A 52706-nucleotide genomic window follows, 5' to 3' on the forward strand; every position below is an offset into this window, starting at 1 on the left:
CTGAAGCCTTCGGCTGCAAGCAGGGACAGGATCCCTTCTTGCCCGATCAGATGGGCGGCACCGACGGCGACAACGCTCTGATCGAAGGTCTCGGCCGCGCGCAGGATTTCGGGCATCCATTTGTGGTTGCGCGAGGTCAGCAGCAGGTCTTCGGTGATTTTCAGATCCTCGGCAATCTCTTCTGCGGGGCGAGTGGTGTCGCGGTAGGCCAGCACCGTGGATAGCGCCCATGCGGTGGCGTGGTCCTCGCGGAAGTAGGCATCCAGCAGGGCGGTGAAGGCCTCGGGCGATTGGGCATCGGGGGTGAGTGAGAGGCGCAGGAAGTCCAACTGTTCGTCTTCGGGGATGCTTTCGAAGATACGAAATAGTGTGCGCCAGTCTTCCAGCGGGCCGCGCAGGATCTGGTTCTTGTCAGCGATCTGTTCCACCAGTTTATCCAGCCCGCCGTCGCCCGTGGCCATCATCTGCATGGCGCAGGGCGGCACCGAAAGCAGCATGGCCACGTACCACGGCTTCATCTTGGCAATCAGCGGCGAGGGGATGCCGCGGGCGTTCATGGCGGCGCGCAGTTGGGTCCAGACCTCTTCTTCCAGCTGATCGGGTAGGGTGGGGCCATCGGGATTGAAAACGAAGGTCGGCTCATTGGCGATGGCGTCTTTCAGGCGGGCCTCTTCGTCTGATGTGGCCTCAAGCAGGACGAAGTCCGATCTGCGTATCAAGGGGCGCAGCTTGGCCATGGTGCGGGCATGGCGCGGGTCCGAGATATGCAAGGTGCCCACGATGATCAGGGACTGATCCCCCCGCTTGGCGTGCCAAAGGATGCCTGAGCCATTCACCGTTTCGGACGTGATTTTCGTCAGTTGTTCATATTCTTCGGGGCTGAGGTAATCGGTCAGGGCAGGACCATTGCCGCAGGTGGCAGCCGCAGTGGTTGCCAGCATGAAACTGCTGATCAGGCCGAGAAGAATTGAACGCATACGGGGACCCCTTATCTTTAGGCAGAAGGTAAGGCGGTGGGGATGGGCGCTCAATCCGCCAAACGGGAATGAGACTGGAAAAGTAGCGAAAATTCTTCGCATGGGGTGCTTGACTCTGATCTTTGCGATACCTAGCTTCCCCTCGTTAGCACTCACGGAGGGTGAGTGATAACGCCCCGGGATTGGCCGGGGATCCAACAGGATTTAACTTTGAGCCAAGGAGCCTCAGAGATGGCATTTACCCCGCTTCATGACCGTGTGCTGGTCCGTCGCGTTGAGAGCGAAGAAAAAACCGCTGGTGGTCTGATCATTCCCGATAGCGCGAAAGAGAAGCCCGCAGAGGGTGAAGTTGTCGCAGTTGGCGCAGGCGTCCGCGATGACAAAGGCGCACGCGTCGAGCTGGATGTGAAAGCTGGCGACCGCGTTCTGTTCGGCAAGTGGTCGGGCACCGAAGTGACCGTCGACGGCAAAGAACTGCTGATCATGAAGGAAAGCGACATCCTGGGCGTTATCGCCTGATCGTCCGCCTTCTAATCCAAACATATTCAGACGAGGAAAAGCACAATGGCTGCTAAAGACGTCAAGTTTAACACCGACGCCCGTAACCGTATGCTGAAGGGTGTGAACATCCTTGCAGACGCCGTGAAAGTGACCCTGGGCCCCAAAGGCCGCAACGTGGTTCTGGAAAAGTCGTTCGGCGCGCCCCGCATCACTAAAGACGGTGTTTCGGTTGCCAAAGAGATCGAGCTGGAAGACAAGTTCGAGAACATGGGCGCCCAGATGGTGAAAGAAGTTGCTTCGCGTACCAACGACGAAGCAGGTGACGGCACCACCACCGCGACCGTTCTGGCGCAGGCGATCGTCAAAGAAGGCATGAAAGCTGTTGCAGCTGGCATGAACCCGATGGACCTGAAGCGCGGCATCGACCTGGCAACTGCCAAAGTCGTCGAAGCGATCAAAGCAGCTGCCCGTCCCGTTGAAGGCACCGAAGAAGTTGCTCAGGTTGGCACCATCTCGGCCAACGGCGAAGCAGAAATCGGCCGCCAGATTGCAGACGCGATGCAGAAGGTTGGCAACGAAGGCGTCATCACCGTCGAAGAGAACAAAGGTCTGGAAACCGAGACCGACGTCGTCGAAGGTATGCAGTTCGACCGTGGCTACCTGTCGCCCTACTTCGTAACCAACTCGGACAAGATGATTGCCGAGCTGGAAGACTGCATGGTTCTGCTGCATGAGAAGAAACTGTCGTCGCTGCAGCCGATGGTTCCCCTGCTGGAGCAGGTCATCCAGTCGCAGAAGCCCCTGCTGATCATCGCAGAGGACGTAGAAGGCGAAGCGCTGGCAACTCTGGTTGTCAACAAACTGCGCGGCGGCCTGAAAATTGCTGCTGTTAAGGCACCCGGCTTCGGCGATCGTCGTAAGGCGATGCTGCAGGACATCGCGATCCTGACCGGCGGTCAGGTGATCAGCGAAGATCTGGGCATGAAGCTGGAATCGGTGACCATGGACATGCTTGGCAACGCCAAGAAAATCCAGATCAGCAAAGACGAAACCACCATCGTTGACGGTGCAGGCGACAAAGCCGAGATCGAAGCCCGCGTTGGCCAGATCCGCAACCAGATCGAAGAGACCTCGTCGGACTACGACCGTGAGAAGCTGCAAGAGCGCGTTGCCAAACTGGCAGGCGGTGTTGCTGTTATCCGCGTCGGCGGCATGACTGAAGTTGAAGTGAAAGAGCGTAAAGACCGCGTTGATGACGCGCTGAACGCAACTCGCGCAGCTGTTCAGGAAGGCATCGTAGTTGGCGGTGGTGTTGCTCTGGTTCAGGCTGGCAAGTCGCTGGCAGGTGTGGAAGGCGCGAACGCCGACCAGAACGCCGGTGTTGCAATCGTCCGTAAGGCTCTGGAAGCACCGCTGCGCCAGATCGCTGAAAACGCAGGCGTTGACGGCTCGGTTGTTGCTGGCAAAGTCCGCGAAAGCGAAGACCTGAAGTTCGGCTACAACGCTCAGACCGACGAATATGGCGACATGTTCAAGTTCGGCGTGATCGACCCCGCCAAAGTGACCCGTACCGCTCTGGAAGACGCGGCATCGGTTGCTGGCCTGCTGATCACCACCGAAGCGATGGTTGCAGACAAGCCCTCGAAAGACGGCGGCGCGCCTGCAATGCCCGACATGGGCGGCATGGGCGGCATGATGTAATCTGCCGTTTATCGGAATTACGGAGAGGGCGTCCTGCGGGGCGCCCTTTTCTTTTGCGCCGTTTCTATGGTCAGGTGGTGCCGATGAGTATTTGGGCAATAAAGAAGCAGGGGGCGGGATGCTGAAGATGCCTAGGTTCGCGCGGGAGATGAAGCGCGGGGAAGAGGCCGAAGTCGCCGCTTTGCTGGAGCGGGCCTTCAAGGGGCCCGATGAGGCGCGGCTGGTTGAGGCCTTGCGCCGGTCCGGAGATATGGCCGGTGAGATGGTGCTGCCTTCGGATGATGGTGTAGTGGGTTACTACGCCTTGTCGCGGATGCGCGGGCCCAAGGGTTGGTTGTGTCTGGCCCCCGTCGCGATTGACCCCGATTGGCAAGGGCGCGGGCATGGTCGGCGGTTTGTCGGACAGCTGGCAGCATGGGCCGAAGCCTCGGGTGAGGTGGTTGTCGTTCTGGGGGATGTGCCGTTTTACGAGCGGTGCGGGTTTTTGGCCGCGCGGGCCGCGGGTCTGACGTCGCCTTATGACATTGCCCACACGTTGGTGGCTGGCGGCGCGGGCGCGCTGGACGGCGATTTGGTTTATCCCAAAGCCTTTGGCTGATTGAGGGTGTTATGCGGTTCTTCGTGCTGACAGCGGTGGTGATGGTGGCTTTCGCGGCCAATTCGGTGCTGAACCGGATGGCTGTGGAGGGGGCTGGCATGTCCGCCATGGGCTTTGCTGCGGTGCGGTTGACGTCCGGCGCTGTGGTCCTCTGGGCGCTGGTGGGGTTGCGCGGGGGCGCGATGCCCTGGCGGCAGGGCCCGCGCGTCACCGGTGTGTTGGCGCTGTTGGGTTATGCCCTGTGTTTCTCGCTAGCCTATGAGGCGCTGGATGCGGGGCTGGGGGCCTTGCTTTTGTTCGGGATGGTGCAGATCACCATGTTTCTGGCCGCAGTGCTGCGGCGGGAAGAGGTGCCTTTGATGCGCTGGATTGGGGCGGCGGTGGCCTTTGGCGGTCTGGTCTGGCTGCTGAGTCCGGGGGGCAGCACTGTTGCGATGGGACCTGCTGTGTTGATGGCGGGCGCTGGCGTGGCTTGGGGGTTGTATTCGCTGGCGGGTCGGCATGAGCGTGAGGCGACCGCCGGGACGGCGGCGAACTTTGTACTGGCGGCGCCGCTGGCAGGTCTGGCCTGGATCATCAACGGCGGGGATGTTACGGCACGCGGGGCGATTTTGGCCTGCGTGTCGGGGGCGATTGCCTCCGGTCTTGGCTATGCCCTGTGGTATCAGTTGGTGCCGCGATTGGGGGCCGCGCGGGCGGCGGTGGCGCAGTTGACGGTGCCGGTGATTGCGGGTCTTGGTGGGGCGCTGTTGCTGGCCGAGGTGCCATCTTTGCGTCTGATGCTGGCGGGTGCACTGGTGCTTGGGGGTGTGGCGTTATCGCTTAGTGCTGGATCGGTTCAAGCGGGTCGTAGGTAAGCCCGCCCGCACCGAAGGCCACGTCGATCAGGCTGTCGGGTTTAAGGCGCAGGCGACGGGCTTCGGGCTCTGTGACCCAGCGGCGGTCGGTCACCACGCCTTCGGGATCGCGCCAAGCGGGGTCGATCTCGGGATCAGGGGTGGAGCAGCGAAAGAACACCTCAATCTGGTGAAAGCCGCTTTTGGGGTCGTGGAATTCGTTGATCAGGCAAGGCGCGCCGACAGCAATATGCACGCCGGTTTCCTCATGGACTTCGCGGGCAAGGTTATCGGGCAGGCTGGTGCCGATCTGGACGCCGCCACCGGGCGCACACCACAGATCGCTTTTCCCATCCGGCCATGCGTTGACCAGCAGCAGACGGTCTTGGTGGAGCAGAACGGCGCGGGTGGCGATGCGGGGGGTCTTGTGTCTCATGATCGGCCTTTCTTCGCTACGCTCACTCTTGCCGAGGGACGCGGGGCAGGGCAAGAGAGCGCTATGACAAAGCAGTCTTGGATATTTGCCGGTGCGCAGGTGATTGGCCCCGATGGGGTGGCCGCGCAGGATGTGAGCGTTGCAGACGGACTGATCGTGGATCAGGCCGAGGGGCGGCGCGTGGACCTGAGCGGTTGGACCCTAGCGCCCGGCATCGTGGATGTGCATGGCGACGGGTTCGAGCGTCATGTGGCCGTGCGGCGCGGGGCGCTGACGGCGATGGAGAACGGCCTGATCGCTGTTGAGGCCGAGTTGGCCGCGAACGGGATCACAACGGCCGTACTGGCCCAGTTCTTTAGCTGGGAAGGGGGCATGCGTGGCCCTGAGTTTGCCGAAAAGCTGGTGGATGCGTGGCTTGTGGCGGCGCCTCAGGTCTCGACCGATTTGCGGCTGCAGTTGCGGCTGGAGACCAATCTGATCGATCGGTTCGACGAGGCGCTGGCGCTGATTGATCGGGCGGGAATCGGCTATGTGGTGTTCAATGATCACTTGCCCCATGACCGCTTGGCGCAGGGACGCAAGCCGCCCCGTCTGACAGGGCAGGCGTTGAAATCGGGCCGCAGTCCCGAGGCGCATCTGGCGCTGATGCAACGGCTGCACGCGCAAGTGGATAAGGTGCCAGCGGCATTGGCGGAGATGGCGGAGAAGCTGTTGGCGCGGGGCGTGCGTCTTGGCAGTCATGACGATGGCAGCGCTGAGGATCGGGCCGAGGGGCGTGCTTTGGGGGCCAAGGTCAGCGAGTTTCCTGAAAGCATTGAGGCGGCGGCGGCCGCGCGGGACCATGATGAGGTGGTTGTCATGGGCGCGCCGAATATTGTGCGCGGGGCCAGCCATGCGGGCAACGTCAGCGCGCGCGAGATTGTACGTCTGGGGCTGTGTGATGCCTTGGCCTCGGACTACCATTATCCCAGCCCGCGCTATGCGGCGCTGTCTTTGGTGGAAGAGGGGATTTGCGATCTGGCCAGCGCGTGGCGACTGTTGTCGGAAGGTCCGGCGCGGGCGCTTGGACTGGAAGATCGCGGTGTGATCGCCAGCGGCAAGCGGGCCGATCTGGTGATCTTTGATGCTGCGACAGGACGCGTGGGCGCGACGATCGCGGGGGGTGAGATCACCTATCTGACCCATCCGCTGGCGCGGCGGTTTCTGGCGTAATCTGCCAAAAGGAAAAAGGCCCGCATGTGCGGGCCTTTTGCTTTATGCTTTGGTGATCCGGTTCACGTGGCCCATTTTGCGTCCAGCGCGGGCCTCGGCTTTGCCGTAGAGATGGATCTGGGTGTTCGGCTGTTTCGCCAGCTCCGGCCAAGTGTGCGCGTCGTCCCCGATCAGGTTGGTCATCACCACATCGGCGTAGCGTTGGCCGTCGCCAAGAGGCCAGCCCGCGACCGCCCGGATGTGCTGTTCGAACTGGTCCACGGCGCAGCCTGCCTGCGTCCAGTGGCCCGAGTTGTGAACGCGGGGTGCGATTTCATTCACCACAAGGCCTTGAGGTGTGACGAAAAGCTCGACCCCCATGACGCCCACGTAGCCCAGTTTGTTCAGGATCTGCGCCGCCAGCAGCACTGCATCCGTGCGCTGTTTGGCGCTGAGGCGGGCGGGGACCGTGGTGGTGTGCAGGATGCCGTTCACATGGACATTCTCACCGGGGTCGAAGCAGGCGACTTCGCCGGTGGTGCCGCGTGCTGCGATGACCGAGACCTCATGGCTGAAGTCCACGAAACCTTCGAAGATCGCGGGGGCGCCGTTCATATCCGCGAGGGCCTGTTCGGCGTCTTCAGCGGTTTTGATGCGGGCCTGGCCCTTGCCGTCGTAACCGAAGCGGCGGGTTTTCAGGATCGCGGGGGCACCGATTTCGGTCAGGGCTTCGGCCATGTCCTCGGCGTCGTCCACGGCTGCGAAGGGCGCGGTTTTAAGGCCCAGATCGGTGAGAAACGCCTTTTCCGTCAGGCGGTCCTGCGACACGGCCAATGCGCGGCGGTTGGGGTGGATGGGCTTGAGCGCCTCAAGAGCGTCAAGGGCATCGGTGGGGATGTTCTCGAACTCATAGGTGATGACATCCACATCCGCCGCCCAAGCGCGCAGGGCGTCCAGATCATCGTAAGATGCGGTGGTCAGCTTGTCGCAAACCTGACCGGCAGGGGCGTTGGGATCGGGCTCATAAACCGAGGTCTTGAGGCCAAGGCGTGCCGCCGCAAGGGACAGCATCCGCCCCAGTTGGCCGCCGCCAAGAATGCCGATAGTGCTGCCGGGAAGAAGGGCGTCAGTCACGGACGGGCTCCTCTGCGATAGAGGCCGAGAGGTCCGCACGCCATTTGTCCAGACGGGCGGCCAGTTCGGGATCGTTCACCGCCAGAATGCCAGCGGCCATGAGGCCCGCGTTGGCCGCACCTGCGCCGCCGATGGCCATGGTGGCAACGGGGAAGCCGCGGGGCATTTGCAGGATCGAATAAAGGCTGTCCACGCCCGAAAGGGCTTTGGTCTGGACCGGAACGCCAATCACCGGAATGCGCGTTTTCGAGGCCATCATGCCCGGCAAGTGGGCAGCGCCGCCGGCACCGGCGATAATCACATGCAAACCGCGGTCTGCGGCGGTTTTGCCGTAATCCCAGAGGCGATCGGGGGTGCGGTGGGCCGAGACGATCTTGACCTCATGCGCGATCCCGAGGGCATCCAGCATGTCAGCGGCTTCTTTCATGGTGGGCCAGTCCGACTGGCTGCCCATGATGATTCCTACGCGGGGTGTGCTCATTGGCGCTCCTCTTAGCTAGAGTGCGCCTTATAGCGGAACCGTTAGATCACGCAATAATATCAGGATAGAGAAGGTCGTTAATCCGCGCGATCCGGTCCTTGAGGCCCAGTTTTTCACGCTTGAGCCGTTGCAGCGTTAGCTGGTCCGCGGTGCCCTTGTCATGAAGGGCGGCGATAGCTTCGTCCAGATCGCGGTGCTTTTGCTTAAAGATCTCCAGCTCATAGCGCAGGACATCTTCGGATTTCATGGACAGGTCGCTCGGGGCATTCATGACTGGCTTCCAGACTGTTGGACTCTGAATATATCAAAGGGGGTCGGTTTCGCAAAGCCCTTGCGAAGGGCAGACGCACTGCCCATATTTGACATGAAGACGCAGGTTGCCGGTTCGGGGCCTGACTGACGGTCGCTTTATAAAAGGGCATGTCGATGACAAAATTGACTTTGGGGGCGCACCCCTATCTTTTGGGGTTTGAACAGCTGGAACGGCTGGTCGAGCGGACCGCAAAAAGCGGGAACGAAGGCTACCCCCCTTACAACATCGAACAGACATCGGAGCGGTCCTACCGGATCACGCTGGCCCTTGCAGGGTTCTGCGAGGATGACCTGTCCATCACGGTCGAGGATCGCCAGCTGGTGGTCCGTGGCCGTCAGGGCGATGACAGCGAAGGTCGCATCTTTTTGCATCGCGGGATCGCCGCGCGGCAGTTCCAACGCAGTTTTGTGTTGGCGGATGGGGTCGAGGTCGGCGATGCTACGATGGAGAACGGCCTGTTGCACATCGATCTGCGCCGTACGGTTCCTGAAACCGTGGTGCAGGAGATCAAAATTAGGAAGGGGTAATACATGGATACGAAAGTCGATTTTCTGAGCGGTGAAAACACCAAGATCGTCTACGTGCGCCCCGTGCGTGTGGCAGACCTGCCCGAAGAGGTTCGCGAACAGGCCGAAGGTGCCGAGACCCTTTATGCGGTGCATGATGCCCAAGGGACCCGCCTGGCGCTGGTGAAAGACCGTCGCGGGGCCTTCGCGCTGGCCCGCCAGAACGATCTGGCGCCGGTGGCAGTGCATTAATTACTGCTGGAATAGCGGATAGACGGGCGCTCCTTCGGGGGCGCCTTTTGTTTTGGCTCAGGGTGTGCGGGGGCGCAGTTCCTGACCGATCACCAGAAGCCCTGCGATCAGGATGGTGCCCATGCCTGCGATAGCCAGCGGCGTGGGCAGGATGGCGAAGAGGACCGCGTCAAAGCCGATGGCCCAGATGAGGCCGGTGAAGTCGAAGGGTGCGATGGTGGAGACAGGCGCACGGGCGACGGCCTTGGTGCTGGCAATATGGGCGAGGCCGCCCAGAAGGCCCGAAGCGGTCAGCAGCATGAGGTCTGGCGTGGTGAGTTGCGGCCAGCCGAAGGGCAGGGTGCAAAGGCCGATCCCTGCGCAGATCACAGCGAAGTAAAAGGCGATGGTGGCGGCGCTTTCGGTGCGCGTCATGGCTTTGATATGGACGCGGACCACGGCCATGGTCAGCGCATAGGCCAGACCTGCCGCCACACCGATCCACGCGGTTTGACCCATGTCCAGCGACTGCCAAAGGATCAGCAGCGCCCCTGCAAAGCCAAGAGTGACGGCGCTCAAGGTCACAGGGCGCAGGCGTTCGCCCAGATGTAGGGCGGCAAGGGGCAGGGTCAGCACGGGGGCCAGATAGGCCAGCGCTTGGGCGTTTGCGACAGGCAGGTAGATCAGCGAGACAAAGCTGAACGCCATCGAGGCGGCTCCGAAGAGGCCGCGGGTCAGGTGGAGGCGCGGATGGCGGGTGCTGAGCGCCCGCGGCAGGTCAGAGCGCAGCGCCATGTACAAGACGATCGGGACCAGTGCTACGAATGACCGCCAAAAGATGATCTGCCCCAGCGCCGCGCGGGTGCCCACGGCGTGGATCACTGCCGACATGGCGGTGATCAACAGGACTGCCAGCAGGCGCAGTCCGATGCCGGAAAGGGCGGGGGGCATGCTCATGGGGTCGTGATAGCGCTAACGGTGGTACCTGAGCAAGCTTTGGCTAGCCGGCCAGTTCCGCTGATGTCTGAACCAGTCGCGCAAAATCTGCCTCAAGGTGCGCCATCGTGACATCGAAAATCACTTGTGCAGCGAGATCGGCGTGAGGCAGGTCGAAACCGAGGATGGCGTCTTTGACCACGGTCATGGTGAAGCCCAGATCCGAACCGTTTCGGACTGTGCTGTTCACGCAAAACCCCGCGACAGCGCCGGTGACAACCAGTTCGGTGATCCCGTGCTGGTGCAGATGGGCGGCAAGGTCTGTTGAGGCAAAGGCAGATGAGGTCTGTTTGATGAACACGGCCTCGCCTTCGAGGGCCTCGGCGCAGGGCATTGGCGGATAGCCTGCAGCGTCCTGATGCATGGGAGATCCGAGGTCGTCATCGCGGTGGCGGATGTGGATGACGGGCAGGCCGCGGTTCCGATAGGTGGCGGCAAGCGCGGCGATCCGTTCGGGGGCGTCTGCGTTGACGCAGTCGCGTCCGCTGTCCAGACGGCGCTGCATTTCCATCTGCATGTCGATGATGATCAGAGCCTTCATGGGACACATTCAGCGCTTTGGGGGCAGAAAAAAGCCGCCCCGAAGGGCGGCTGTTGGTGCTTTACTCGTTTTCGGCCAGCCAGCGTTCCGCTTCCAAAGCGGCCATACAGCCCATGCCTGCCGAAGTGACGGCCTGACGGTATTTGTCATCGGTCAGGTCGCCCGCAGCGAAGACGCCGGGGATCGAGGTGGCGGTGCTGTCGGGCTTGGTCACCACATAGCCGCCGTGATGGGTTTCCAGCACGCCTTCCACCAGTTCCGACGCGGGTGCGTGGCCGATGGCGACGAAAAAGCCGTCACAGGGGATTTCTTTGGTCTCGCCGGTGGTCATATGTTTGACACGCACGCCGGTGACGCCAAGGGGCGCCTCGGTGCCGAGGACTTCCTCGACCGAGTGATCCCAGACCGCTTCGATCTTCTCGTGCTTGAACAGGCGGTCTTGCAGGATCTTTTCCGCGCGCAGCGAGTCGCGGCGGTGGATCAGGGTCACTTTGCTGGCAAAGTTGGTCAGGAACAGCGCCTCTTCGACAGCGGTGTTGCCGCCGCCGATCACCACAATCTCTTTGCCGCGGTAGAAGAAGCCGTCACAGGTGGCACAGGCCGAAACGCCGAAGCCCTTGAACTTTTCTTCGCTTTCCAGACCCAGCCATTTGGCGCGGGCGCCGGTGGCCAGAATAACTGCATCGGCGGTGTAGGTGGTGCCGCTGTCCGCGTGGGCCACAAAGGGGCGCACGTCCAGATCAAGCTTGGTGATGTAGTCCGAGATGATCTCGGTCCCCATGGCGCGCGCGTGGGCTTCCATGTTCACCATCAGCTCGGGGCCCTGGATTTCGGTGTGGCCGGGCCAGTTTTCAACTTCGGTGGTGGTGGTCAGTTGGCCGCCGGGCTCCATGCCTTGAATCAGCAGGGGGTTCAGCATGGCGCGGCTGGCATAAACACCGGCGGTGTATCCGGCAGGACCGGAGCCAATGATCAATACCTTTGTGTGACGGGTCTCGACCTTTGTGTGACGGGTCTCGGCCATAGGGCACCTTTCTGTCTTGCGTCTTTGTGTCGAGCGAAGGATATAGACGCCCCGCTGCCCCGTTGAAAGGGGGGCGATATCGCATGGACGCCTTGTCGGGACAGGGTTCTACAGATAGGACGGAATAGCGATTAATTTTCTTGCGCAAAATTGAAATAATGTTGCGCATAGCCGTTGGTACAGTGTAAGGTTCGCAAAAACAGGAAGGCCCCATGCCCGCAACGCGACTTGATCCCATTGACCGCCGCATTCTTGCAGAACTGCAGGCGGATGGACGCATGACGAACGTGGAACTTGCCAAACGGGTCGGAATCTCGGCGCCTCCGTGCCTGCGCCGCGTGCGCACGTTGGAAGAGGCCGGTTTCATCAAGGGCTACCATGCAGACGTCGATTCCCGCGCGCTGGGGTTCGAGGTGAAGGTTTTCGCAAATGTCGGGCTGATCAGTCAGGCCGAAGCAGACCTGAGCGCCTTTGAGGCCCGTTGCCGTGAATGGCCGCTGGTGCGTGAGTGCCACATGCTGAACGGCGAGGTGGACTTTATCCTGAAATGCGTCGCGCCCGATCTGTCGACATTCCAAAGTTTTCTGACCGAGCAGTTGCTGAAGGCCGATAATGTGGCCAGCGTAAAGACCTCGCTGGTTATTCGCGGTGCCAAGGATGAGCCCGGCGTGCCCTTTGATGTTCTGGAAGAGCGTCTGAACCGCACCGCGTGATGCTGCGATCACAGTGAATGCTGAAGGCCCCGCCATCGTGCGGGGTTTTTCGTTTTTGAGGTTTGCTATCGTGGTGTGTGGGATATGAAAAAAGCGACCCCTTAACGACGGTTGAGGCTTTCCGTCAGGGTCGCTCTTTCATCAACAGTCCGCTTGCGCGGTAGGTCCACTGGTACGTGGTCCAGAAGGGGGCGCCGAGGCGCTCCGTTGCCTCATAACTGCCTCAATGGCGCTGGTTTGTCAAAACTTTGACACGATTTTCCCGACAAAAAAGTGAACTGGTGTGATTGCAGAAAGGTAATTGCTGCGATTGCAGTCAGATTGTTGCCACACACGCACAAAAGGCGCCCCAGAGGGACGCCTTTTTTCAAGAACGGAAAGGTTAGCGCGAATCAGGCGCTGCGGGCGATGCGCGGCTGCGGGTCGGGCTGGTTGCGCTTGGCGATCATGGCCTGACGTGTTGCGCCACGGGTCCACGGCAGTGCGGGAGTTTTGTCAGACTGTGCCGTTTTCAGCACCGACTTGAGAAAGCGGTTGTTCGATTTCATAGGAGCCTCTGCATATTGTATTTGTTAGTTTTTGTTTCGTTACAAAGTGCAGAGGAAATGCGGCGAACCTGTGTCGCGCCGTCGAAAACAACGTGAAAAATTAAGGCCGGATTGTTTCAATGGACGGTGAGGCCTATCCGTTATGATAGGTCACCTTTCCCTAGAGGCGAATGCAGGCAATCAAACGACCGTAATCTGCCTCTTTCTCATGGCAGCTGCGGCGATAGGAATAGAATCGCTGTGGATCCTCATAGGTGCAGTGGCCGGTCCAGTCGGCGGTATGCACACCAGCTTCGCGCAGGCGATGCATGCCGAAGGAGGGCAGGTCGAACAGCATGCGGTCGCCCTGTCCATTCGCGAAAAAGCGGGTGTAGCTGGTGTCTTCGCTTAGGAAACTGTCCAGAAACTCGGGGCCGACTTCATAGGCGCGCTGGCTGATGGTGGGGCCGATGATGGCGCGGATATTCTCGCGCTTGGCGCCAAGGGTCTCCATCGCCTCAACGGTGGCCTCCAGCACGCCCGAGATCGCGCCCTTCCAGCCTGCATGGGCCGCGCCGATAACGCCGCTTTCGGGATCGCTGAACAGCACGGGCTGGCAATCGGCGGTCAGGATCGCAAGGGCGACACCCGGTGTCTTGGTGGCCAGACCGTCCGCCTTGGGGGGCGTGGCCTGCGGGCCGTCCACAATCGCCACCTCGGCGGAATGGATTTGATGCACGCCCACCAGATTGGGCATGTCCACGCCCATAGCCGAGGCCACGCGGGCGCGGTTGATGGCCACGATCTCGGACTGGTCGGACGAGCCTGCGCCGCAGTTCAAGCCAGCAAAAATCCCCGAAGACGCGCCGCCGCTACGACCGAAAAACCCGTGACGGGTCGGTTCGAGAGCGCGGCTGGTGATGATGTCTAGGGTCATGATGCTCTGCTTTGCTTAGGCGCTTAGTCCGGCAGGGGCCGGTGCGGTTTCGGGCGTGATCCCCAGAACCTTGAACAAGGTTCCCATTTCTTCGGGATGGGTCAAGCGGCGATGGGCGGCGATATGGTTTTCCAGAGGCGTGCCGGACAGGCGGGTGGCCAGCGCCTGAGCGCGGGCGGTGATGCCAAGGCGTTCCAGAAACAGCCCTTGCCCCGTCAGTCGGGTGTATTTGGCTGGCTGCGCAGCAAGGGCGATGGCCTCGAAATCCACATGGGCGGTCAGGTCCGCTTGGCCAGGGTGATCCAGCGGGTCGGCGAATTCGTGGCGGCGCAGGGCTTGGAACGTGTCGCCCTGACTGCGCCAGTCGCCGTAGTCGATGATCAGCGCAAGGCCGCCTTGGGATGCGATGCGTTCCCCGATCTGGGCGGCAATGGCTTGCGCAGGCGCGCAGGTTTCCACCAGATCGCCGTCTTTGGTGTCCTCAAGCCGGTGGGCGAGGGCATCGATGGGGGCGGCATCGGACAGGCCTCGGGTCAGGCCGGTGTCCGAGGTGGTCACAAGGATTTCGCGCCACGCCTCGCCATCGCGCTGGAACTGGCGGATGGGTAGGGCGTCAAAGAATTCGTTGGCCACAAGGTAGAGCGGCACATCGTCGGGCAACTCGCCCGCGTGGGCGTGCCATGTGGGATTGTAGCCTGCCAGACGGGTAGCTTGGGCGTGTTGCAGGGCGGGCGAGGCCTCGACCAGATGCAGATGCACCGCATCATGAAAGCCCGGCACGCCTTTGGTGGCGCGCAGGATGTCGGCCATCAGCGACCCGCGTCCGGGCCCAAGTTCTGCCAGAGTGATCTTGGCGGGTGATCCTTGGTCCAGCCAGCTTTGCGCAAGACAAAGGCCGACCATCTCGCCGTACATCTGGCTGATCTCTGGGGCGGTGGTGAAATCACCCTTGGCGCCCAAAGGATCGCGGGTGGTGTAATAGCCGTGCTTGGGGTGCAGCAGGCAGGTAGTCATGTATTCGGACAGAGGCATCGGGCCGGTCAGGTCGATGCGGCTGCGGATCAGATCAAGCAGAGCGGTCATGCGGTCCCCTTGGTTCTGTGGCGGGCAATCAGGATCAGGCCCAGTCCGATGGCGACCATGGGTAAGGACAGAAGCTGACCCATGCTTAGGCCGTAGTCTCCCCACCAGATGGCATAGCCGTAGGGATTGTCCACATAGAACTGCGCGTCGGATTCCCGCGCCCATTCTACGATAAAGCGTGCGATGCCGTAGCCTGCGAAGAAGGCGCCAGCGATCTGGCCTGGACGGTGCGCAGCTTTGCGGCCCCACATCAGGAAGATCAGGATCAACCCAAGGACCAACCCTTCTAGTGCTGCTTCATAAAGCTGGCTGGGATGGCGGGGCAGGCCGTGGGGATCGGTCGGGAAAATCATCGCCCAAGGCGCGTCGGTGGGGCGGCCCCAGAGCTCTGCGTTGATAAAGTTCGCGATGCGCCCCAGTAGCAAGCCCGGCGGCGCGGCAAGGGCCAGCGCATCAGCAGCAGAGAGCATCGGGATGGCGTGCTTGCGGCAGAACAGCAGACCCGCGACGATGACCCCCAGAAGGCCACCGTGAAAGGCCATGCCTCCTTGCCAGACCATCGGGATCTCGGACGGATTGGCCAGATAGTATTCGGGTTTGTAGAACAGCACATAGCCCAAGCGCCCGCCAAGGATGACGCCGAAGATGATCCACGTCAGCAGCTCTTCGACCTGCGGCGGGGTCATGGGGGTGCGGCCTTTGGGCCAGAGTGCGGCGTTCTTGACTGCCATCACAACCAGTCGCCAGCCGATCAGCAGGCCCACGATATAGGCCAGCGCATACCAGCGCAGGGCCAGTGTGAAACTGCCGATCTGGAACGAGAATATCTCGGGGGAAATTTCGGGGTACGGAATAAGCGCTAGCATGTGCGACTGTCTGCCTGTGTCTTTTGGGCGAAGTCAAGGTTGAGCCTGACCCCATTGCGCCCCATATAGGGTGCAAAGGTAACGCCGGAGAGACCCATGCAAACCAAAGGCAAGTTTTTCGATGATGTTTCGCAGCTGATGACCAATGCCATGGGCGTGGCTCAGGGTGCGCGACAGGAAATGGAAACCGCATTCGCTTCGATGATCGACCGCTGGATGGCCGATCGCGATTTCGTCACGCGTGAAGAGTTCGATGCGGTTCGCGCAATGGCCCAGAAAGCCCGCGAAGAGAACGAGGCTTTGAAAGCCCGTCTGGACGCGCTGGAGAAGGGCGCGGAATAACCTTTTCGCAAGGTTAGTCTGATTGACAGGAAGGCGGCCCCTTGGGGTCGCCTTTTTCGTTTGTTGGTGCCGGAATTTGCCAAAGTTATCCACGGGGCTCTTGTGCCTGTGGATTCTTAATCCACAACTTATTGGGTCGATTACGAAAATATTGCTTTACGAATAGGCTTTAAAGCCCCACCATATTTAGTAGGGAAAGTGATTTGTTTCGCTTTTCCTAGACCAGGCACCTAGCAATAGCGGCGCTGCCACGCCGCCTTCGCTAAAAATATGGGGTGGCGCCATGGCACTTACAGAAGAGTTCGCGTCAGACGAACTGCATCCGATCGACATCGTCGAGACGTTGGCCGAGCATCATTCATGGGATTTCGATCGGGTCGGGGACGACCAGATCGCGATGGCCGTGGAAGGGCAATGGCGCACGTACTCGGTCACTTTGGCATGGTCCGGCTACGACGAGACCCTGCGCATGGTCTGCACCTTTGAGATGGAACCGCCGCTGGCGCGTCTGCCCGCTCTCTATGAGGCGCTGAACCACATCAATGACCAATGTTGGGCGGGCACTTTCAGCTACTGGCTTGAGCATAAGATGATGGTTTACCGCTACGGTCTGCTGCTGACTGGGGGGCAAATGGCGACACCGGAACAAATCGACGTGATGATCAGTTCCGCGATCGCCAACGCCGAGCGGTTCTATCCTGCGATGCAGCTGGTGGCTTGGGCGGATCGCGACCCGAAAGACGCGCTGCAAGTCGCCATTGCAGAGGCCTACGGGCGCGCCTAACCTGTCCCCGAAATCGGGTGGGCCGCTGGACGGCCCGCCGTAGACGACGGGGATAATCTGATGGATATGAAAGACGTTGCCGCACGCGGACTGGTTCTGCTTGGCTGTGGCAAGATGGGCTCGGCCATGCTGGCGGGCTGGTTGAAGGGTGGACTGCCGAAAACTTCGGTCTGGGTCATTGATCCGCATCCTTCCGATTGGGTTCAGGCGCAGGGCGTTCATGTGAATGCCGAATTGCCCGCCGATCCCGCTTTGGTTCTGATCGCAGTGAAACCCCAGATGATGGGCGCGGCTCTGCCCACGCTGGCGGCGATGGGCGGCGGTAGGACGCTGTTTGTCTCGGTCGCGGCGGGCACGCCTTTGGCCGCCTATGAGGCCGCATTGGGTGCAGGCAGCCCCATCGTGCGCTGTATGCCCAACACGCCTGCGGCCGTGGGGCAGGGGATCACTGCGCTGATCGGCAACAGCTTTGTCACCGAAGAGCAAGTGGCCCTGTCCGAGGCGCTGTTGCAGGCCGTAGGCCAGACTGTGCGTTTGGAGGCAGAAGAGCAGATGGATGCGGTGACGGCGCTGTCGGGCTCGGGTCCGGCCTATGTCTTCCACATGATCGAATGTCTGGCCGCCGCGGGCGAGGCCGAGGGGTTGTCGCCCGAATTGGCGATGAAACTGGCGCAGGCGACTGTGGCAGGCGCAGGGGCTTTGGCCGAAGGGTCCGAGGACAGCCCCAGCCAACTGCGCGTAAACGTGACCAGCCCCAATGGCACCACGCAGGCGGGGCTTGAGGTGTTGATGGATGAAGGTGCTGGTTTGCCGCCCCTGATCCGCGCCACCGTCAAGGCTGCGGCTGATCGCAGTCGGGAGTTGGGCCGTGGTTGAGATTTCATACGACGATTTCGCCAAGGTCGATATCCGCGTGGGCGAGGTCACCCGAGCCGAGCCCTACCCTGAAGCACGCAAGCCCGCCATCAAGCTCTGGATCGATTTCGGGGCGGAGATTGGTGAAAAACGATCAAGCGCGCAGATCACCGTCCATTACACCCCCGAGGAACTGGTGGGGCGTAAGGTCATGGCCGTGGTGAACTTTCCCCCGCGCCAGATCGGCAAGTTCATGTCCGAAATTCTGGTTCTGGGTTTTCACGATGCAGATGATGCGGTTGTGCTGGCTGTGCCGGATAAGGATGCGCCGGTGGGCGCAAAACTATGCTGAAGCTCTTGATCACCCGCCCGCTGCCCGAGCGCGTCGTGGCCGCATGTGAAGGCTTTGATGTGACTGTGCGCGCTGACGTGCTGCCCATGAGCGGTGATGAGATGCGGGCCTCTCTGCGGGACTATGACGTAGTGCTGCCGACCTTGCGGGACATGTATTCGGCGGAGGTCTTTGCGGATGTCACCGCGCCTCGATGCAAGCTGCTGGCGAATTTTGGTGTGGGGTATAACCACATCGATGTAGTTGCCGCGCGTGCGGCGGGGATCGAGGTCACGAACACCCCCGGCGCGGTCACAGACGCGACCGCCGACATTGCGATGACGCTGATGCTGATGGTTACACGCCGCGCGGGGGAAGGCGAGCGGCTGGTGCGTTCAGGCGCTTGGACCGGTTGGCATCCGACGCAATTGCTTGGTATGCACCTAAGCGGCAAGCGTGTGGGTGTCTTGGGCATGGGCCGGATTGGTCAAGCCATCGCACGGCGCTGTCACTACGGGTTCGATATGGCAGTGCATTACTGTTCGCGCAGCCCGAAAGAGGCGGTGATGGAGACGACGTGGCATGCGTCGCCCGCCGAGCTGGCCGCAGCAGTGGACGTGCTGGTTGTAGCGGTCCCAGGTGGCGCCGAGACCCGACATTTGGTGGACGCCGAGGTTTTGCAGGCTTTGGGGCCGCAGAGCTATCTTGTGAATATCGCGCGTGGCGACGTGGTTGATGAGGCGGCGCTGATTGCCGCGTTGGAGGCCGGAGAGATCGCGGGCGCGGGCTTGGACGTCTATGAGTACGAGCCTGAGGTGCCGGAGGTGCTGTTGCAGCGGGATGATGTGGTGCTGTTGCCTCATTTGGGAACTGCTGCGCTGGAGGTTCGTGAAGCCATGGGACTGGTCGCCGTGGAGAACGTGTGCGCGTTTTTGGACGGACGTGAATTACCGAACCGCGTCTGAGGGGCGCTGCCCCTCTTGGGGCCTTGCCGGCCCCAATTCACCCCGAGGTATTTTAACCAAGATGAATGGTTAGGAGTGCGCTTTGGGGTCGCCGATGGCCTCTCGGAAGTGCTTGCGGCAGAGGGAGATGTAGGTTTCGTTGCCGCCGATTTGGACTTGGTCGCCGGAGGTTTGGACTGTGCCGTCGGCGGCTTTGCGGATGACCATGGTGGCCTTTTTTCCGCAGTGGCAGATGGTGCGGACTTCGCGCATTTCGTCGGCGAGGGCGAGGAGGGCGGCGGAGCCGGGGAAGAGCTGTCCGAGGAAGTCGACGCGCAGGCCGTAGCACATCACGGGGATCTTCAGATCGTCTACGACGCGGGCCAGTTGCCAGACTTGTTCGGGCTGGAGGAATTGGGCCTCATCTATAAAAACGCAAGCGAAATCATGGGTTTTCTTGCGGATTCGGATCTTTTCGCAGAGGTCATCTTTGGTTGTGAAAGTGTCCGCGTCTGCCCCTATTCCGATGCGGCTGGCGATGCGTCCTTGGCCGGCTCTGCCGTCGATGGCGGCGGTGAGCAGGTAGGTTTGCATACCGCGTTCCTGATAGTTGTAGGAGGCCTGCAAAAGCACGGTGCTTTTGCCTGCGTTCATCGTGGAATAGTGGAAGTAGAGCTTTGCCATAGGTACAGCTTTTAACGTCTGGATCGCGGCTGGCAAGCGTATGGCAAACGTCATGACGTAACGGGCGGTACGTTCGCAATTTTTTAACCCGATTTGCGGAAGGTGGGGACATCGATCTTGATGAGGTGCCCCATGCTGATTCCCGAAGCCCGAACTGCCACCCAGCGCCAGAACCATGGTTATCTGATGGATGTCATGGCCCAGTTGGAGTGGGACATGCATCAGCCGATCATCGCGCGGCGGCGCATTCCGCCGGAATGGCGGGAGATTTATGACCGGCGGTTCGAGAGCCGGAAAAAGAAGGTGACCCTGTGGGTGGAAGAGGACGTGGTGCGGTTCTTCAAGAAACAGGGGGCGGGCTACACCACGCGAATGAACAAGGTGCTGGTGGCCTTCATGCTGGCGCGGCTGTCGGGGCTGATCGTCCACCGCGACACGGCGGAAGAGTTTCTGGAAAGCGATCTACAAAAGCGTAGCGATGGCGAGCGGCACCAGTTCGGGGATACGGATCAGTATGAGGCGGACCTGTTCGAGGGGGCGCGGTTGCGGCGGGCGGCTCGGGAAGGGGGTGATGGGTGGTAGTTGGTGATATGAGATAAAGCCTCGTTTGCGCTATGGCTTAAATGTAGCTTGGCAGTGCTGTGATAGGGGCTGATTAACGCGTGAAGTACGACGAAGAAATTCCAGGAAAGCGACATTCATCGTAAGGCTTAGCGAGGCGGACTGAACCTTATCCTGAAAACGTTTTAATTTTCTGAGAAAGATCTTTTTTAGCGTCTTATGAGCCACCTTCACTTTTATTCTGGTGCGGTATCAGGCCGAGTGACGACTTTCGTGTGTGATAGAACGCTGGAAATAAGTCTAGTATTGTTGAATTAATTCGATCGACTTAATTTAGGATTGATGCCTTTGGCATCACTTAATTATAGAGGGTGTCACATAGATTAATAGGATGAATTTATGCACTTCTTTTATTTAGACGAGACAGGATGTTCGGGCGAAAATCTCAACGATGCTCAAAAGGTATTCGTTCTTGGAGGTGTTTCTGTAAAAGACAAGAGCTGGACAAAAGTATGCAAGAATTTCACGGCGATTATCTCCAATTTTTTTGATGGTCAAATTCCCGCGGGTTTTGAACTGCATTCACATGAATTGATGTACTGTAATGGGCCGTTCCAGGGGCGCTCCCGTCGAGAGGTGGATCAACTTGCTTTCGATATCTTGGATTTGATTATCAACCATAGTATCGGAGTTCATTCGACGGCAATCGATAAGACTAAATTGGGGGCGATCCCACTTGAGGATCGCGACGCTGCTCATGACATTGTCTCTGGTTCGAGTCCTTACATGATCGCCTTCAATTATATGATTAGCTATGTTGAGCGATATGTGAAGAAGCAATTGGGGCAATCCGCTCGGGGGATGTTCATTATCGACATAAAGGACGACATGCACGAGCATATTGACAGATTGACCGCCTTTAGGCGTTACAAGGTTGCCCAAGCACGGCGTCTCAAGTGGGTAGTCGAATTTAGCTATCCGGTTGATTCAGAGAAACATCCCATGATTCAGTTATCCGATTTTGTGATTTATATTATTAGAAAGTTTCTTGAGATCGACTTGGGATATGAAGACCCTCCAGCACAAGCGAAGGACTTTTATGCGCGAGCTTATCAAAAAGTCTCAGAACAGGTGAAGTGGCAAACTTTGTTGGAAGTGCCTGGACGTGAAGAAGCTGGTTTGAACGAGGTTCTCTCGCAATGTTTCGTAAAACACTCTCCTAGATGGAAGACGAAATTTGGAATCGTATAGAAAGTGTAAAAAGGGCGCCCTAGGGCGCCCTTAATCGTTTCTAGCAAAGTGTCGCAGGGTTAACCCTGCAACGAGCGAACCTCAATATCACCCTCTTCGCGGGCCTGCATGGCCAGCACTGCGGCGTGGGCTCCGGCGGCGGTGGTGAAGTAGGGGATCTTGTCATAAAGCGCCACAGAGCGGATTTCGCGGCTGTCGGCGACGGACTGGGCTCCCTCGGTGGTGTTGAAGACCAGATCGATGTTGCCGTCCTTCATCATATCCACGATGTTCGGGCGACCCTCATAGACTTTGTTCACCACGGTCGCGGGCACGTCATGGCCGTTCAGCCAGTCGGCGGTGCCGCGGGTTGCGATGATCTCAAAGCCCATTTTGACCAGCAACTGACCCGCTTCCAGCATCTGGGCGGTTTTGTCGTCGTTCTTAATAGAGATGAACACGCGGCCTTCGCGGGGCAGGATGGTGCCAGCGCCCATCTGTGCCTTCAGGAAGGCGCGGGGGAAGCTGCGGTCCCAGCCCATGACCTCACCCGTCGAGCGCATTTCCGGCCCAAGGATGGTGTCCACGCCGGGGAAGCGGGCGAAGGGCAGCACGGCCTCTTTCACTGAGAACCAAGGCATGTCGGGATCAGCCAGCGTCATCGGGTTGGCGATGGGCAGGGGGGTGTCCACGTCGCTGCCAGCGGGGTAGCCTTCGCGGAGCGGGAAGTTCGACAGGGGTTCGCCCGCCATGATGCGTGCGGCGATCGAGGCGATGGCGCTGTCGGTGGCTTTCGCGACGAAGGGCACGGTGCGACTGGCGCGGGGGTTTACCTCGATCAGGTAGACGACGCCGTCCTTGACCGCGAACTGCACGTTCATCAGGCCGACCACGTTCAGTTCAAGGGCGAGGGCCACGGTCTGGCGCTTGATCTCGTCGATGATGTCGCGGGGCAGCGAGTAGGGGGGCAGCGAGCAGGCGCTGTCGCCCGAGTGGACGCCGGCCTCTTCGATGTGCTGCATGATGCCGGTGACGTGCACGTCCTTGCCGTCGCAGAGGGCGTCAACGTCGATCTCGGTCGCGCCGGAGAGGTAGCTGTCCAGAAGGACGGGGCTGTCGCCCGATACGACCACGGCTTCGGCGATGTAGCGTTCCAGCTGGGGCAGGTCGCGGACGATTTCCATCGCGCGGCCACCCAGAACGTAGGAGGGGCGGATGACCAGCGGGTAGCCGATCTTTTCTGCGATCTTGAAGGCTTCGGCGTCGGTCGAGGCGATGCCGTTGATGGGCTGCTTGAGGCCGAGGCGGTTGACCAGATCCTGGAAACGTTCGCGGTCTTCGGCAAGGTCGATCGCGTCGGGCGAGGTGCCGAGGATCGGGATGCCTTCTTCTTCCAGCGCGTTGGCCAGTTTCAGCGGGGTCTGGCCGCCGAACTGGACGATGACGCCCAGCAGGGTGCCTTTGGACATCTCGACGCGCAGGATTTCGAGGGTGTGCTCAAGGGTGAGCGGTTCGAAATAGAGGCGGTCCGAGGTGTCGTAGTCGGTGGACACGGTTTCGGGGTTACAGTTGACCATGATGGTCTCGTAGCCCGCTTCGGTCAGCGCGTAGCAGGCGTGACAGCAGCAGTAGTCGAACTCGATGCCCTGACCGATCCGGTTGGGGCCGCCACCAAGGATAACCACTTTCTTGCGGTCCGAGGGACGTGCCTCACACTCGGGCTCGCCCATGACGGGGGTCTCATAGGTCGAGTACATGTAGGGGGTCTGCGCCTCGAATTCGGCGGCGCAGGTGTCGATGCGCTTGAACTGGGCCACAACGTTCAGGTTGCGGCGGGCGCGGCGGACCTGAGCCTCATCGCGGCCGGTCAGCTTGGCCAGACGGGCGTCCGAGAAGCCCAGCATCTTGACGCGGCGCAGGCCTTCTTCGGTGACGGGCAGGCCGTCTTTCTTGATTTCGGCTTCGGCCTCGATGATTTCGCGGATGCGGGCCAGGAACCAGGGATCAAAGGCGGTTGCGGCCTGGATCTGGTCATTGGTCAGACCTTCACGCATGGCTTGCGCGATTACACGCAGGCGGTCGGGGGTCTGTTCGGCCAGCTTCTTGGTCACGGCGGCCACATCGGGGGCGCCGGGGATTTCAATCTCGTCAAAGCCGGTCAGGCCGGTTTCCAGCGAGCACAGCGCCTTTTGCATCGACTCGTGGATGGTCCGGCCAATCGCCATTGCCTCGCCCACGGATTTCATCGCGGTGGTCAGGTAAGGCTTGGAGCCGGGGAATTTCTCGAACGCAAAGCGCGGGATCTTGGTGACGACGTAGTCGATGGTGGGCTCGAACGAGGCGGGAGTGACTTTGGTGATGTCGTTGTCCAGCTCGTCCAGAGTGTAGCCCACGGCCAGCTTGGCTGCGATCTTGGCAATCGGGAAGCCGGTGGCTTTCGATGCCAGCGCCGAGGAGCGCGACACGCGGGGGTTCATCTCGATGACAACCATACGGCCGTCTGCGGGGTTCACGGCCCACTGAACGTTCGAACCGCCGGTCTCAACGCCGATCTCGCGCAGAACCGCAATCGAGGCGGTCCGCATCATCTGGTATTCTTTGTCGGTCAGGGTCAGGGCAGGGGCCACGGTGATCGAGTCGCCGGTGTGCACGCCCATGGGATCGATGTTTTCGATCGAGCAGACGATGATGGCGTTATCCGCTTTGTCGCGGACCACTTCCATTTCGTATTCTTTCCAGCCCAGCAGCGATTCATCGACAAGGATCTGACCTACGGGCGAGGCGTCCATGCCGGTGCGGCAGTAGTGGATGTAGTCTTCGCGGTTGTAAGCCACGCCGCCGCCGGTGCCGCCAAGGGTAAAGGCGGGACGGATGATCGCGGGCAGGCCGATGTCTTCCAGCGCATCCAGAGCGATGCCGACGCCTGCTTCCAGATCGTAGTGGCCTTTGGCATCCTTGGGCGCGGTGACGATGGTCGCGCGGGGGTTTTCCAGACCGATCTTGTCCATGGCGTCACGGAACAGGGCGCGGTCTTCGGCTTTTTCGATGGCTTCGCGGTTCGCGCCGATCAGTTCAACGCCGTGCTCTTCCAGAACGCCCATGTCGGCAAGGGCCAGTGCGGTGTTCAGGCCGGTCTGGCCGCCCATGGTGGGCAGCAGCGCGTCAGGCTTTTCTTTCGCGATGATCTTGGCGACCACCTCGGGGGTGATGGGCTCGATATAGGTGGCGTCGGCCAGACCGGGGTCGGTCATGATCGTCGCGGGGTTCGAGTTTACCAGAATGACACGGTAGCCTTCTTCGCGCAGGGCTTTACAAGCCTGTGCGCCAGAGTAGTCGAATTCGCAGGCCTGACCGATGATGATCGGTCCCGCCCCGATGATCATGATCGAGCTGATATCGGTTCTTTTCGGCATGTTCGTATCCTCAGGCTGGCAGATCGAGCGCGGAAGGGGTCGCGCAAATTGTCGTGCGTTATAGACAACGACGCCCCGTCTGCAAGGGGGGATAGGCCGTAAGTTGGCTATCCGTAAAGCTCGCAAAAGGACGGGGACGGATTCCTTTGGGAAAAGGGCGGAAAAATCACTGGGGAGGCGTTTTCTTTCCTGTTCTTCCCTGTGTATTCCCCTAACTCCGACGTGGTGCGCAATAAGGACAGTGGCTTGCAGATTCGTTTTGATCATGGACCAGCGGGGGAAGGCACCCGTTTTTCCGCGCCGCTGCGGCTGATCGAGGCGTATGAGCCGGCGGATGTGCCTGCGGCGCTTGAGGCTTTGGATGCTGCTTTAACGGCGGGCGATTGGCTGGCGGGCTATGCCAGCTATGAGCTGGGCTATGCGTTAGAGCCGAAGCTGTCGGGCCGGATGCCTGCGGCGCGGCGGCTGCCGCTGTTGCGGTTCGGGGTTTACGCTGCGCCGGATCGCTGTGATCTGCCCGCGGCTGCAGGGGATGCGGGTGCGCCGCGCCCGTTGTGGTCTGAAGAGCGTTACGCGGACGCATTTGGGCAGTTGCACGGGTTGATCGGTGCGGGAGACCTGTATCAAGCCAATCTGACCTTTCCGCTAGAGACCAAGGTGTCTGGCGATGTGGCCGCCGTTTATGCGGCCTTAGTAGAGGCGCAGCCGGTAAAGCATGGGGCTTTGGTGATGCAGGAGGGCTTGCCCGCGCTGCTGTCCCGCAGTCCCGAGCTGTTTTTCCGTCTGGACGGGCAGGGGGGCATTGCGACCCGCCCGATGAAGGGCACTCAGCCCCGCAGCGATGATCCGGTTGAGGATGCGCGGCGCAAGGCGTGGCTATCGCGGGACGAAAAGAACCGCGCCGAGAACCTGATGATTGTGGATTTGCTGCGCAACGACCTGAGCCGTGTGGCCAAGGCGGGCAGCGTGAAGGTGCCTGAGCTGTTCCATGTGGAAAGCTATGCGACCGTGCACCAGATGGTCTCTTTGGTGACAGGCCAGTTGCAGGAGGGTGCCGGTTTGGGCGCGATTTTGCGGGCTTTGTTCCCTTGCGGGTCTATCACCGGTGCGCCCAAGGTGCGGGCGATGCAGGTCATTGATGATCTGGAAGGCGCGGCGCGGGACATTTACTGCGGCTCCATCGGGTGGATGGCGCCTGACGGGCGGGCCGAGTTCAACGTGGCGATTCGCACCTTGATGGTTGAGGCTGGCGGCGCGGCCCGTTTGAATGTGGGTGGCGGGATCGTTTGGGATTCCACTGCCGCTGCCGAATATGAAGAGGCCCTATGGAAAGCGCGTTACGCCCACCTCAAGACCCCGATTTCCGCCTGATTGAAACGCTTTTGTGGACGCCCGCAGGGGGCTGCCAGCGCGATGATCTGCACCTGATGCGGCTGCATCATAGTGCGGGCGTTATGAGGATTGCGCCTGTGGGCGCTGAGGCTCTGCTTGAGGGGTTCTCTGCGGATGGTCCGGCGCGGGTGCGTTTGACCTGCGATGTGGCTGGGCGCTGCGAGGTGACCTCTGGCCCGTTTGTGCCACTGCCTGAGGGCACGGTGTGGCGACTTGGGCTTGCCAAGACGCAGCTGGATGCGGGCGACGACTGGCTGCGCCACAAGACCACGCGGCGGGCTTTGTATGACGCAAACCGCGCGGCGCTGCCCGATGGCGTGGATGAGTTGATCTATATGAATACCCGCGGCGATCTGTGTGAGGGGACGATCACCAACCTCTTTGTCCGCAAAGGTGATGTGCTGGTGACGCCGCCGATCTCGGCGGGGTGCTTGCCGGGCGTGCTGAGGTCCAGCCTGATATGCGCGGGCAAGGCGCGGGTGGGCAAGCTGCGCCAAGAGGATTTGCAGGGCGAGGTCTTCGTGGGCAACAGCCTGCGCGGCTTGATTCCTGCCAAGCTTGCGGAAACCGCCTAGCGCGTCTGTGAAGGAACGGGGCCGCTGTGACCTGCGTTGAAAAGCCAATGGCTATTTCAGGAGGTACACATGAGCACGACCCTTACATTGCAGACCATCGAGAAAGTGACCCACGACACCCATCATCTGGTGTTCGCCCGTCCCGAGGGTTTTGACATCACGCCCGGTCAAGCCGTTGACCTGACCTTGCAGCGCGAAGGTTGGCAGGATGAAGCGCGGCCCTTTACGCCGGTGAACACCGAAGGCGAGGATACGGTAGAGTTCGTGATCAAATCCTACCCCTCGCACCACGGGGTGACCGAGCAGATCGCTGATTTGAAGGAAGGCGAGAAGGTTGACATCTCGGAGCCTTGGGGCGCGATCCATGATGAAGGGCCCGGCACCTTTATTGCGGGCGGGGCAGGGATCACGCCGTTCATCGCCATTCTGCGGCAGCGTCTTGAGGATAAAGGCACGCTGGGCGGGGCGACGCTGATCTTCTCGAACAAGACCGAGAAGGACATCATCCTGCGCGACGAATTCGAGGATATGCCCGGCCTGAAGACCGTTTTTACGGTGACGGATCAGGATATCGCGAGTGCGGGTGTGCAGACAGCGATGATTGATAAGGAGTTTCTGGCGCCTTACGCGACCTCAAAACACGCGCCCTTTTATCTGTGCGGGCCCGACAAGATGGTTGAGGAGCTGGAGCAGGATTTGAAGGATCTGGGTGTGCCGGAAGATGCGATCATCCGCGAGGATTTCTCGTAGGCCACATCGCGGCGCATAATCGCTGTCTTGAAAAAGGCCGCGCCGGTGGAGGGACCGGCGCGGCTGTTTTTATGACTTGTGACGCTGAGGTCAATGGGCCCGACTGCACCGCGCTTTGCGGTTCAGCCGCGAGGCCACCCGCAGCAGGGTGTGCAGGGCAATGTCCTGCGGCAAGGGGATTGCGTCCTCTTGCGCGGCGGGCAGCAGATCGTCACTGCGGGCGCAGGCATATGCGTGGGGCACATCGGCGAAACGCCCTTTGCAGGCGTTAGCCACTTGGTAGGCATCGGTGATCAGAAGGGCGATCTCGGTGCCGTTGGCGGGGGCCGCGAAATAGGCTTCGGCCTCAGCAAGGGTGGGGAAGGTCAGACGCGCGGGGGCGTCCAGTTCTTCGGCCAGAACCCGCAGGACGGGATCGGGCAAGGCGGTGCCGACGATGACAAGACTTCGGGCCAGAGCCTGAGGCGCGTCACTATCGGGCCTCTGCCCGTCGCGGGCAGAAAGCGGTGCGTAGAACATAATAGTGCCTCCATCATTATTAGGCCGCCATGAGGGAAGGGAGGGGCGGCATACTGGTTAACAGCGGCGGGTGCCGCGGTGATGTTCTTTGCGCAGGGCGCGGGAGGGGGGCGCCCCATGCATGTTTGCACTACGCAACTTGCGTTGCTGCATCAGTGTACCACGGGCAGTGGTGGCTGCCCAAGGCAGGTGTTCCTCACCTTGTGGTGAGGGCGACATTGGTCCGGTCTTTGCCCGAATGTGTGGCTATGGGCGGGTGCCGCGTTCAGGGATAAAGATACGTCACTTGAACAAACCGGAAGAAAGCCCGCACGATGGCAAAAGCCTTTGATACCAATGTGATACTTCGCGATGACCTGTTAGAATTGCGCCCGCTGACTGAGGCGGACCGTGAGGGTCTGTATCAGGCCGCCAGCGATCCCCGCACGTGGGAGCAACATCCCGCTCGCCATCGCGCACAGCGAGAGGTGTTCGAACCATACTTTGATTTCCTGCTGAATGCAGGCGGGACCTTGGTCGCGTGCCGTCGCGTTGATGGCGTGATTTTGGGCTGTTCGCGGTTCTATCCGGTGGTGGATCAGCCTGATCAGTGGGGCATCGGGTTTACCTTCCTTGGCTGCGCCTATTGGGGCGGAGCGTGGAACCGTCGCATGAAGGCGCTGATGGTGGGGCATGTGCTGGCCAGCCGCTCTGCCGTGTGGCTGCATATCGCGCCGGACAACATGCGGTCACAGATCGCATCAGAGCGGGTGGGTGCGGTCTGGCAGTATGATGCCGACCTTGATCTGGGCACCGGCCCTGCGCCTTACAAATGCTATACCATCACCGCCGAAAGCTGGGAAAAGGCCACTGGAACCCCGATTTGAGGGAAATTGCCCCCTTTTAGGAGGGGGCTGGACCAGAGCCTTTGCTTGACTTCCCGGTCCAAGACATGTGTATCGGCTGCAACCTAACCGATGACCTCCGGGAGAGCCCGATGCACACCTATCGCAGCCATACTTGCGCTGACCTGACCAAAGATAACGTTGGTGAAACCGTCCGCCTGTCGGGATGGGTCCACCGTGTCCGTGACCACGGCGGCATTCTGTTTATCGACCTTCGCGACCATTACGGCGTGACCCAAGTGCTGTGCGATCCCGACAGCCCCGTCTTCAAGGACGTGGAAAAGGTTCGCAGCGAATGGTGTATCCGCATCGATGGCAACGTCAAAGCCCGTGACCCCGAGCTGGTGAACGCCAAGATCCCCACCGGCGAAGTCGAAGTCTTTGTCCGTGACATGGAAGTGCTGGGCGCGGCGGAAGAGCTTCCCCTGATGGTCTTTGGCGAGCAGGAATACCCCGAGGAAACCCGTCTGCGGTACCGCTATCTGGACCTGCGTCGCGAAAAGCTGCAGCGCAACATGACCCTGCGTTCGGACGTGGTTGCATCGATGCGCCGCCGTATGTGGGACAAGAAATTCCGCGAATACCAGACGCCGATCATCACCGCATCGTCGCCCGAAGGTGCGCGCGACTTCCTTGTTCCGTCGCGTCTGCATCCGGGCAAGTTCTACGCGCTGCCGCAGGCACCCCAGCAGTTCAAGCAGCTGATCATGGTGTCGGGCTACGACAAGTATTTTCAGATCGCGCCTTGCTTCCGCGACGAAGACCCGCGTGCGGACCGCTCGCCCACCGATTTCTACCAGCTGGACATGGAAATGTCCTTTGTCACCCAGCAGGATGTGTTCGACACCATCTCGCCGGTGATTGCAGGTGTGTTCGAGGAATTCGGCGGCGGTAAGAAAGTGGATGCGGCGGCCGATTGGCCCCAGATCAGCTATCGCGATGCGGCCCTGTGGTATGGCAGCGATAAGCCCGACCTGCGTAACCCGATCAAGATGCAGGTTGTGTCCGAGCATTTCGCAGGTAGCGGTTTCGCGATCTTTGCCAAGCTGCTGGAGCAGGAAGGCACCGAGATCCGCGCAATTCCCGCACCCACTGGCGGCAGCCGCAAGTTCTGTGACCGCATGAACGCGTTCGCCCAGAAAGAGGGTCTGCCCGGCATGGGCTATATCTTCTGGCGCGACGGCGCGGATGGTATGGAAGCGGCAGGTCCGCTGGCGAAAAACATCGGCCCCGAGCGTACCGAGGCGATCCGCCAGCAGCTGGGTCTGGGCGTCGGCGATGCGGCGTTCTTCCTGGGCGGCAAGCCTGCTTCGTTCCAGCGTGTGGCCGGTAAAGCCCGCGATGTGATCGGTGAGGAACTGGGTCTGACCGACAAGGACCGCTTTGCCTTCGCATGGATCGTGGACTTCCCGATCTATGAAAAGGACGAAGAGACCGGCAAGATCGACTTTGAGCACAACCCCTTCTCGATGCCGCAGGGCGGGATGGACGCGCTGAACGGCGATCCGCTGAAGGTCATGGGCTACCAGTACGATCTGGCCTGTAACGGCTATGAACTGGTGTCGGGCGCGATCCGGAACCACAAGCCGGAAATCATGTACAAAGCCTTTGAAATCGCCGGTTACGGCGCTGATGAGGTGAACAAGCGTTTCGGCGGCATGGTCAACGCGTTCAAATACGGCGCACCGCCCCACGGTGGCTGTGCTGCAGGTATCGACCGTATCGTGATGCTGCTGGCCGAAGAACAGAACATCCGCGAGGTCATCATGTTCCCGATGAACCAGCGCGCGGAAGACCTGATGATGGCTGCGCCCTCGGAACCGACTGCTGAGCAGCTGATGGAGCTCAACCTGCGCGTGATTCCGCAGGAATAACAGGCACATCGGCGCAAAGGTGCCGATACGGAAACAACCTCACGGAGCGGTGCGATGCGAATCGTGCCGCTCTTGTCTATTTTGGGTGGGCGGCTTTTGGGGCCGTTAGTCATGAGGACCGCCCATGTTTGACCCGGTTTTGGCAGAGATCCGTTTCGGAACGGGGCTGTCTCCTAGCCAGAAGGGGCCCGCCGATACGGGCGAGATGCTGGACCGTTTGACAGGGCCGGATCGGGCCGCCGACCGCTGGCCCCTGCCGAAATTCGAGGCTGATGCCGTGCCGCAATTGCGGGAGTATTACCAGATGCGGCGGGTGACCAAAAAGGGCGGCAATAGCCCCGAAGTCGAGGCCGCAAACAAAGCTTATAAGCAGCTGAAGCGGCAGGTTCGCGAAGCGGGGGCACGTCAAATCGCCATGCAGGTGCTGCGCGGGGCGCTGACCGAAGATGGTCTACGTGAACGCCTGACGTGGTTCTGGAACGATCATTTCACGGTCGTTGGCCGCGGCTTGACCGGGCGCAGCTATATCACCGGCTTTGCCGAAGAAGCGATCCGCCCTCATCTGACGGGGCGCTTTGCCGATATGCTTTGGGCTGCGGCCAGCCATCCGTTGATGCTGCAATATCTGGACCAGCACCGGTCCATCGGGCCGAACAGCAATGTGGCCAAAAAATCGGGTAGACCCTATGGCATCAATGAAAACCTCGCCCGCGAGATGCTGGAGTTACACACTCTGGGCGTCAACGGCACCTACAGTCAGGCCGATGTGACCGCGCTGGCGCGGTTGCTGACAGGCATGACCGTGGTTGAGCTGCGCTTCAAGGTGGACCCCAAATACGCCGAGCCGGGCATCCAGACCATTCTGGGGCAGGCCTATGGCGGTCCGCCGCGCGACCGTGAGGCGGACCTGCGCGTCTTTATCGAGGATCTGGCCAGCCATCCGCAAACCCTGCGGCACATCGCGTGGAAGCTGGCGGTCCATTTCATAAGTGACACCCCCGATCCCGGATTGGTCGAACATATTTCGGCGGCGCTGATCGGCTCGGGCGGGGAGCTGCTGGAGGGGTATCGCGCGATGCTGAACCATCCGGCAGCATGGGCGGCAGAGCTGGAGAACGTGAAGCCGCCCTTCGATTTCGTGGTCTCGGCCACGCGGGCGCTGGATGTGCATCCGGCGATGCTGGAGCGGATGAATGCCAAGTCGCTGGACACGATTTTCTATGCGCCTCTGCGTCTGATGGGGCAGGGGTGGATGACGCCGCTTGGGCCCGATGGCTGGCCCGAGGCGGACAGCCGCTGGGTCACGCCGCAAGGTTTGGCGGGACGCATCCAGTGGGCGATGACCGCACCGCAGGCTTTGACCACGCGGCTGCCGGACCCCCGCGTTCTGGTAGAGACGGCGCTTGGCGTTCAAGCCCCGCAGTCCCTGCGCTTTGCCGCCGAGGCGGCAGAAACCGATTGGGAAGGGGTCGGGATCATCCTGTCCTCGCCCGCTTTCCAAAGGAGATAAGCCCATGCAGCGGCGTGATTTTCTGATCCGGTCTTTGGCTTTGGGGTGTTCGGCTGCGGCCTCGCCCATGTTGACGCCGGTGGCCTTCGCCGAGGCCCCGTGGGAGGGCCGCTTGGTGGTGATCATCCTGCGCGGCGCGATGGACGGGCTGGACGCGGTGCGCCCCTATGGGGACGCCGAATTTGCCAAGCTGCGCGGCAAGTTGGCTGGCCCCAATGTGGGCGAGGCCGATTTGGAGGGGTTCTACGGCTTGCACCCCGCTTTGGAGCCGTTGCGGCCCTTGTGGAACGCGGGGTCTTTGGGATTTGCCCATGCGGTCAGCACCCCCTATCGGGACAAGCGTAGCCACTTTGACGGGCAGGATCTGTTGGAGGCTGGCACCGTTGGTCTGTCAGGCGAAGGGGCGCGGGACGGCTGGTTGAACCGGCTGTTGCAGGCGGTTCCGGGCGTTAGTGGCAAGACGGCCTTTGCCCTTGAGCGGGACCAGATGCTGCTGTTGCGGGGCAAGGCGCCGGTCAATACGTGGACGCCCGAATCCGATCTGAACATCAGCCCGCAGGCGCAGCGCTTGATCGAGTTGGTGCATCATGACGATCCCCTGTTCAGTGGCGCGGTGGCCGATGCGATCGGCATCGCCGACAGTTTGGAGTTGATCGACAACCCGATGACAGCTTTGGAGGCGCAACAATTGGTTCGGGAGCGCGCCAAGGAAGTGGGGGGCAGCAAGGGCCATCTGCTGCTGGCCAGTTTCGCTGCGGCCCGTCTGCGGGAAGAGGCGCGGATTGCGGCCTTTAGCCTGAACGGTTGGGACACCCATCGCCGGCAAGAGAAGGGGATCAAAGGGGCCTTGGGACGTTTGTCAGAGGTGATCGGCACCTTGCATCAGGAACTTGGGCCAGAGGTCTGGGGCAAGACCACAGTGCTGGCGATGACCGAATTCGGCCGGACGGCGCGGATCAACGGGACCGAAGGTACAGATCACGGCACCGGCAGTGCGATGGTAATGGCGGGTGGCGCTTTGCGGGGTGGGCAAGTCTGGTCGGACTGGCCGGGCCTGGCGGAAGCGGACCTTTATGCGGGGCGCGATCTTATGCCCACGCGGGATGTGCGGGCCCATGCGGCTTGGGCGCTGAGGGGGATGTTCGGGATCGAGCAGGCCGTTTTGGAGCGGGACGTCTTTCCCGGTCTGGATATGGGCAGCGATCCCCGTCTGATCCTTTAACGGGCGGCAAGGTGGTGGACATTGCGTGTGGCGTAATGTGAGATCACCTGCTGTGGCGGTTGCCCGTTACTAAGCCGGTCGTGCAGCACTGCTGCAAGGCGGGCGGTCAAAGCGCCGGAGGCCAGCCCACCGGCGCGGGCCTCTTGCAGGTCTTGCGTGGCTTGGGCCAGATCGTTGTCACCGGTGCTGCTGCACAGGGACGACAGGAATTGCAGGGCGTAGTTCAGCTTATGTTCCGAACGGTTGGTGCTGTCTTCCAGCATCATGGCGATATGTTGCAGATCGTCGTGAAAGGCGAGAGCGTCGGGATGCACGGTTTCCTCATTGATGGTACGTGGGCCAGAGGGGTGGCGATCCTCAGGCAAATGGGCCAGCAGGGTTTCCTGGAACATGGCCAGCGAGTTCAGGGGCTTGTGCAGAAACGCCGTGGCCCCGGCGGCCAGCGCCACCGGTTCGGCCGAAGGATCGCCCGAGAGGCCGATGATGATCGGGTCACTGTCGTCATTCGCCATATCGGCCATCAACTCGATCCCCGATCCGTCAGGCAGGCCCACATCGATCACCAGCACCTCGGGCCGGTAGATCGCCAGATGGCGGCGGGCGGACATCAGGCTGTCGGCGCGGCGGATGCGGGCGCCAGAGCGCAGGCACATCAGGCGCATCGCCTCACAGACAAAGCGGCTGTCTTCGACCAGCAGGACGGTCAGGCCGGTCAGCGGGCGCAGGGGCGTAGGGCGGGGCACATAGGCTTTGTAGTCGGACATCACAGATCTCCTGTGGGTGGCGAAAGGCAGTCTCTCAAGCAGATGATTCCCACCCTACGCCCGCATGGATAACGGGCGGTTAACAGCCTGCGACCTTGGCGGCGCTTGCTTGTGCTGCGCTGCGGCGCGATAAGTAGGGCAACCATTATGAGGAGACGCGAAATGATCGGACGTTTGAACCACGTCGCTATTGCCGTGCCGGACCTTGAGGCCGCCGCAGAACAGTACCGCAGCGCGCTGGGTGCCAAGGTTGGCGCCCCGCAGGACGAACCGGACCACGGCGTGACCGTGATCTTTATCGAATTGCCGAACACCAAGATCGAGCTACTCTACCCGCTGGGTGAAAACAGCCCGATCAACGGCTTTCTGGAAAAGAACCCCTCTGGCGGCATTCACCATGTCTGCTATGAGGTGGATGACATTATCGCGGCCCGCGATCATCTGAAAGAAACCGGCGCACGGGTTCTGGGCAACGGAGAGCCCAAGATCGGCGCCCACGGCAAGCCTGTGTTGTTCCTGCATCCCAAGGACTTTAACGGCTGTCTGGTAGAACTGGAGCAAGTCTGACATGTCGATCACCGCAGCTTTCGTCCTTTACGCGGTAATCTGGTTCATGACCCTTTTCATCACGCTGCCTTTGCGTCTGAAGACCCAAGGCGACGTGGGCGAGGTTGTGCCCGGAACCCACGCAGGCGCGCCGGCCAATTTCAAGGCCAAACGCACCGCGTGGGTGGTGACCCTTTGGGCCACGCCGATCTGGGCGATCATGGCAGCGGTGATCCTGTTCAGCGGCCTGTCCATCCGCGAGATGGACCCTTGGAAATCCTTCCGCCCGCAGCCTTTGCAGGTTGAACAAAGCCAGTAAGTCCCACTTGAACACGTCTTTCAGGGTCCTTTATCGACCGCAGAATGTCTGCGGTCGATTTTTATTTGTGAGTGGCCGATCTCGCGCCAGTGGTCGGGCCTTTACATGGCGTCCAGACGGCGCTGGTGCAGGAACTCCGGCCAACGCTGCTCTTCGTTCATGAGCAGTTCGTTGATCATAAGGGCTGCCAATCGCAGGCTTCGAATCTCGGACTTGGTGAAGACTTGCTGGGCGGTCGAGGGCTGAGCCGTTTCACATGCGTTATCCAACCCTTCTTGCAAGGCGGTTTGCATAAGGGGGCTGCCGCCAAAGTAAGTGGCATCAAGTTCGCGAGCATCCTCCAGATAGAATGCATGCACCCGTTCCGCCAGTGATCGATGCATCTGGATTTTGGTCGCGGTCCGCGATTTCGGCAGCTTTTCAGTCAGGCGCATAAGGGTCCAGCCATAGGCGTGGTGGAACCCGCGCGTTCTTTTCCGCAGCTGTTTGTGAAGGAATTTAACCCGCAATAGATCCTCTAGCGAAAGAGATTCGTTCTGGTTGTCGACCTCTGCCACCGCGATCTGGGGGGCGTCTAGGGTGGACATGAACAGATCGTTGATCAACGACCCGCCTTGCATTTCAGAGCGGATGCTGGGGCGGACAATGAAATTATCGCCGAAGACTTTCCGCCATTTGGCCAAGTCAGGGGCAAAGAGGAAAATTCCGGATTCTGTGCATTGTTGGAAATAGGTTTCCATATCGTCGGTGCACGCGCCGATCTTGGTGGTTTCGGTGAAAGAGGACACAGTGCGTTGCAAATGCGGGCGCACATAGCAGATTACTTTGACCACATCGAACATTGTGGCGAAGTAGGTGTTCACCAATTTTCTAAGGTGAGATGGCGAAAAGTGCTCAAAATCCTCAGCCGAGATGACGCAGATCCGGTTGTCGGTATTCGCAAAGTTCTGCCGCATGCCATTGGCGAGTTCGAGGAAATACTGATGACCTACGCTTGCCTTATTGGTCTCTTTCACAATTTCCTTGCCGTGGCGCACAAGATGGTTGTGGGTCAGAGCGGCGCCATAGAAGGGGGCTATTCCATTGATTTTAACCTGCTCTAGTGCGAGGGCGTGCTGTACGGATGTGGAGCCGGTTTTGTGGTGACCGATGTGAATGATCAGGGTGCGGGGCTGAGACTTAGAAGTTGCCTCATGCAGAACACTAAGCTGCATATTCGAAAATGATCCTCAACAAAAAACGAAACATGATGAACCTGCAAAAGGCTTATCACAAAATGATTGTGTGAGAGGATTACTAATTCAATCTTAAGGCGAAAAAAACAAAAACCCGCAAAGCAGCGCTGCCTTGCGGGTTTTCGTTTTTGGCTCGGTTACACTTAGCGCGGCAGGCGGTGCAGCAGGTGGGTGAAGACCGCTGCGCCCATGATCGGCACCAGCAAGTTCACCAGCGGGATCGACAGGGGTAGGGCCATCAGGCCGCCCGCCAGCCACAGGGTCAGAGCGTTGCGGCGGCGCATTTTGCGCATGTCTGCGCGGTCCATGCGACGGATCGCGGCCATCTGGAAGTATTCGCGGCTAAGCAAGAACCCGTTCAGGCCCCAGAAGATCAGCGGCGCGAAGGGGGCAAAAATCAAGTACAGCACCAGTGCGGCAAGGTTGGCCAGCACGATGACGCCCAGAAAACGCAGGCTTTCCGCGATGTTCTGGCCCAAGGGCACGCGATAGGGGGCGGACAGGCCGGGGTAGTGTCGATCCTCGACCGCGTCAGCCACGTCATCCAGAAAGATGCCCGTCATTGCCGAGGCCACAGGCACCATCAGGAAGGTGGACAGCAGCAGCATCAGCGGGACCGAGCCCCAAGACACGACGTTATCCACCCAAGTTACGGTACCGATAAAGGGCAGTGTGACGGAATCCCCCAGCATCCAAGTGACGGTCCACATGAGGATCGCGTAGACGCCGAACAGCAGGGCAACGGCAAGGCCGACCCCCAGCGCAAGAACGCGCTGGAAGCGGCGGTCGCTCATCTGTCCCAAGGTCAGGGACAGGGCCTTGAAAATCTGGCTCATTCGCTGATCCAGGTGGTGATCTGGTCCAGATCGGGGCGCGGGCGGTCGGGGGTCTCTGCCGAAGGGGTGCCGATGTGGATCACGCCCGCCACGGTCTCATGGGCGGCAAGGCCGAAGACCTCTTCGCGGAACTGTTTGTCATGGCTGAACCAGTTCGAAACCCAGTTCGCGCCAAAGCCCATCGCCATCGCGGCATTGACCAGCGACAGGCAGACGGCTCCGGTCGAGTAGGTCTGTTCAATCGCGGGAACCTTGTCGCTGTCCTTGGGGCTTTCCACCACGACCACCGCGAGGGGGCTGTTGCCATAGACACCGACGGGCTTGTCGATCTTGGCTTGTTCAATCCCCAGTTCGGGGCCGCGCTTGGCGATGGCCTGCGCGACGCGTTCCAGCGCGGCCTTTTCCAGTACCACAAAACGCCAAGGCTCCAGCTTGCCATGATCGGGGCTGCGGGCGGCGGCGGTCAGAATGGTGGTCAGCTGGTCGCGGTCGGGCGCAGGGGCCTTCAGGGCGGGAATGGGGGTGCTGCGGCGGGTCAGCAGGAAATCAAGGGCGGCTTGGTTCGCTTCGGTCATGGGAAAATCCTGAATTATTCCCTACCTATGTCGATAAACCGCCCCCGTTTTTCAACCCTTAGCGCAGGATGTGCGCGGCCATATCGTGGATTTCGGCCTCGACCATGGCATCATGTCGCGGACCGGGCTGGCGGGCCATGTAGGTCTCGGCCAGCGGGTCGGGGGCAGAGATGGCGCTGCCTGACATCTCTTCCAGAACGGCGTGGCCGCAGAAGGGCACGTAGAATTCCGAGTAGCCGCCTTCGTGGGCCATCATCAGGCGGCCTTCGCAATGTTCCTCTGCGGCCTCCATCAGGCTGCGGGTCATCAGACGGTAGGTTTCGGCGGTGCACATCATGCGCGACAGAGGATCGACGATGGCCGCGTCAAAGCCGCAGGCGACGATGATCACATCAGGGCGGAAGTCATCCAGCGCAGGGCGCACGATCTGCTCGAAAGCATAGAGATAGCCGTGATGGCCGGTGCCGGGGGGCAGGGGGATGTTGATGTTGTAGCCTTCACCGGGACCTGCGCCGGTGTCGGTATAGGCGCCGGTGTCCTCGGGGTAGTTGCGGTCCTGGTGCAGGCTGATGGTCAGCACATCGGGGCGGTCGTAGAAAATCGCCTCGGTCCCGTTGCCGTGGTGGACGTCCCAGTCGATGACGGCGACGCGGCCCACCATGCCTTCGGCCAAGGCTGCCTCAACCGCGATGGCCACATTCGCAAGGATGCAAAAGCCGTTGGGGTGATCGGGCAGGGCGTGGTGACCGGGGGGGCGCGACAGGGCGTAGGCGTTGGCGCATTGGCCTGTCAGGACAGAGAACAGCGCCCCGCGCACCAGACCCGCCGATTGGGCGCAAATCTCGAACCCGCCGGGGCCGAAGGGGGCCTGCTCGCCAATCTCGCCGCCGCCCGAATCAGAGAGGCGCTTGAATTCATGCAGGAAGGTTTCGGGGTGAACGCGTAGCATTTCCTCCCATGTGACGGGATCGGCGCTGCTGACACGCAGCTCTTTTGACAGGCCGGTGCGGTCAATCAGGTTCTTGAGGCGGCGCTTGGTTTCGGGGGCTTCGGGCAGGCCACCCGCCACCAGAGGCTGGACCAGACCGCCCACGGGATAGGTAAAGGCATAGTGCCCGCCTCCGTGCCAGAAACAGGATTCGTCCCAGAAAAAGCCGGTTGCCATGATTGCGCTCTCCCTCTTGTCATTGACGGGCAGACTAGGCGCGGGCGCGGGGCAGTGCTAGAGGGCAATCATGTCGAAAACCGATCTGACCCACCTGAGCGCCACTGGCACCGAGATCGCCGTGCGTGTCACGCCCAAAGCCTCGCGCAATGCGATCAAAGAGGAAGACGGTGTGCTGCGGGTCTATGTGACCACGGTGCCAGAAGACGGCAAGGCCAACGCCGCCGTGGTCAAGCTGCTGTCCAAAGCAGTGGGCGTGCCAAAGTCGCGTCTGGATCTGGTGCGGGGTCACACCAGTCGGGACAAGGTGTTTCTTGTCCTCTAGGGCCGCTTAAGCGTCTACCTCGCGAAGGGCGTAGACACCTTCAGGCAAATCAAGGGCCGCGCCAAGGTCGCGCAACTGGGACATGGAGAAGGTGACAGTCATGACCTGATCTGTCCGAGGGTCCAGTTGTTCGATCGTGATGCAGTCTTCGAATGCGTTGATGGTGATGTCTTCTTGCAGATAGGATTGCCCCTCATCCACCAGAGTGACGACCGTCGCATCAAATTCATGCTCTATACTAAACATATGACTACGATACCGCATTGCTGCCATCTGGCAAGTTAATTGCTGCGCTGCCGCATGTAGTGGGCATCCGATCCGCAGGCGTAGTTCGTATTCTGTCGATAAAGTGCCGCTATTCAATAGAAATTTCGGATTAAATCGAGCGAGGAATGCTGCAATGCAGCATTCCGGGCGCAGCAATTGGGGCGCATTCTAGGGGAATCGCGCTGGATTATTGGGGGCGCGGGCAGGCCATTCTGTTGCTGTGCTGCACTGCTGCGGCGCAGAACACGGTGCGAATTTTTTGCCTCTGGTAGTGTGCGGCGGGACAGGTCATCTTGGGACCCATGAGATCTTTATTTGTGTTCATGGTCCTAGGCTTGCTGGCAGGCTGCTCGGTTCCGATGTCAAACTTTCCTGCGCCTACGGGTGCGCCCTCTGCTCCGCCTGCGGATCCGGCCCTAGAGGCGCGGGCCGAGGCGGTGGCCCGACGCTTTGTCGCTGTGGTGGATCAGGTCGAGCCGGTGGCCGAAAACATCTGCCGCAATGAGATCGGCCTGCGCAAATGTGATTTCCGGATCATGGTGGATGCGGATCCCCATTCTCCGCCGAACGCCTTTCAGACCGAAGACAACTGGGGCCGTCCGGTGATCGTCTTTACCGTGGCGCTGATTGCCGATGCGCGGAACGAGGACGAGTTGGCCTTTGTTCTGGGTCATGAAACAGCGCACCACCTGATGGGGCATATCGACCGTTCGAACCAGTCCGCGCAGGCGGGGGCTTTGATCTTTGGCAATCTGGCCTCGGCCAGCGGTCTGAAGGATCAGGATCTGGAAGAGGCGGTCAATCTGGGTGCCCAGTTCGGCGCACGGTTCTATGCCAAGGACTATGAGCTTGAGGCCGATCGCCTTGGGACCTTGATCACCTATCGCGCGGGCTTTGATCCGGTGCGCGGGGCCGAGTTCTTTGGCCGTATTCCCGATCCCGGAGACAAGTTCCTTGGCACGCACCCGCCGAACTCGGAGCGTATCCGTGTTGTGCGTGAAGCCGCCGCAGAATTGGGTGTTTGATTCAGATCAACGCTGCAAAGGGGCAAACCTGTTGGACTTGGACCAGATCCAACCAAAAGGGTGCCCCCATGACTGTGAACCAACGCTTTGACCATCACGCCAAACTGTTCGCCACCATGGCCGACACGCTGGGGGTGGACCTGACCGAGAAAATGCAGCGCGGCGAAGTCGACTCTGAAGACCTGCGCATGATGGTTCACAAATGCACCGGATGCACCAACCCCTGCGACTGTGTAGGTTGGCTGGCCGATAATGCAGAGGGCGCTCAGGTTGCCCCGTCGTACTGCCGCAACGGCGATGAACTGTTGTCCATGAAAGACTAGGGTTTCGGTCTGGCCCCTGCTAAGGCGGGGGTTATGAAACAGCTAGAGAATGTCGTCAGCGACCGCGGCTCGAAATACGCGGTCACCGGAGGTCCGGCCCGCAACAAGGCCGAGGCCGAAGCTTTGATCACAGAGTTGAAACGCGTGAAGAAATACGCGAAAGCGACCCATAACACATGGGCGCTGCTGCCGTCGGACGGCGAACCCCTGAAAAACGATGACGGTGAGAGCGGCGCAGGCATGGTTATCCTGCGCATGCTGGAACGGGACGAGGTCTTTGACACCGTGATCGTGGTCACCCGCTGGTACGGGGGCAAGCATCTGGGTGGCGATCGGTTTCGCCACGTCCAGACTTGTGTGCGTGAATGGATCGACGCCTTTGCCTAAGCGGTGACTTAGGCGGTGGCGTAGATCACCTGTTGCGCACCAAAGCGCAGCAACCTGTCGATTTCATGCATCCCCAGCGCCTCAAGCAACCTGACAGAACGGAGGTTGGATTGCTGGGTCTCGGCGATGACGCGGGGCAGGGCAGCTTGGTGTAGCACGGCCGAGACGGCCTCTTGCCCGTAACCTCGGCCCCACGCGGCGGGGTGGAACTGGTAAGATACTTCCATATCCGTGCCGTCACTGTGGGGGGTCAGATAGACCAGCCCCAGACGCTTGCCCTGTCTGGCCTTCGCCATCCACAGGCCGCTGCCTTCGGGGGGCGAAAGATAGCTCTGGGCCCGCGCCATAGCGCATCGGTGGCTGAGTGGGCCACCTAAGAAGCGACGGGTATAGCGGTTGCGCAGCAGTCGATAGATGAACAACAGATCGCCATGAACTGGCGGTTGCAGAATGAGCCGATCTGTTTCTAGGTGCTTTGAAAAGTCCATGAAAATATAGCCGGTCGTTGTGAATACGACCAGCCTAGGAACAGAATCAGCACCTGTCTTGCAAAAATGAAAGACCATCGTTGCGTCGGCGGACTTTCGCGAGTCCTCAGGATTTCAGCGCGCCCCAGAGGTCATATTCACCGGCCTCGTCGACCTCGACCTTGACGATGTCGCCGACCGACAGGCCATCGGTGTTCTCATCGATAAAGAGGTTGCCGTCGATCTCTGGCGCATCGGCCCAAGTGCGGCAGGTGGCGATGCCGTCTTCGTCGATATCATCCACGATGACTTCCAGTGTCTTGCCCACCTTGGCGGCCAGTTTGGCCTCGGAGATCGCCTGCGCCTTCTCCATGAAACGGTCCCAGCGGTCCTGTTTGACCTCGGCAGGGACATGGTCGGGCAGATCGTTCGAGCGGGCACCCGCGACGTTTTCGTATTGGAAGCAGCCAACCCGATCCAACTGCGCCTCATCCAGCCAGTCCAGCAGGGTCTGGAACTCTTCGTCGGTCTCGCCGGGGTAGCCGACGATGAAGGTCGAACGCAGGGTGATATCGGGGCAGGTGTCGCGCCAAGCGGCGATCTCGTCCAGCGTTTTGGCAGCGGCAGCGGGGCGCGCCATGCGCTTCAGGGTCTCGGGGTGGGCGTGCTGGAAGGGGATATCCAGATAGGGCAGGATCAGCCCCTCGGCCATCAGCGGGATCAGGTTGCGCACATGGGGGTAGGGGTAGACGTAATGCAGACGCACCCACGCCCCGAGCGAGCCCAGATCACGGGCCAGATCGGTGATATGGGCGCGGTGGCCGCGATCTTCCGCGTGTTTGATATCGACACCATAGGCGCTGGTGTCCTGAGAGATCACCAGCAGCTCTTTCACGCCGCTTTCCACCAGCTTTTCCGCCTCACGCACCACCGCATGGGCGGGACGGCTGACCAGCTTGCCGCGCATGTCGGGGATGATGCAGAACTTGCACTTGTGATTGCAGCCTTCGGAAATCTTCAAATAGCTGTAATGGCGCGGGGTCAGTTTCACGCCGCTGGCGGGAAGCAGATCGACAAACGGATCGGGACTGGGCGGCACCGCGCCATGAACTGCATCCAGTACCTGCTCATATTGGTGGGGGCCGGTCACGGCCAGCACGTTGGGATGCTGTCCGGTGATATATTCAGGCTCGGCGCCCAAACAGCCGGTCACAATTACACGGCCATTCTCGTTCAACGCCTCGCCAATCGCCTCAAGTGATTCGGCCTTGGCCGAATCAAGGAACCCGCAGGTGTTCACAATCACCGCATCTGCGCCCGCGTAATCGGGGCTGATCGCATAGCCCTCGGCCCGCAGGCGGGTCAGGATGCGCTCGCTGTCCACCAGCGCCTTCGGGCAGCCCAAAGACACCATGCCGATGGTCGGCTGGCCGGGACGGGCTACGTCACGGATCTGCGCTTTGGGCGCAATGTCGGGGCGAAGGTTTGGCGGGTTCTGGCTCATGGCACATCCGATGGGCTGGAAGGAAAAGGGATCAGGGACGCCGCGCGGCAGGATCGCCCCCTAGATAGCACAAAGGACAAGAGCCGCGCCCCTGTCCTTCTTTATTGCATAAATACTCACGTCTCAGGCCGCGCCAGACGCACGGCAATGGACGTGATCAGCGGCGACGGTCCCGCTTGTTGTTCACGGGCTGGAACGCCACGCCTACATGGGCCTCGCAGTAGGGTTTGCCTTGCTGAACCGGCAGACCGCAGAACCAGAAATCAGGGGTCGCAGGGTCGCCAACAGGCCATTTACAAGTGCGTTCGGTCAGATCCATCAGTGTCAGCTTCTTGGCCTTCTTCTCGATCTCGCTGACCTTTGCCAGCGCCTCAGCCGAGATTTCGTTGGCCGAGGGCTGCGGCGGCAGGGGCTGACCTGCGGGGATGATCGCCTTGCGGGCAGGGGTCGGCACAGGGCGCGGCTCGGGGGCCGGCGCAGCCTCGGCCTTCACGGGCTCGGGCTTGGGTGCGGGCTTGGGTTTGGGCTCTGCCTTGGGCTTGGGCGCGGCAGCCTTCGCCTCGGTCTGGGGCGATGCGGCCGAGCTATTCGCAGCAGCGGTACGGTTCGACAGGCCAAGACGGTGTACTTTGCCGATCACGGCGTTACGGGTCACACCGCCAAGCTCTTTGGCAATCTGGCTGGCGGACTGTCCTTCGCCCCACATTTTTTTCAGCAGTTCGACGCGTTCATCGGTCCAGGACATACACTCTTCCTTGATGGTCAAAGGCGGCCCCGCAATGGCGGCCGCCTTGGAGAAATTTGTCAGTGCCCTATTCTAATCATCCGTGGCCGCGTTACAAGGCGGGCAACGCAACTTAAGGATCAACATGATGCCCGAGAGCCGAGAAATGGGAGAGCGCCGCTTTGGCCGCGTCAACTGGCTAGGCCTGATGACCTTGGCAGAACGCGAATGCCGCCGCTTCCTGACTGTCTGGAACCAGACTCTTGCCGCGCCCATCGTGACCGCGGGTCTTTTCCTGACAATTTTCGCTATCGCCATCGGACCCACCCGCGGCGAGGTCATGGGCGTGCCCTTCGTCAACTTTATCGCGCCGGGCATCCTGATGATGACGGTGATCCAGAACGCTTTTGCCAATGTCTCCAGCTCGATCGTCAGCGCCAAGGTGCAGGGCAATATCGTGGATACCCTCATGCCGCCCCTTTCCGCCGGAGAGCTGGTCCTGGGCTATCTGGCAGGGGGCATCGTGCGGGGCTTTCTGGTGGCCATCGTGATTGCGGTAGCCATCTTGATGTTCCTTGGCACAGGCTTGCAGCATCCGCTGGCCGCTATCGCCTTTATTATCGTGGGCTCTGCCTTCATGGGCGGTCTTGGCATGGTTGCCGCTGTCTACGCGCAGAAATTCGACCAGATCGCAGCCATCACCAATTTTATCGTGACCCCGCTGGCGTTCCTGTCGGGCACCTTCTACTCGGTCGAGGCGATGCCCCCCGTCCTTTATGAAATCACCCACCTCAACCCGATCTTCTATCTGATCGACGGGGTGCGCTGGTCGGTTCTGGGGGTCTCGGACAGCAATCCGCTGTTCGGCTTCTGCTTCGGACTGGTCGCCGCGATTGCCGTGAACCTGACCGCATGGTGGATGTTCCGCACAGGCTACCGTCTCAAGGCGTAAACCCCGCCAGAATCACCTTCCTTTTTGCTCTGCCGGAGTGTATCTCCCAAGGCATGATGACCTTGACTGCATATGCTCCGGCTTTTGCCACCCGACGCCGACGCGCTACCCGCGCGTAACCGGCCTGCGGGCCATGTGCGCCTGTCATCTCGCGTGCCAACTGGTACGAACTTCTTACAAACACCCCCTAAATCGTTGACTTGAGCGGCCCGAGAGGCCACCAAAGCCATCTATCCCATAAGGAAGAGAGTCATGATCCCATCGGTTTTGCCCACCTATAACCGCGCTCCCCTGTCGTTCGTCAAAGGCGAAGGCAGCTGGCTGTTTGAGGCGGACGGGCGACGCTTTCTGGATCTGGGCGCAGGGATTGCGGTAAACGCGCTGGGGCACGCCAACCCCGAACTGGCCAGCACCCTGAAAGCGCAGGCCGACACCCTGTGGCATGTCTCGAACCTCTATAACATTCCCCAGCAGCAGGAACTGGCCGACCGTCTGGTCGCGGCCACCTTCGCGGACACTGTGTTCTTTACCAACTCGGGCACCGAAAGCTGTGAACTGGCAGTGAAGATGGCCCGCAAATACTGGTACGACAAAGGCCAGCCCGAGCGGACCACGATCATTACCTTCGACGGCAGCTTCCATGGCCGCTCGTCCGCGGGCATCGCTGCGGCTGGCAGTGAAAAGATGACCAAAGGCTTCGCGCCCCTGCTGCCCGGCTTCCGCCACCTGAAATTCGGTGATCATGATGCGCTGAAAGAGGCGATGAAAGCCCCCGATGTGGCCGCCATCCTCATCGAGCCCGTGCAGGGTGAAGGCGGCATCCGTCCGCTGCCCGAGGTTTGCCTCAAAGGCATCCGTGCCGTCTGCGATGAAACCGGCGCCCTGATGATGCTGGATGAGGTTCAGTGCGGCGTGGGCCGGACCGGCAAACTCTTCGCCCATGAATGGGCAGGGGTCACGCCGGATGTAATGATGGTCGCCAAAGGCATCGGCGGCGGCTTCCCTCTAGGCGCCGTTCTGGCCACCGAAGAGGCGGCCAGCGGCATGACCGCAGGCACCCATGGCTCGACTTACGGCGGCAACCCGCTGGGCTGCGCTGTGGGCAACAAAGTCATGCAGATTGTCAGCGATCCTGCTTTCCTTGATGGGGTGAACGCCAAGGCCAACCGCTTCCGTCAGGGGCTTGAGGCGCTGGTTGACCAGCACCCGACCGTCTTTGAATCCGTCCGTGGTCTGGGCCTGATGATCGGCATCAAATGCAAGGCCCTGAACACCGATGTGGTCAAGGCAGGCTATGACGCTGGGATCCTCACGGTGCCCGCTGGCGACAACGTCCTGCGCCTTCTGCCAGCCCTGAACATTCCGGACGAAGATATCACTGAATCTCTCGCCCGCCTCGAACAGGCCGCAACCGCACTGGAACAGAAAAGCTAAGCCCTTTCATCTTGGTGAAAATACCTCGGGGGAGGCCGCAGCGCGGCCGGGGGCAGCGCCCCCAAGACCCCGACAGCCGAAAGATAAGACGATGAAACACTTCCTTGATATCCACTCGACCGATCAGGCCGACCTTCAGGCGATGCTGGACAACGCCGCTGCCATGAAAGCTGCCCGCGCTGGCCGCCCCAAAGGCGCGGCTGATGACGAACAGCCCCTTGCAGGCCGCATGGTTGCGCTGATTTTCGAAAAGCCCTCGACCCGGACCCGCGTAAGCTTTGACGTGGGCGTGCGCCAGATGGGCGGTCAGACCATGGTGCTTTCAGGCAAGGACATGCAATTGGGTCATGGCGAGACCATCGCCGACACCGCCCGCGTGCTGTCGCGCTATGTGGACCTGATCATGCTGCGCACCTTTGACGAATCGGTGCTTTACGAGATGGCCGAATACGCCTCGGTGCCGGTGATCAACGGTTTGACGGACCGGACTCACCCCTGTCAGATCATGGCGGACATGCAGACTTGGCGCGAACATCGCGGCGATGTGACTGGCAAGAAAGTGGTCTGGTCGGGCGACGGCAACAACGTCTGCGCCTCAATGTTGCACGCGGCTGGCCAGTTCGGGTTCAACATGACCTTCACCGGCCCGCGCCAGCTGGACCCCGAGGCCGAGTGGATCGAATACGCCCGCTCCAAAGGCTCGACCATCGAGATCGAGCGTGATCCCTTCAAAGCGGTTGAGGGTGCCGATCTGGTGGTCACCGACACGTGGGTTAGTATGCACGATAGCCAGTCCACCAAAGAGCGTCGCCACAACCTGCTGCGTTACTATCAGGTCAATGCCGATCTGATGAAGCACGCCAAAGAAGACGCTCTCTTCATGCACTGTCTGCCTGCCCACCGCGGTGAGGAAGTCACCAGCGAGGTCATGGACGGCCCGCAAAGCGTGATCTTTGATGAGGCCGAGAACCGTCTTCATGCGCAAAAAGCCGTGATGCGCTGGTGTCTCGAGGTCTGATCCTGACCTGACTGCACAGCCATCCTGCACGAATCGCGGTTGATGTTCGCGCTAACGCCGTTAGATGTAACGCGAACATCACAGGAGTTTCGGATGGCTGACGCACAGAAAATCGGTATGATCGGGCTTGGCACTATGGGCAGCGCACTGGCGTTGAACCTTGCCGAAAAGGGTGCCCATGTTGTGGTTCAGAACCGCACAGAGGCCCGTGTTCCTGAATTCATCTCCGAGGCTGGCGCGCTTGCCTCGAACCTTGAAGGCGCGGGCGATCTGGCTGATCTGGTGGCCCGCCTGCCTGAGCCTCGTTTCATCATTCTGATGACCCCCGCCGGTGCCGCCACCGACGCGATGATCGACGATCTAAAGCCGCTGCTGTCGGCGGGTGACACGTTGATCGACGCGGGCAACAGCGATTTCCACGACACCCGCCGCCGGACCGAGCAGCTGGAAGAAGCTGGCTTCAAGTTCCTTGGCATGGGTGTCTCGGGCGGGGAAGAAGGTGCGCGTCACGGCCCCAGCATCATGGTCGGCGGCACGGCAGATGCCTATGCCCCTGTGAAGGGCATTATCGAAGCGATCGCCGCCAAGTTCGAAGACGCGCCCTGCGCGGCCCATCTGGGGCCGGATGGCGCAGGCCATTTTGTCAAAACTGTTCACAACGGCATCGAATATGCGGACATGCAGATGATCGCCGAGGTTTACGGCCTTCTGTGCGATGCCGGTTGGGATGCACCCAAAATCGGTACTCTGTTCGGGGAATGGGGCAAGTGCAATCTGGGCTCATATCTGGTTGAAGTGACCGAGGCGGTCCTTCTGGCCACCGACCCCGAGACCGGCAAGCCCATGGTTGATGTGATCATGGACAAGGCGGGTCAGAAAGGCACTGGCCGCTGGACCGTGATCGAGGCCCTGAAGCTGGGTCAATCCGCCACCACTATCGAGGCCGCCGTGGCTGCGCGGTCGTGGTCGGCCGAGCCCGCCGTGCGTGCCGCTGGCGAAGCTGCGCTGGACCCTGCGGGTCTGGCGAAGGTGGAGGTTTCGGCCGAAGATCTGAAAGAGGCTTTCCTCGCCGCCCGTATCCTGGCCTACGCGCAGGGCTTCCGCGTCTTGCAGGCAGCATCCGAGACCTATGCTTGGGATCTGGATATGGCCCGCGTCGCGGAGATCTGGCGGGCGGGTTGCATCATTCGCAGCGTGTTGCTGGACGAAATCAGCAGCGCCCACCGCGCAGGTCTTCCCGAGGGGCAATTGTATCTGGCGGAAGGTCTGCGTCAGAAGGTGATTGCGGGTCTACCCGCCCTGCGCCGTGTGGTCTCGGGTGCGGCCCTGTCGGGCCGTCCGGTGCCCGCCTTGGCAAGCGCCCTGTCGTTCATCGATACCATGCGTCTTGGCCGCGGCACCACGAACCTGATTCAAGCACAGCGCGATTACTTCGGTGCCCACGGGTTCGAACGCGTGGACAGCGACGCGAAGGGTCTGCACGGTCCTTGGGCCGGTCACGGGATGTAAAGCGGGTAGGGGGCTCTGCCCCCGGCCTGCGGCCTCCCCCGAGGTATTTTGCCAAGATGAAAGCAGCGCCGTTTCCTTTGGGGGCGGCGTTTTTGCTTTAGATAAGGCCGCGCCAGCGTAGGATGGCGATGAAGGCGGTGATGACGATCAGCAGGTTGAAGACGATGACGCCTGCAAGGTTGATCAGCTTTGTTTTGCGCGCCTCGGCATGATCTTTGGTTTGCAGCCAAGCTTTGAAGGATTTGATGTCCTTGTCGAGTTGTTCCGGCTGGATGTGCTTGCTGAGGTTGGGGTGCGGAGCCAGCGTGAAGGCGGTGTTGATGCGCTTTGCCGCGCTATGGGCCCAACGGGGCATGTGCCGTTTTGCCTTGGAAATTTGCGTCGCGAAAGCGGCTTGCCGCACGCCGAGGTGGCGGGTCATGAGCTTTGTCAGCTCTTCTTCGATTTTGGCAAAATCCTGACTGTTCATAGCACCTTCCCTCGGGGTAATTGGGTAAGTGCCTTTGCCGTTTTGCGCAAGGGAGGACCGTTGATTGCAGGAAGTGTGAGGCGAAGATGCTGAATTACGAGGTGTTTGGCGAAGGTGGAGTGCCGCTTTTGGTGGTTCATGGACTGTTCGGATCGGCGCGTAACCTTGGGGTCATTGCTCGTCGTTTGGCCGATAGTCGGCGCGTGGTGGTAGTGGATCAGCGCAATCACGGGGACAGCCCATGGTTCGATGTTCATACCTATCCGGACATGGCTGCAGATTTGGCCGAGGTGATCAAGGCCGAGATGCCTGAAGGGTGTCTGGTTCTAGGGCATTCCATGGGCGGTAAGGCAGGAATGACCTTGGCGCTGACGCGGCCCGAGTTGGTCAAAGGTCTGGTTGTGGCCGATATCGCGCCGGTGGCCTACGGGCACAGTCAGATGGCGCTGGTGGACGCCATGCGGGGTTTGGACTTGAGCCAGATCGAGACGCGCCGCGATGCGGACCGTCTGTTGTCTGAGGCCGTGCCTGAAGACGGCGTACGTGCCTTCTTGTTGCAGAGCCTTGATATCAAGCAGCGCCGCTGGCGCCTGAACTTGGATGTTCTGGCGAAAGAGATGTCTACCGTCGTGGGCTGGCCCGCAGAGGCAGCCGTAGGCCGGACCTATGAGGGGCCGACCCTGTTCTTGTCCGGGGCTGACAGTGACTATGTCACGCGGGACGGACGCGATGCCGGAAAGGCCCATTTCCCCAACGCCAGGTTCTTCAAAATCCCCGGCACCGGCCATTGGCTGCACGCGGAGAAACCGCGCGAATTTGAGGCCGCCGTCCGCGCGTGGCTAGACGCTCAGGCGTTTTGATAAATCTGCTTGGCGACGATCCAGCTGATCGGCAGGGCCACGACAAAGCCCAGTGCTGCCGCTATCAGGATCGGTGTCAGTGTATCCCATCCCATGGTCAGCGCGACAATAACGGCGGTGCCCATGAGCGTGGTGGAGATCAGTGAAAACAGGATCGATGCAAGGCGTAACATGACGGCCTCCCTGAAGAATAGCGCGCTTCAGAAAAGCATCATATTCCGAATTCAATACATGTCTTTGATCTGAATCAGCGCTTCTTCACATATTTCGTCAGGATGACGATGCGCTGACCTTCCACGCGGCCCTCAATATGTTCCGCATTGTCCGGCACCAGCGAAATACGGGGCACAGCGGTGCCGCGCTTGGCCGTAAAGCCGCCGCCTTTCACAGGCAGGTCCTTGATCAGCACGACCGTATCGCCGGTTGCCAGCACAACACCGTTGGAATCGCGGTGAACGGTCTCTTTTAGCTCGTTTTCGACCCATGCACGGGTCTCGTCATCCAGCCACAATTGCTCCAGCAGATCGCGGGCCCAATCCTGATCCGTCAGACGGCCCAGTAGGCGCGCGCTTAGAACCTGCGTCGCGGCGTCTTCCGACCACATGGACGATCCCAGACAGCGCCAATGGTCGGGGTTGGTCGTCTCGGCGATTTGGCCAGCGCAGACAGGGCATAGCTGTACTTCGGCGCCCTCGGGGCCTCCGGTGACAGCAAAAGCTTCGGTCGAGGCAGCATCAGAGCAAAGGGCACAGGTCATGACAGAAATTCCGGTCTGGGATCACATGAAACGGGCTATAGACCAGCGGGCCGCCAAGTAAAACGCCCATTGGGTCGCACCCGCTCTTTCATCTTGGTAAAAATACCTCGGGGGAGGCCGCAGGCCGGGGGCAGAGCCCCAAAATGAAAAGAGCGCCCGAAGGGGCGCTCTGATCTGATCAATCATCCATCTTGAGGGCGCTGATAAAGGCCTCTTGCGGGATCTCGACGCGGCCGAACTGGCGCATCTTTTTCTTACCGGCTTTCTGCTTTTCCAGCAGCTTCCGTTTCCGGGTTGCGTCGCCGCCGTAACACTTGGCGGTCACGTCTTTGCGCAGCGCGGCCAGTGTTTCGCGGGCGATCACCTTGCCGCCGATGGCGGCCTGGATCGGGATCTTGAACATGTGACGGGGGATCAGCTCTTTCAGCTTCTCGCACATGGCGCGGCCACGGGTCTCGGCGCGGGTCCGGTGCACCATGATCGACAGCGCGTCTACAGGCTCGTCGTTCACCAGAATCTGCATCTTGACCAGCTGGTCTTCCTGATAGCCGCTCATCTGGTAGTCGAAGGACGCATAGCCCTTGGTTACCGATTTCAGGCGGTCGTAGAAGTCAAAGACCACTTCGTTCAGGGGCAGGTCATAGACCGCCATCGCACGGGCACCGGCATAGGTCAGGTCCAACTGCACGCCGCGGCGGTCCTGACACAGCTTTAGCACGTCACCCAGATACTCGTCCGGCACCATGATGGTGGCCTTGATACGAGGCTCTTCCAGATGGTCCACCTTCGACAGGTCGGGCATGTCGGCGGGGTTGTGCAGCTCGATCATCTCGCCGTCTTTCATAAAGATATGATAGACAACCGAGGGGGCCGTGGTAATCAGCTCGATGTTGTATTCACGTTCGATCCGGTCGCGGATCACTTCAAGGTGCAATAGACCAAGGAAGCCGCAACGGAAGCCGAAGCCAAGCGCGGCAGAGCTTTCCATCTCGTAGCTGAAGGACGCATCGTTCAGGGCCAGTTTTTCGATCGCGTTGCGCAGGTCGTCGAATTCGGCGCTGTCCACGGGGAACAGACCACAGAAGACCACAGGGATCGAAGGTTTGAAGCCCGGCAGCGGTGTCTCGCAGCCCTTCTTTTCGGTGGTGATCGTGTCGCCGACGCGGGTGTCGCGCACCTGCTTGATCGACGCAGTCAGAAAGCCGATCTCGCCCGGTCCAAGTTCTGCGATGTCCTGCATCTGGGGACGGAAGACCCCCAGTTTTTCCACCGGATACTGGCCGCCGGTTTTCATCATCTTGATGCGGTCACCCTTTTTGATGACGCCGTCGATGACGCGGATAATGACCACAACGCCAAGGTAGGCGTCATAGTAGCTGTCCACCAGCATGGCCTTCAGGGGCGCGTTGCGGTCGCCTTTGGGGGCGGGCAGGCGGGTAACGATGGCCTCAAGCACGTCGGGGATGCCGACGCCGGTCTTGGCCGAAATGTGGATCGAGTTGCTGGCGTCGATCCCGATCACATCCTCGATCTGCTCGGCCACGCGTTCGCAATCGGACGCGGGCAGGTCCACCTTGTTCAGGACGGGCACGATCTCGTGGTCGGCGTCGATGGCCTGATAGACGTTCGCAAGGGTCTGCGCCTCAACCCCTTGGGTCGAGTCCACCACCAGCAGCGAGCCTTCCACCGCCTGCATCGACCGGCTGACCTCATAGCTGAAGTCCACGTGACCGGGGGTGTCGATCAGGTTCAGGGTGTAAGTCTGGCCGTCCTTTGCCGGATA

Annotated in this window: 61 protein-coding genes (2 of these 61 cut by a window edge); 33 read left to right on the forward strand and 28 right to left on the reverse strand. The window is 60.6% G+C overall.

The genetic code is table 11. The features are described 5' to 3' along the window. Window positions 1-977: the 5' portion of a TraB/GumN family protein gene (locus CLV74_RS04110; RefSeq protein ID WP_170107976.1), read on the reverse strand. The gene continues 22 nt to the left of window position 1, outside the view; only the first 977 of its 999 coding nucleotides appear in the window; it begins with the start codon at window positions 975-977; the stop codon falls past the left edge of the window. 231 nt (window positions 978-1208) lie between these two features. Here CLV74_RS04110 and groES point away from each other — a divergent pair, with 231 nt between their 5' ends. The 4 genes from groES to CLV74_RS04130 all read left to right on the forward strand — a co-directional run bounded on the left by groES (window position 1209) and on the right by CLV74_RS04130 (window position 4634). After that, the gene (groES, locus tag CLV74_RS04115) at window positions 1209-1496 is read left to right on the forward strand and encodes a co-chaperone GroES (protein WP_106262947.1); all 288 of its coding nucleotides are present in this window, start codon (window positions 1209-1211) and stop codon (window positions 1494-1496) included. Between the two features lie 45 nt (window positions 1497-1541). Continuing rightward, window positions 1542-3179 (forward strand): chaperonin GroEL, encoded by a 1638-nt coding sequence (gene groL / locus CLV74_RS04120; RefSeq protein ID WP_106262948.1) that lies wholly within the window; start codon window positions 1542-1544, stop codon window positions 3177-3179. A 118-nt stretch (window positions 3180-3297) separates the two neighbouring features. Further along, complete coding sequence (locus CLV74_RS04125) at window positions 3298-3777, forward strand: GNAT family N-acetyltransferase (protein WP_106262949.1); 480 nt, start codon at window positions 3298-3300, stop codon at window positions 3775-3777. An 11-nt stretch (window positions 3778-3788) separates the two neighbouring features. Continuing rightward, window positions 3789-4634, forward strand: a complete 846-nt coding sequence (locus CLV74_RS04130; protein WP_106262950.1) for a DMT family transporter — start codon at window positions 3789-3791, stop codon at window positions 4632-4634. Here the strand turns inward: CLV74_RS04130 and CLV74_RS04135 are convergent. Then, the gene (locus tag CLV74_RS04135; protein WP_106262951.1) at window positions 4600-5049 is read right to left on the reverse strand and encodes an NUDIX domain-containing protein; all 450 of its coding nucleotides are present in this window, start codon (window positions 5047-5049) and stop codon (window positions 4600-4602) included. The two genes, CLV74_RS04130 and CLV74_RS04135, sit on opposite strands and share 35 nt — an antisense overlap. 63 nt (window positions 5050-5112) lie before the next feature. Here CLV74_RS04135 and CLV74_RS04140 point away from each other — a divergent pair, with 63 nt between their 5' ends. Further along, window positions 5113-6261 carry an alpha-D-ribose 1-methylphosphonate 5-triphosphate diphosphatase gene (locus CLV74_RS04140; RefSeq protein ID WP_106262952.1) on the forward strand — a complete coding sequence of 383 codons (1149 nt, stop codon included), beginning with the start codon at window positions 5113-5115 and terminating at the stop codon, window positions 6259-6261. A gap of 42 nt (window positions 6262-6303) precedes the next feature. On the opposite strand, the gene CLV74_RS04145 is transcribed toward CLV74_RS04140, so the two are convergent. Genes CLV74_RS04145 through CLV74_RS04155 form a run of 3 tightly spaced genes read right to left on the reverse strand, consistent with a single transcriptional unit; the run spans window position 6304 to window position 8126 of the window. Then, on the reverse strand, window positions 6304-7374 hold the full coding sequence (locus tag CLV74_RS04145) for a 5-(carboxyamino)imidazole ribonucleotide synthase (RefSeq protein ID WP_106262953.1): 1071 nt from the start codon (window positions 7372-7374) through the stop codon (window positions 6304-6306). Continuing rightward, entirely contained in the window at window positions 7367-7855 is a 489-nt protein-coding gene (gene purE / locus CLV74_RS04150; protein WP_106262954.1) for a 5-(carboxyamino)imidazole ribonucleotide mutase, read from the reverse strand. The genes CLV74_RS04145 and purE overlap by 8 nt, the downstream gene beginning before the upstream one ends. A gap of 46 nt (window positions 7856-7901) precedes the next feature. After that, window positions 7902-8126, reverse strand: a complete 225-nt coding sequence (locus tag CLV74_RS04155; protein ID WP_106262955.1) for a YdcH family protein — start codon at window positions 8124-8126, stop codon at window positions 7902-7904. A 155-nt stretch (window positions 8127-8281) separates the two neighbouring features. Here CLV74_RS04155 and CLV74_RS04160 point away from each other — a divergent pair, with 155 nt between their 5' ends. Continuing rightward, on the forward strand, window positions 8282-8695 hold the full coding sequence (locus tag CLV74_RS04160) for an Hsp20 family protein (RefSeq protein WP_106262956.1): 414 nt from the start codon (window positions 8282-8284) through the stop codon (window positions 8693-8695). Between the two features lie 3 nt (window positions 8696-8698). Beyond that, the gene (locus tag CLV74_RS04165) at window positions 8699-8926 is read left to right on the forward strand and encodes a DUF1150 family protein (protein ID WP_106262957.1); all 228 of its coding nucleotides are present in this window, start codon (window positions 8699-8701) and stop codon (window positions 8924-8926) included. Window positions 8927-8983: 57 nt separating this feature from the next. Here CLV74_RS04165 and CLV74_RS04170 read toward each other — a convergent pair whose 3' ends face one another. From CLV74_RS04170 to trxB, 3 genes are all read right to left on the reverse strand, one after another. Next, entirely contained in the window at window positions 8984-9862 is an 879-nt protein-coding gene (locus CLV74_RS04170) for a DMT family transporter (RefSeq protein WP_106262958.1), read from the reverse strand. 43 nt (window positions 9863-9905) lie between these two features. Continuing rightward, the gene (locus CLV74_RS04175) at window positions 9906-10442 is read right to left on the reverse strand and encodes an isochorismatase family protein (protein WP_106262959.1); all 537 of its coding nucleotides are present in this window, start codon (window positions 10440-10442) and stop codon (window positions 9906-9908) included. 61 nt (window positions 10443-10503) lie between these two features. Further along, window positions 10504-11466: a thioredoxin-disulfide reductase gene (gene trxB / locus CLV74_RS04180; protein WP_106262960.1), complete on the reverse strand. Its 963-nt coding sequence runs from the start codon at window positions 11464-11466 to the stop codon at window positions 10504-10506. A 212-nt stretch (window positions 11467-11678) separates the two neighbouring features. Between trxB and CLV74_RS04185 the strand changes: the two genes are divergently transcribed. Further along, window positions 11679-12179: an Lrp/AsnC family transcriptional regulator gene (locus tag CLV74_RS04185; RefSeq protein WP_106262961.1), complete on the forward strand. Its 501-nt coding sequence runs from the start codon at window positions 11679-11681 to the stop codon at window positions 12177-12179. 392 nt (window positions 12180-12571) lie between these two features. Here the strand turns inward: CLV74_RS04185 and CLV74_RS22745 are convergent, their stop codons facing one another. From CLV74_RS22745 to lgt, 4 genes are all read right to left on the reverse strand, one after another. Beyond that, window positions 12572-12727, reverse strand: a complete 156-nt coding sequence (locus CLV74_RS22745; protein ID WP_170107977.1) for a hypothetical protein — start codon at window positions 12725-12727, stop codon at window positions 12572-12574. Between the two features lie 160 nt (window positions 12728-12887). Further along, window positions 12888-13643 carry a peptidoglycan editing factor PgeF gene (gene pgeF / locus CLV74_RS04190; protein WP_106262962.1) on the reverse strand — a complete coding sequence of 252 codons (756 nt, stop codon included), beginning with the start codon at window positions 13641-13643 and terminating at the stop codon, window positions 12888-12890. A 15-nt stretch (window positions 13644-13658) separates the two neighbouring features. Next, on the reverse strand, window positions 13659-14726 hold the full coding sequence (locus CLV74_RS04195; protein WP_106262963.1) for a class I SAM-dependent methyltransferase: 1068 nt from the start codon (window positions 14724-14726) through the stop codon (window positions 13659-13661). Beyond that, window positions 14723-15592, reverse strand: a complete 870-nt coding sequence (gene lgt / locus CLV74_RS04200) for a prolipoprotein diacylglyceryl transferase (RefSeq protein WP_106262964.1) — start codon at window positions 15590-15592, stop codon at window positions 14723-14725. Before lgt ends, CLV74_RS04195 begins: the two co-directional genes overlap by 4 nt. 96 nt (window positions 15593-15688) lie before the next feature. Here lgt and CLV74_RS04205 point away from each other — a divergent pair, with 96 nt between their 5' ends. The 5 genes from CLV74_RS04205 (at window position 15689) to CLV74_RS04225 (ending at window position 18869) form a co-directional block, all read left to right on the forward strand. Then, window positions 15689-15934 (forward strand): accessory factor UbiK family protein, encoded by a 246-nt coding sequence (locus tag CLV74_RS04205; RefSeq protein WP_106262965.1) that lies wholly within the window; start codon window positions 15689-15691, stop codon window positions 15932-15934. A 283-nt stretch (window positions 15935-16217) separates the two neighbouring features. Continuing rightward, on the forward strand, window positions 16218-16718 hold the full coding sequence (locus CLV74_RS04210) for a type III secretion system chaperone family protein (RefSeq protein ID WP_106262966.1): 501 nt from the start codon (window positions 16218-16220) through the stop codon (window positions 16716-16718). 60 nt (window positions 16719-16778) lie between these two features. Further along, complete coding sequence (gene proC / locus CLV74_RS04215) at window positions 16779-17594, forward strand: pyrroline-5-carboxylate reductase (RefSeq protein WP_106262967.1); 816 nt, start codon at window positions 16779-16781, stop codon at window positions 17592-17594. Beyond that, window positions 17587-17925, forward strand: a complete 339-nt coding sequence (locus CLV74_RS04220; RefSeq protein WP_106262968.1) for a tRNA-binding protein — start codon at window positions 17587-17589, stop codon at window positions 17923-17925. The genes proC and CLV74_RS04220 overlap by 8 nt, the downstream gene beginning before the upstream one ends. Further along, complete coding sequence (locus CLV74_RS04225; RefSeq protein ID WP_106262969.1) at window positions 17919-18869, forward strand: 2-hydroxyacid dehydrogenase; 951 nt, start codon at window positions 17919-17921, stop codon at window positions 18867-18869. Before CLV74_RS04220 ends, CLV74_RS04225 begins: the two co-directional genes overlap by 7 nt. Before the next feature lie 69 nt (window positions 18870-18938). On the opposite strand, the gene CLV74_RS04230 is transcribed toward CLV74_RS04225, so the two are convergent. Continuing rightward, window positions 18939-19532: a thymidine kinase gene (locus tag CLV74_RS04230; protein WP_106263089.1), complete on the reverse strand. Its 594-nt coding sequence runs from the start codon at window positions 19530-19532 to the stop codon at window positions 18939-18941. Between the two features lie 132 nt (window positions 19533-19664). Between CLV74_RS04230 and CLV74_RS04235 the strand changes: the two genes are divergently transcribed. Together CLV74_RS04235 and CLV74_RS04240 are read left to right on the forward strand one after the other, a co-directional pair. After that, complete coding sequence (locus CLV74_RS04235; protein WP_170107978.1) at window positions 19665-20114, forward strand: BrnA antitoxin family protein; 450 nt, start codon at window positions 19665-19667, stop codon at window positions 20112-20114. Window positions 20115-20492: 378 nt separating this feature from the next. Beyond that, window positions 20493-21344 carry a DUF3800 domain-containing protein gene (locus CLV74_RS04240; protein WP_106262971.1) on the forward strand — a complete coding sequence of 284 codons (852 nt, stop codon included), beginning with the start codon at window positions 20493-20495 and terminating at the stop codon, window positions 21342-21344. 59 nt (window positions 21345-21403) lie between these two features. On the opposite strand, the gene carB is transcribed toward CLV74_RS04240, so the two are convergent. After that, on the reverse strand, window positions 21404-24736 hold the full coding sequence (gene carB / locus CLV74_RS04245) for a carbamoyl-phosphate synthase large subunit (RefSeq protein WP_106262972.1): 3333 nt from the start codon (window positions 24734-24736) through the stop codon (window positions 21404-21406). 246 nt (window positions 24737-24982) lie between these two features. Here carB and CLV74_RS04250 point away from each other — a divergent pair, with 246 nt between their 5' ends. The 3 genes from CLV74_RS04250 (at window position 24983) to CLV74_RS04260 (ending at window position 27453) form a co-directional block, all read left to right on the forward strand. Further along, window positions 24983-26107: an aminodeoxychorismate synthase component I gene (locus tag CLV74_RS04250; protein WP_106262973.1), complete on the forward strand. Its 1125-nt coding sequence runs from the start codon at window positions 24983-24985 to the stop codon at window positions 26105-26107. Next, entirely contained in the window at window positions 26062-26703 is a 642-nt protein-coding gene (locus CLV74_RS04255) for an aminotransferase class IV family protein (RefSeq protein ID WP_106262974.1), read from the forward strand. Before CLV74_RS04250 ends, CLV74_RS04255 begins: the two co-directional genes overlap by 46 nt. A gap of 69 nt (window positions 26704-26772) precedes the next feature. Next, window positions 26773-27453, forward strand: a complete 681-nt coding sequence (locus CLV74_RS04260; protein WP_106262975.1) for an FAD-binding oxidoreductase — start codon at window positions 26773-26775, stop codon at window positions 27451-27453. 90 nt (window positions 27454-27543) lie between these two features. Here CLV74_RS04260 and CLV74_RS04265 read toward each other — a convergent pair whose 3' ends face one another. Beyond that, a complete protein-coding gene (locus CLV74_RS04265; RefSeq protein ID WP_106262976.1) occupies window positions 27544-27972 on the reverse strand; it encodes a hypothetical protein in 429 nt (142 codons plus the stop codon). 314 nt (window positions 27973-28286) lie between these two features. On the opposite strand from CLV74_RS04265, the gene CLV74_RS04270 reads away from it, so the two are divergent. From CLV74_RS04270 to CLV74_RS04285, 4 genes are all read left to right on the forward strand, one after another. Continuing rightward, window positions 28287-28838 carry a GNAT family N-acetyltransferase gene (locus CLV74_RS04270; RefSeq protein ID WP_106262977.1) on the forward strand — a complete coding sequence of 184 codons (552 nt, stop codon included), beginning with the start codon at window positions 28287-28289 and terminating at the stop codon, window positions 28836-28838. 110 nt (window positions 28839-28948) lie between these two features. Next, complete coding sequence (gene aspS / locus CLV74_RS04275) at window positions 28949-30730, forward strand: aspartate--tRNA ligase (protein WP_106262978.1); 1782 nt, start codon at window positions 28949-28951, stop codon at window positions 30728-30730. Window positions 30731-30854: 124 nt separating this feature from the next. Beyond that, complete coding sequence (locus CLV74_RS04280; protein ID WP_106262979.1) at window positions 30855-32240, forward strand: DUF1800 domain-containing protein; 1386 nt, start codon at window positions 30855-30857, stop codon at window positions 32238-32240. Window positions 32241-32244: 4 nt separating this feature from the next. After that, window positions 32245-33462, forward strand: a complete 1218-nt coding sequence (locus CLV74_RS04285; protein WP_106262980.1) for a DUF1501 domain-containing protein — start codon at window positions 32245-32247, stop codon at window positions 33460-33462. Here CLV74_RS04285 and CLV74_RS04290 read toward each other — a convergent pair. Continuing rightward, window positions 33459-34226: a response regulator gene (locus tag CLV74_RS04290; RefSeq protein WP_106262981.1), complete on the reverse strand. Its 768-nt coding sequence runs from the start codon at window positions 34224-34226 to the stop codon at window positions 33459-33461. The genes CLV74_RS04285 and CLV74_RS04290 overlap by 4 nt on opposite strands. 162 nt (window positions 34227-34388) lie before the next feature. On the opposite strand from CLV74_RS04290, the gene mce reads away from it, so the two are divergent. Beyond that, a complete protein-coding gene (gene mce, locus CLV74_RS04295; protein ID WP_106262982.1) occupies window positions 34389-34793 on the forward strand; it encodes a methylmalonyl-CoA epimerase in 405 nt (134 codons plus the stop codon). A gap of 1 nt (window position 34794) precedes the next feature. Then, window positions 34795-35091: a DUF1467 family protein gene (locus CLV74_RS04300; RefSeq protein ID WP_106262983.1), complete on the forward strand. Its 297-nt coding sequence runs from the start codon at window positions 34795-34797 to the stop codon at window positions 35089-35091. 101 nt (window positions 35092-35192) lie between these two features. Here CLV74_RS04300 and CLV74_RS04305 read toward each other — a convergent pair whose 3' ends face one another. The 4 genes from CLV74_RS04305 to CLV74_RS04320 form a co-directional block, all read right to left on the reverse strand. After that, window positions 35193-36305 carry a hypothetical protein gene (locus CLV74_RS04305; protein ID WP_106262984.1) on the reverse strand — a complete coding sequence of 371 codons (1113 nt, stop codon included), beginning with the start codon at window positions 36303-36305 and terminating at the stop codon, window positions 35193-35195. A 164-nt stretch (window positions 36306-36469) separates the two neighbouring features. Beyond that, on the reverse strand, window positions 36470-37162 hold the full coding sequence (locus tag CLV74_RS04310) for an EI24 domain-containing protein (RefSeq protein WP_106262985.1): 693 nt from the start codon (window positions 37160-37162) through the stop codon (window positions 36470-36472). Then, window positions 37159-37737: a nitroreductase family protein gene (locus CLV74_RS04315; protein WP_106262986.1), complete on the reverse strand. Its 579-nt coding sequence runs from the start codon at window positions 37735-37737 to the stop codon at window positions 37159-37161. The genes CLV74_RS04310 and CLV74_RS04315 overlap by 4 nt, the downstream gene beginning before the upstream one ends. A 58-nt stretch (window positions 37738-37795) precedes the next feature. Further along, window positions 37796-38902, reverse strand: coding sequence for a class II histone deacetylase (locus CLV74_RS04320; protein WP_106262987.1), 1107 nt, complete (start codon window positions 38900-38902; stop codon window positions 37796-37798). Between the two features lie 70 nt (window positions 38903-38972). Between CLV74_RS04320 and CLV74_RS04325 the strand changes: the two genes are divergently transcribed. After that, window positions 38973-39227: a DUF167 domain-containing protein gene (locus CLV74_RS04325; RefSeq protein WP_106262988.1), complete on the forward strand. Its 255-nt coding sequence runs from the start codon at window positions 38973-38975 to the stop codon at window positions 39225-39227. Between the two features lie 6 nt (window positions 39228-39233). Here the strand turns inward: CLV74_RS04325 and CLV74_RS04330 are convergent, their stop codons facing one another. After that, on the reverse strand, window positions 39234-39473 hold the full coding sequence (locus tag CLV74_RS04330) for a hypothetical protein (protein ID WP_106262989.1): 240 nt from the start codon (window positions 39471-39473) through the stop codon (window positions 39234-39236). 344 nt (window positions 39474-39817) lie between these two features. On the opposite strand from CLV74_RS04330, the gene CLV74_RS04335 reads away from it, so the two are divergent. The 3 genes from CLV74_RS04335 to CLV74_RS04345 all read left to right on the forward strand — a co-directional run bounded on the left by CLV74_RS04335 (window position 39818) and on the right by CLV74_RS04345 (window position 41229). Then, window positions 39818-40519, forward strand: coding sequence for a M48 family metallopeptidase (locus tag CLV74_RS04335; protein ID WP_245888462.1), 702 nt, complete (start codon window positions 39818-39820; stop codon window positions 40517-40519). Between the two features lie 68 nt (window positions 40520-40587). Beyond that, window positions 40588-40842: a DUF6455 family protein gene (locus CLV74_RS04340; RefSeq protein ID WP_106262991.1), complete on the forward strand. Its 255-nt coding sequence runs from the start codon at window positions 40588-40590 to the stop codon at window positions 40840-40842. A 33-nt stretch (window positions 40843-40875) separates the two neighbouring features. Then, entirely contained in the window at window positions 40876-41229 is a 354-nt protein-coding gene (locus tag CLV74_RS04345; RefSeq protein WP_106262992.1) for a YigZ family protein, read from the forward strand. A gap of 8 nt (window positions 41230-41237) precedes the next feature. On the opposite strand, the gene CLV74_RS04350 is transcribed toward CLV74_RS04345, so the two are convergent. The 3 genes from CLV74_RS04350 to CLV74_RS04360 all read right to left on the reverse strand — a co-directional run bounded on the left by CLV74_RS04350 (window position 41238) and on the right by CLV74_RS04360 (window position 43945). Next, window positions 41238-41795, reverse strand: a complete 558-nt coding sequence (locus CLV74_RS04350) for a GNAT family N-acetyltransferase (protein WP_106262993.1) — start codon at window positions 41793-41795, stop codon at window positions 41238-41240. Between the two features lie 28 nt (window positions 41796-41823). Further along, window positions 41824-43200 (reverse strand): 30S ribosomal protein S12 methylthiotransferase RimO, encoded by a 1377-nt coding sequence (gene rimO, locus CLV74_RS04355; protein WP_106262994.1) that lies wholly within the window; start codon window positions 43198-43200, stop codon window positions 41824-41826. Window positions 43201-43357: 157 nt separating this feature from the next. Then, window positions 43358-43945 (reverse strand): GcrA family cell cycle regulator, encoded by a 588-nt coding sequence (locus tag CLV74_RS04360; RefSeq protein WP_106262995.1) that lies wholly within the window; start codon window positions 43943-43945, stop codon window positions 43358-43360. Between the two features lie 127 nt (window positions 43946-44072). Between CLV74_RS04360 and CLV74_RS04365 the strand changes: the two genes are divergently transcribed. The 4 genes from CLV74_RS04365 to gndA all read left to right on the forward strand — a co-directional run bounded on the left by CLV74_RS04365 (window position 44073) and on the right by gndA (window position 48837). Continuing rightward, the gene (locus CLV74_RS04365; RefSeq protein WP_106263090.1) at window positions 44073-44876 is read left to right on the forward strand and encodes an ABC transporter permease; all 804 of its coding nucleotides are present in this window, start codon (window positions 44073-44075) and stop codon (window positions 44874-44876) included. Window positions 44877-45128: 252 nt separating this feature from the next. After that, on the forward strand, window positions 45129-46310 hold the full coding sequence (locus CLV74_RS04370; RefSeq protein WP_106262996.1) for an aspartate aminotransferase family protein: 1182 nt from the start codon (window positions 45129-45131) through the stop codon (window positions 46308-46310). Window positions 46311-46401: 91 nt separating this feature from the next. Further along, window positions 46402-47328 (forward strand): ornithine carbamoyltransferase, encoded by a 927-nt coding sequence (gene argF, locus CLV74_RS04375; protein WP_106262997.1) that lies wholly within the window; start codon window positions 46402-46404, stop codon window positions 47326-47328. A 93-nt stretch (window positions 47329-47421) separates the two neighbouring features. Then, window positions 47422-48837, forward strand: coding sequence for an NADP-dependent phosphogluconate dehydrogenase (gndA, locus tag CLV74_RS04380; protein ID WP_106262998.1), 1416 nt, complete (start codon window positions 47422-47424; stop codon window positions 48835-48837). 97 nt (window positions 48838-48934) lie between these two features. Here the strand turns inward: gndA and CLV74_RS04385 are convergent, their stop codons facing one another. Further along, window positions 48935-49306, reverse strand: coding sequence for a hypothetical protein (locus CLV74_RS04385; protein ID WP_106262999.1), 372 nt, complete (start codon window positions 49304-49306; stop codon window positions 48935-48937). 86 nt (window positions 49307-49392) lie between these two features. Between CLV74_RS04385 and CLV74_RS04390 the strand changes: the two genes are divergently transcribed. Further along, window positions 49393-50166, forward strand: coding sequence for an alpha/beta fold hydrolase (locus CLV74_RS04390; protein ID WP_106263000.1), 774 nt, complete (start codon window positions 49393-49395; stop codon window positions 50164-50166). On the opposite strand, the gene CLV74_RS04395 is transcribed toward CLV74_RS04390, so the two are convergent. The 3 genes from CLV74_RS04395 to lepA all read right to left on the reverse strand — a co-directional run. Continuing rightward, entirely contained in the window at window positions 50154-50339 is a 186-nt protein-coding gene (locus CLV74_RS04395) for a CTP synthetase (protein ID WP_106263001.1), read from the reverse strand. The genes CLV74_RS04390 and CLV74_RS04395 overlap by 13 nt on opposite strands. A 74-nt stretch (window positions 50340-50413) precedes the next feature. After that, window positions 50414-50923, reverse strand: a complete 510-nt coding sequence (locus tag CLV74_RS04400) for an alkylphosphonate utilization protein (RefSeq protein WP_106263002.1) — start codon at window positions 50921-50923, stop codon at window positions 50414-50416. Window positions 50924-51101: 178 nt separating this feature from the next. Continuing rightward, a protein-coding gene (lepA, locus tag CLV74_RS04405) for a translation elongation factor 4 (RefSeq protein WP_106263003.1) crosses the window boundary here: on the reverse strand, window positions 51102-52706 show its 3' portion. The gene runs 195 nt beyond the window's last position; only the last 1605 of its 1800 coding nucleotides appear in the window; the start codon falls outside the window, past its right edge — the gene reads right to left on this strand; its stop codon occupies window positions 51102-51104.

It is taken from the genome of Donghicola tyrosinivorans (assembly GCF_003003355.1).
GTDB classification, from domain to species: Bacteria; Pseudomonadota; Alphaproteobacteria; order Rhodobacterales; family Rhodobacteraceae; genus Donghicola; species Donghicola tyrosinivorans.

Coding starts and splice junctions, on each gene's coding strand:
- mce (WP_106262982.1), top strand. CDS start 34,389: ATGATCGGACGTTTGAACCACGTCGCTATTGCCGTGCCGGACCTTGAG.
- CLV74_RS04335 (WP_245888462.1), top strand. CDS start 39,818: ATGGTCCTAGGCTTGCTGGCAGGCTGCTCGGTTCCGATGTCAAACTTT.
- CLV74_RS04155 (WP_106262955.1), bottom strand. CDS start 8,126: ATGAATGCCCCGAGCGACCTGTCCATGAAATCCGAAGATGTCCTGCGC.
- CLV74_RS04370 (WP_106262996.1), top strand. CDS start 45,129: ATGATCCCATCGGTTTTGCCCACCTATAACCGCGCTCCCCTGTCGTTC.
- CLV74_RS04235 (WP_170107978.1), top strand. CDS start 19,665: ATGCTGATTCCCGAAGCCCGAACTGCCACCCAGCGCCAGAACCATGGT.
- CLV74_RS04395 (WP_106263001.1), bottom strand. CDS start 50,339: ATGTTACGCCTTGCATCGATCCTGTTTTCACTGATCTCCACCACGCTC.
- gndA (WP_106262998.1), top strand. CDS start 47,422: ATGGCTGACGCACAGAAAATCGGTATGATCGGGCTTGGCACTATGGGC.
- CLV74_RS04390 (WP_106263000.1), top strand. CDS start 49,393: ATGCTGAATTACGAGGTGTTTGGCGAAGGTGGAGTGCCGCTTTTGGTG.
- carB (WP_106262972.1), bottom strand. CDS start 24,736: ATGCCGAAAAGAACCGATATCAGCTCGATCATGATCATCGGGGCGGGA.
- CLV74_RS04165 (WP_106262957.1), top strand. CDS start 8,699: ATGGATACGAAAGTCGATTTTCTGAGCGGTGAAAACACCAAGATCGTC.
- CLV74_RS04160 (WP_106262956.1), top strand. CDS start 8,282: ATGACAAAATTGACTTTGGGGGCGCACCCCTATCTTTTGGGGTTTGAA.
- pgeF (WP_106262962.1), bottom strand. CDS start 13,643: ATGACCCTAGACATCATCACCAGCCGCGCTCTCGAACCGACCCGTCAC.
- argF (WP_106262997.1), top strand. CDS start 46,402: ATGAAACACTTCCTTGATATCCACTCGACCGATCAGGCCGACCTTCAG.
- CLV74_RS04185 (WP_106262961.1), top strand. CDS start 11,679: ATGCCCGCAACGCGACTTGATCCCATTGACCGCCGCATTCTTGCAGAA.
- CLV74_RS04205 (WP_106262965.1), top strand. CDS start 15,689: ATGCAAACCAAAGGCAAGTTTTTCGATGATGTTTCGCAGCTGATGACC.
- CLV74_RS04280 (WP_106262979.1), top strand. CDS start 30,855: ATGTTTGACCCGGTTTTGGCAGAGATCCGTTTCGGAACGGGGCTGTCT.
- lgt (WP_106262964.1), bottom strand. CDS start 15,592: ATGCTAGCGCTTATTCCGTACCCCGAAATTTCCCCCGAGATATTCTCG.
- CLV74_RS04225 (WP_106262969.1), top strand. CDS start 17,919: ATGCTGAAGCTCTTGATCACCCGCCCGCTGCCCGAGCGCGTCGTGGCC.
- proC (WP_106262967.1), top strand. CDS start 16,779: ATGGATATGAAAGACGTTGCCGCACGCGGACTGGTTCTGCTTGGCTGT.
- CLV74_RS04210 (WP_106262966.1), top strand. CDS start 16,218: ATGGCACTTACAGAAGAGTTCGCGTCAGACGAACTGCATCCGATCGAC.
- CLV74_RS04340 (WP_106262991.1), top strand. CDS start 40,588: ATGACTGTGAACCAACGCTTTGACCATCACGCCAAACTGTTCGCCACC.
- CLV74_RS04300 (WP_106262983.1), top strand. CDS start 34,795: ATGTCGATCACCGCAGCTTTCGTCCTTTACGCGGTAATCTGGTTCATG.
- CLV74_RS04240 (WP_106262971.1), top strand. CDS start 20,493: ATGCACTTCTTTTATTTAGACGAGACAGGATGTTCGGGCGAAAATCTC.
- groL (WP_106262948.1), top strand. CDS start 1,542: ATGGCTGCTAAAGACGTCAAGTTTAACACCGACGCCCGTAACCGTATG.
- CLV74_RS04285 (WP_106262980.1), top strand. CDS start 32,245: ATGCAGCGGCGTGATTTTCTGATCCGGTCTTTGGCTTTGGGGTGTTCG.
- CLV74_RS04270 (WP_106262977.1), top strand. CDS start 28,287: ATGGCAAAAGCCTTTGATACCAATGTGATACTTCGCGATGACCTGTTA.
- trxB (WP_106262960.1), bottom strand. CDS start 11,466: ATGGCCGAGACCCGTCACACAAAGGTCGAGACCCGTCACACAAAGGTA.
- CLV74_RS04130 (WP_106262950.1), top strand. CDS start 3,789: ATGCGGTTCTTCGTGCTGACAGCGGTGGTGATGGTGGCTTTCGCGGCC.
- CLV74_RS04290 (WP_106262981.1), bottom strand. CDS start 34,226: ATGTCCGACTACAAAGCCTATGTGCCCCGCCCTACGCCCCTGCGCCCG.
- CLV74_RS04170 (WP_106262958.1), bottom strand. CDS start 9,862: ATGAGCATGCCCCCCGCCCTTTCCGGCATCGGACTGCGCCTGCTGGCA.
- CLV74_RS04265 (WP_106262976.1), bottom strand. CDS start 27,972: ATGTTCTACGCACCGCTTTCTGCCCGCGACGGGCAGAGGCCCGATAGT.
- CLV74_RS04175 (WP_106262959.1), bottom strand. CDS start 10,442: ATGAAGGCTCTGATCATCATCGACATGCAGATGGAAATGCAGCGCCGT.
- CLV74_RS04260 (WP_106262975.1), top strand. CDS start 26,773: ATGAGCACGACCCTTACATTGCAGACCATCGAGAAAGTGACCCACGAC.
- CLV74_RS04255 (WP_106262974.1), top strand. CDS start 26,062: ATGGAAAGCGCGTTACGCCCACCTCAAGACCCCGATTTCCGCCTGATT.
- CLV74_RS04310 (WP_106262985.1), bottom strand. CDS start 37,162: ATGAGCCAGATTTTCAAGGCCCTGTCCCTGACCTTGGGACAGATGAGC.
- CLV74_RS04135 (WP_106262951.1), bottom strand. CDS start 5,049: ATGAGACACAAGACCCCCCGCATCGCCACCCGCGCCGTTCTGCTCCAC.
- CLV74_RS04320 (WP_106262987.1), bottom strand. CDS start 38,902: ATGGCAACCGGCTTTTTCTGGGACGAATCCTGTTTCTGGCACGGAGGC.
- groES (WP_106262947.1), top strand. CDS start 1,209: ATGGCATTTACCCCGCTTCATGACCGTGTGCTGGTCCGTCGCGTTGAG.
- CLV74_RS04140 (WP_106262952.1), top strand. CDS start 5,113: ATGACAAAGCAGTCTTGGATATTTGCCGGTGCGCAGGTGATTGGCCCC.
- CLV74_RS22745 (WP_170107977.1), bottom strand. CDS start 12,727: ATGAAATCGAACAACCGCTTTCTCAAGTCGGTGCTGAAAACGGCACAG.
- CLV74_RS04400 (WP_106263002.1), bottom strand. CDS start 50,923: ATGACCTGTGCCCTTTGCTCTGATGCTGCCTCGACCGAAGCTTTTGCT.
- CLV74_RS04365 (WP_106263090.1), top strand. CDS start 44,073: ATGCCCGAGAGCCGAGAAATGGGAGAGCGCCGCTTTGGCCGCGTCAAC.
- CLV74_RS04360 (WP_106262995.1), bottom strand. CDS start 43,945: ATGTCCTGGACCGATGAACGCGTCGAACTGCTGAAAAAAATGTGGGGC.
- CLV74_RS04325 (WP_106262988.1), top strand. CDS start 38,973: ATGTCGAAAACCGATCTGACCCACCTGAGCGCCACTGGCACCGAGATC.
- CLV74_RS04230 (WP_106263089.1), bottom strand. CDS start 19,532: ATGGCAAAGCTCTACTTCCACTATTCCACGATGAACGCAGGCAAAAGC.
- CLV74_RS04195 (WP_106262963.1), bottom strand. CDS start 14,726: ATGACCGCTCTGCTTGATCTGATCCGCAGCCGCATCGACCTGACCGGC.
- CLV74_RS04305 (WP_106262984.1), bottom strand. CDS start 36,305: ATGCAGCTTAGTGTTCTGCATGAGGCAACTTCTAAGTCTCAGCCCCGC.
- CLV74_RS04315 (WP_106262986.1), bottom strand. CDS start 37,737: ATGACCGAAGCGAACCAAGCCGCCCTTGATTTCCTGCTGACCCGCCGC.
- CLV74_RS04125 (WP_106262949.1), top strand. CDS start 3,298: ATGCTGAAGATGCCTAGGTTCGCGCGGGAGATGAAGCGCGGGGAAGAG.
- purE (WP_106262954.1), bottom strand. CDS start 7,855: ATGAGCACACCCCGCGTAGGAATCATCATGGGCAGCCAGTCGGACTGG.
- CLV74_RS04350 (WP_106262993.1), bottom strand. CDS start 41,795: ATGGTCTTTCATTTTTGCAAGACAGGTGCTGATTCTGTTCCTAGGCTG.
- CLV74_RS04345 (WP_106262992.1), top strand. CDS start 40,876: ATGAAACAGCTAGAGAATGTCGTCAGCGACCGCGGCTCGAAATACGCG.
- CLV74_RS04330 (WP_106262989.1), bottom strand. CDS start 39,473: ATGTTTAGTATAGAGCATGAATTTGATGCGACGGTCGTCACTCTGGTG.
- aspS (WP_106262978.1), top strand. CDS start 28,949: ATGCACACCTATCGCAGCCATACTTGCGCTGACCTGACCAAAGATAAC.
- rimO (WP_106262994.1), bottom strand. CDS start 43,200: ATGAGCCAGAACCCGCCAAACCTTCGCCCCGACATTGCGCCCAAAGCG.
- CLV74_RS04385 (WP_106262999.1), bottom strand. CDS start 49,306: ATGAACAGTCAGGATTTTGCCAAAATCGAAGAAGAGCTGACAAAGCTC.